Origin of the sequence: Streptococcus sp. SI1, from assembly GCF_030439945.1 — a bacterium.
Taxonomy (GTDB): domain Bacteria; phylum Bacillota; class Bacilli; order Lactobacillales; family Streptococcaceae; genus Streptococcus; species Streptococcus intermedius.
Genome location: NZ_JAQFJE010000004.1, coordinates 1 through 57027 on the forward strand (window position 1 = coordinate 1; position 57027 = coordinate 57027).

67 protein-coding genes and 3 pseudogenes (1 of these 70 only partly in view) are annotated in these 57027 nt (G+C 37.9%); 5 read left to right on the top strand and 65 right to left on the bottom strand.

Translation table 11 applies throughout. The features are described from left to right. Positions 1-399 precede the first annotated feature (399 nt). Positions 400-528 (top strand): annotated as a pseudogene (locus PCY10_RS05875) (ISL3 family transposase); the annotation flags it as partial. 218 nt (positions 529-746) lie between these two features. Here the strand turns inward: PCY10_RS05875 and rplQ are convergent. The 31 genes from rplQ to tgt form a co-directional block, all read right to left on the bottom strand. After that, a complete protein-coding gene (gene rplQ / locus PCY10_RS05880; protein WP_003075160.1) occupies positions 747-1133 on the bottom strand; it encodes a 50S ribosomal protein L17 in 387 nt (128 codons plus the stop codon). Positions 1134-1144: 11 nt separating this feature from the next. After that, the gene (locus PCY10_RS05885; protein WP_301558943.1) at positions 1145-2083 is read right to left on the bottom strand and encodes a DNA-directed RNA polymerase subunit alpha; all 939 of its coding nucleotides are present in this window, start codon (positions 2081-2083) and stop codon (positions 1145-1147) included. A gap of 44 nt (positions 2084-2127) precedes the next feature. Then, positions 2128-2511, bottom strand: coding sequence for a 30S ribosomal protein S11 (rpsK, locus tag PCY10_RS05890; RefSeq protein WP_001118385.1), 384 nt, complete (start codon positions 2509-2511; stop codon positions 2128-2130). A 19-nt stretch (positions 2512-2530) separates the two neighbouring features. Next, positions 2531-2896: a 30S ribosomal protein S13 gene (rpsM, locus tag PCY10_RS05895; protein ID WP_002262317.1), complete on the bottom strand. Its 366-nt coding sequence runs from the start codon at positions 2894-2896 to the stop codon at positions 2531-2533. Positions 2897-2911: 15 nt separating this feature from the next. Continuing rightward, the gene (rpmJ, locus tag PCY10_RS05900) at positions 2912-3028 is read right to left on the bottom strand and encodes a 50S ribosomal protein L36 (protein WP_001808836.1); all 117 of its coding nucleotides are present in this window, start codon (positions 3026-3028) and stop codon (positions 2912-2914) included. 24 nt (positions 3029-3052) lie between these two features. Further along, entirely contained in the window at positions 3053-3271 is a 219-nt protein-coding gene (gene infA, locus PCY10_RS05905; protein ID WP_001029883.1) for a translation initiation factor IF-1, read from the bottom strand. Between the two features lie 116 nt (positions 3272-3387). After that, complete coding sequence (locus PCY10_RS05910) at positions 3388-4026, bottom strand: adenylate kinase (protein ID WP_003075167.1); 639 nt, start codon at positions 4024-4026, stop codon at positions 3388-3390. A 204-nt stretch (positions 4027-4230) separates the two neighbouring features. Then, complete coding sequence (gene secY / locus PCY10_RS05915; protein ID WP_003075174.1) at positions 4231-5538, bottom strand: preprotein translocase subunit SecY; 1308 nt, start codon at positions 5536-5538, stop codon at positions 4231-4233. Between the two features lie 12 nt (positions 5539-5550). Then, positions 5551-5991, bottom strand: coding sequence for a 50S ribosomal protein L15 (gene rplO, locus PCY10_RS05920; protein WP_003075177.1), 441 nt, complete (start codon positions 5989-5991; stop codon positions 5551-5553). A gap of 159 nt (positions 5992-6150) precedes the next feature. Then, positions 6151-6333 carry a 50S ribosomal protein L30 gene (rpmD, locus tag PCY10_RS05925; RefSeq protein ID WP_002894509.1) on the bottom strand — a complete coding sequence of 61 codons (183 nt, stop codon included), beginning with the start codon at positions 6331-6333 and terminating at the stop codon, positions 6151-6153. A gap of 13 nt (positions 6334-6346) precedes the next feature. After that, the gene (gene rpsE / locus PCY10_RS05930; protein WP_003075180.1) at positions 6347-6841 is read right to left on the bottom strand and encodes a 30S ribosomal protein S5; all 495 of its coding nucleotides are present in this window, start codon (positions 6839-6841) and stop codon (positions 6347-6349) included. Between the two features lie 18 nt (positions 6842-6859). Next, positions 6860-7216 (bottom strand): 50S ribosomal protein L18, encoded by a 357-nt coding sequence (gene rplR, locus PCY10_RS05935; protein WP_003040651.1) that lies wholly within the window; start codon positions 7214-7216, stop codon positions 6860-6862. A gap of 81 nt (positions 7217-7297) precedes the next feature. Beyond that, a complete protein-coding gene (gene rplF / locus PCY10_RS05940; protein WP_003075182.1) occupies positions 7298-7834 on the bottom strand; it encodes a 50S ribosomal protein L6 in 537 nt (178 codons plus the stop codon). A gap of 195 nt (positions 7835-8029) precedes the next feature. Beyond that, positions 8030-8428: a 30S ribosomal protein S8 gene (gene rpsH, locus PCY10_RS05945; RefSeq protein WP_003075184.1), complete on the bottom strand. Its 399-nt coding sequence runs from the start codon at positions 8426-8428 to the stop codon at positions 8030-8032. 284 nt (positions 8429-8712) lie between these two features. Beyond that, positions 8713-8898 carry a type Z 30S ribosomal protein S14 gene (locus tag PCY10_RS05950; RefSeq protein WP_001085697.1) on the bottom strand — a complete coding sequence of 62 codons (186 nt, stop codon included), beginning with the start codon at positions 8896-8898 and terminating at the stop codon, positions 8713-8715. A 17-nt stretch (positions 8899-8915) separates the two neighbouring features. Beyond that, the gene (gene rplE, locus PCY10_RS05955; protein WP_003075186.1) at positions 8916-9458 is read right to left on the bottom strand and encodes a 50S ribosomal protein L5; all 543 of its coding nucleotides are present in this window, start codon (positions 9456-9458) and stop codon (positions 8916-8918) included. Positions 9459-9481: 23 nt separating this feature from the next. Then, entirely contained in the window at positions 9482-9787 is a 306-nt protein-coding gene (rplX, locus tag PCY10_RS05960; protein ID WP_003026539.1) for a 50S ribosomal protein L24, read from the bottom strand. Between the two features lie 76 nt (positions 9788-9863). Beyond that, entirely contained in the window at positions 9864-10232 is a 369-nt protein-coding gene (gene rplN, locus PCY10_RS05965; RefSeq protein ID WP_003075188.1) for a 50S ribosomal protein L14, read from the bottom strand. Positions 10233-10257: 25 nt separating this feature from the next. Further along, the gene (rpsQ, locus tag PCY10_RS05970; protein ID WP_000440801.1) at positions 10258-10518 is read right to left on the bottom strand and encodes a 30S ribosomal protein S17; all 261 of its coding nucleotides are present in this window, start codon (positions 10516-10518) and stop codon (positions 10258-10260) included. 23 nt (positions 10519-10541) lie between these two features. Beyond that, positions 10542-10748, bottom strand: a complete 207-nt coding sequence (gene rpmC / locus PCY10_RS05975) for a 50S ribosomal protein L29 (RefSeq protein ID WP_003075190.1) — start codon at positions 10746-10748, stop codon at positions 10542-10544. Positions 10749-10757: 9 nt separating this feature from the next. Continuing rightward, positions 10758-11171: a 50S ribosomal protein L16 gene (gene rplP / locus PCY10_RS05980; protein WP_003075193.1), complete on the bottom strand. Its 414-nt coding sequence runs from the start codon at positions 11169-11171 to the stop codon at positions 10758-10760. A 3-nt stretch (positions 11172-11174) separates the two neighbouring features. Then, positions 11175-11828, bottom strand: coding sequence for a 30S ribosomal protein S3 (rpsC, locus tag PCY10_RS05985; protein ID WP_003075195.1), 654 nt, complete (start codon positions 11826-11828; stop codon positions 11175-11177). 12 nt (positions 11829-11840) lie between these two features. Continuing rightward, entirely contained in the window at positions 11841-12185 is a 345-nt protein-coding gene (gene rplV, locus PCY10_RS05990; protein WP_003075198.1) for a 50S ribosomal protein L22, read from the bottom strand. Between the two features lie 14 nt (positions 12186-12199). Continuing rightward, a complete protein-coding gene (gene rpsS, locus PCY10_RS05995) occupies positions 12200-12478 on the bottom strand; it encodes a 30S ribosomal protein S19 (RefSeq protein ID WP_000533765.1) in 279 nt (92 codons plus the stop codon). A gap of 101 nt (positions 12479-12579) precedes the next feature. Beyond that, a complete protein-coding gene (gene rplB, locus PCY10_RS06000) occupies positions 12580-13413 on the bottom strand; it encodes a 50S ribosomal protein L2 (protein WP_009569582.1) in 834 nt (277 codons plus the stop codon). A 17-nt stretch (positions 13414-13430) separates the two neighbouring features. Continuing rightward, positions 13431-13727, bottom strand: coding sequence for a 50S ribosomal protein L23 (locus PCY10_RS06005; RefSeq protein ID WP_003075202.1), 297 nt, complete (start codon positions 13725-13727; stop codon positions 13431-13433). After that, positions 13727-14350, bottom strand: coding sequence for a 50S ribosomal protein L4 (gene rplD, locus PCY10_RS06010; RefSeq protein WP_003029483.1), 624 nt, complete (start codon positions 14348-14350; stop codon positions 13727-13729). The genes PCY10_RS06005 and rplD overlap by 1 nt, the downstream gene beginning before the upstream one ends. 24 nt (positions 14351-14374) lie before the next feature. After that, positions 14375-15001: a 50S ribosomal protein L3 gene (gene rplC, locus PCY10_RS06015; protein WP_003029484.1), complete on the bottom strand. Its 627-nt coding sequence runs from the start codon at positions 14999-15001 to the stop codon at positions 14375-14377. An 84-nt stretch (positions 15002-15085) separates the two neighbouring features. Continuing rightward, on the bottom strand, positions 15086-15394 hold the full coding sequence (gene rpsJ / locus PCY10_RS06020) for a 30S ribosomal protein S10 (protein ID WP_002894478.1): 309 nt from the start codon (positions 15392-15394) through the stop codon (positions 15086-15088). 305 nt (positions 15395-15699) lie between these two features. Then, a complete protein-coding gene (locus PCY10_RS06025; RefSeq protein ID WP_041787603.1) occupies positions 15700-16344 on the bottom strand; it encodes a uridine kinase in 645 nt (214 codons plus the stop codon). 25 nt (positions 16345-16369) lie between these two features. Beyond that, positions 16370-17512, bottom strand: a complete 1143-nt coding sequence (gene tgt / locus PCY10_RS06030) for a tRNA guanosine(34) transglycosylase Tgt (RefSeq protein ID WP_003077263.1) — start codon at positions 17510-17512, stop codon at positions 16370-16372. Positions 17513-17697: 185 nt separating this feature from the next. On the opposite strand from tgt, the gene PCY10_RS06035 reads away from it, so the two are divergent. Beyond that, positions 17698-18543 carry a DUF975 family protein gene (locus tag PCY10_RS06035; protein WP_020999218.1) on the top strand — a complete coding sequence of 282 codons (846 nt, stop codon included), beginning with the start codon at positions 17698-17700 and terminating at the stop codon, positions 18541-18543. Positions 18544-18800: 257 nt separating this feature from the next. Here the strand turns inward: PCY10_RS06035 and PCY10_RS06040 are convergent, their stop codons facing one another. The 3 genes from PCY10_RS06040 to polA form a co-directional block, all read right to left on the bottom strand. Beyond that, positions 18801-19295 (bottom strand): kinase, encoded by a 495-nt coding sequence (locus PCY10_RS06040; protein ID WP_009569587.1) that lies wholly within the window; start codon positions 19293-19295, stop codon positions 18801-18803. Then, on the bottom strand, positions 19296-19733 hold the full coding sequence (locus PCY10_RS06045; protein ID WP_020999219.1) for a CoA-binding protein: 438 nt from the start codon (positions 19731-19733) through the stop codon (positions 19296-19298). It lies immediately after the preceding gene. Positions 19734-19898: 165 nt separating this feature from the next. After that, a complete protein-coding gene (polA, locus tag PCY10_RS06050; RefSeq protein ID WP_021003292.1) occupies positions 19899-22544 on the bottom strand; it encodes a DNA polymerase I in 2646 nt (881 codons plus the stop codon). A 100-nt stretch (positions 22545-22644) separates the two neighbouring features. Between polA and PCY10_RS06055 the strand changes: the two genes are divergently transcribed. Both PCY10_RS06055 and PCY10_RS06060 read left to right on the top strand, forming a co-directional pair. Beyond that, positions 22645-23187: a histidine phosphatase family protein gene (locus PCY10_RS06055; RefSeq protein WP_003077284.1), complete on the top strand. Its 543-nt coding sequence runs from the start codon at positions 22645-22647 to the stop codon at positions 23185-23187. Between the two features lie 78 nt (positions 23188-23265). After that, positions 23266-23745, top strand: a pseudogene (locus PCY10_RS06060) (YcxB family protein). Between the two features lie 67 nt (positions 23746-23812). On the opposite strand, the gene PCY10_RS06065 reads toward PCY10_RS06060, so the two are convergent. Then, positions 23813-24580: a Cof-type HAD-IIB family hydrolase gene (locus tag PCY10_RS06065; protein ID WP_021003293.1), complete on the bottom strand. Its 768-nt coding sequence runs from the start codon at positions 24578-24580 to the stop codon at positions 23813-23815. A 2-nt stretch (positions 24581-24582) separates the two neighbouring features. Then, entirely contained in the window at positions 24583-26277 is a 1695-nt protein-coding gene (locus PCY10_RS06070; protein WP_021003294.1) for a PTS transporter subunit EIIC, read from the bottom strand. A 156-nt stretch (positions 26278-26433) separates the two neighbouring features. Here PCY10_RS06070 and PCY10_RS06075 point away from each other — a divergent pair, with 156 nt between their 5' ends. Further along, the gene (locus tag PCY10_RS06075) at positions 26434-27192 is read left to right on the top strand and encodes a MurR/RpiR family transcriptional regulator (protein ID WP_021003295.1); all 759 of its coding nucleotides are present in this window, start codon (positions 26434-26436) and stop codon (positions 27190-27192) included. A gap of 41 nt (positions 27193-27233) precedes the next feature. Here the strand turns inward: PCY10_RS06075 and PCY10_RS06080 are convergent, their stop codons facing one another. From PCY10_RS06080 to ruvX, 29 genes and pseudogenes are all read right to left on the bottom strand, one after another. Next, positions 27234-28265, bottom strand: coding sequence for a cell wall metabolism sensor histidine kinase WalK (locus PCY10_RS06080; RefSeq protein WP_003075227.1), 1032 nt, complete (start codon positions 28263-28265; stop codon positions 27234-27236). A gap of 1 nt (position 28266) precedes the next feature. Then, positions 28267-28953 carry a response regulator transcription factor gene (locus tag PCY10_RS06085; protein WP_003029545.1) on the bottom strand — a complete coding sequence of 229 codons (687 nt, stop codon included), beginning with the start codon at positions 28951-28953 and terminating at the stop codon, positions 28267-28269. 98 nt (positions 28954-29051) lie between these two features. Then, positions 29052-31592 carry a YSIRK signal domain/LPXTG anchor domain surface protein gene (locus PCY10_RS06090; protein ID WP_021003296.1) on the bottom strand — a complete coding sequence of 847 codons (2541 nt, stop codon included), beginning with the start codon at positions 31590-31592 and terminating at the stop codon, positions 29052-29054. Positions 31593-31802: 210 nt separating this feature from the next. Beyond that, the gene (locus PCY10_RS06095) at positions 31803-33209 is read right to left on the bottom strand and encodes a polysaccharide transporter (protein ID WP_021003297.1); all 1407 of its coding nucleotides are present in this window, start codon (positions 33207-33209) and stop codon (positions 31803-31805) included. A 17-nt stretch (positions 33210-33226) separates the two neighbouring features. Continuing rightward, positions 33227-34287, bottom strand: a pseudogene (locus PCY10_RS06100) (NAD-dependent epimerase/dehydratase family protein). 5 nt (positions 34288-34292) lie between these two features. Next, on the bottom strand, positions 34293-35015 hold the full coding sequence (gene ispD / locus PCY10_RS06105) for a 2-C-methyl-D-erythritol 4-phosphate cytidylyltransferase (protein WP_021003299.1): 723 nt from the start codon (positions 35013-35015) through the stop codon (positions 34293-34295). Between the two features lie 75 nt (positions 35016-35090). Continuing rightward, on the bottom strand, positions 35091-36380 hold the full coding sequence (locus PCY10_RS06110; RefSeq protein ID WP_041787607.1) for an O-antigen polymerase: 1290 nt from the start codon (positions 36378-36380) through the stop codon (positions 35091-35093). 72 nt (positions 36381-36452) lie between these two features. After that, entirely contained in the window at positions 36453-37367 is a 915-nt protein-coding gene (locus tag PCY10_RS06115; protein WP_021003301.1) for a glycosyltransferase family 2 protein, read from the bottom strand. Continuing rightward, a complete protein-coding gene (locus PCY10_RS06120) occupies positions 37357-38187 on the bottom strand; it encodes a phosphorylcholine transferase LicD (RefSeq protein ID WP_021003302.1) in 831 nt (276 codons plus the stop codon). The genes PCY10_RS06115 and PCY10_RS06120 overlap by 11 nt, the downstream gene beginning before the upstream one ends. Next, complete coding sequence (locus PCY10_RS06125; protein ID WP_021003303.1) at positions 38188-39024, bottom strand: glycosyltransferase; 837 nt, start codon at positions 39022-39024, stop codon at positions 38188-38190. Further along, the gene (locus PCY10_RS06130; protein WP_041787609.1) at positions 39021-39716 is read right to left on the bottom strand and encodes a sugar transferase; all 696 of its coding nucleotides are present in this window, start codon (positions 39714-39716) and stop codon (positions 39021-39023) included. The genes PCY10_RS06125 and PCY10_RS06130 overlap by 4 nt, the downstream gene beginning before the upstream one ends. A gap of 22 nt (positions 39717-39738) precedes the next feature. Continuing rightward, entirely contained in the window at positions 39739-40998 is a 1260-nt protein-coding gene (locus tag PCY10_RS06135) for a DegT/DnrJ/EryC1/StrS aminotransferase family protein (RefSeq protein ID WP_301558947.1), read from the bottom strand. Positions 40999-41032: 34 nt separating this feature from the next. Continuing rightward, entirely contained in the window at positions 41033-42841 is a 1809-nt protein-coding gene (locus PCY10_RS06140; RefSeq protein ID WP_021003305.1) for a nucleoside-diphosphate sugar epimerase/dehydratase, read from the bottom strand. Between the two features lie 24 nt (positions 42842-42865). Then, positions 42866-43558: a tyrosine-protein kinase gene (locus tag PCY10_RS06145; RefSeq protein WP_021003306.1), complete on the bottom strand. Its 693-nt coding sequence runs from the start codon at positions 43556-43558 to the stop codon at positions 42866-42868. A gap of 10 nt (positions 43559-43568) precedes the next feature. After that, positions 43569-44264, bottom strand: a complete 696-nt coding sequence (locus PCY10_RS06150; protein ID WP_003075250.1) for a Wzz/FepE/Etk N-terminal domain-containing protein — start codon at positions 44262-44264, stop codon at positions 43569-43571. Positions 44265-44272: 8 nt separating this feature from the next. Beyond that, positions 44273-45004 (bottom strand): capsular polysaccharide biosynthesis protein Cps4B, encoded by a 732-nt coding sequence (gene cps4B, locus PCY10_RS06155; RefSeq protein ID WP_009569635.1) that lies wholly within the window; start codon positions 45002-45004, stop codon positions 44273-44275. A gap of 2 nt (positions 45005-45006) precedes the next feature. After that, positions 45007-46452 (bottom strand): LCP family protein, encoded by a 1446-nt coding sequence (locus PCY10_RS06160; protein WP_021003307.1) that lies wholly within the window; start codon positions 46450-46452, stop codon positions 45007-45009. 174 nt (positions 46453-46626) lie between these two features. Further along, positions 46627-47232 carry an anaerobic ribonucleoside-triphosphate reductase activating protein gene (nrdG, locus tag PCY10_RS06165; RefSeq protein WP_003075255.1) on the bottom strand — a complete coding sequence of 202 codons (606 nt, stop codon included), beginning with the start codon at positions 47230-47232 and terminating at the stop codon, positions 46627-46629. A gap of 4 nt (positions 47233-47236) precedes the next feature. Further along, complete coding sequence (locus PCY10_RS06170; RefSeq protein ID WP_021003308.1) at positions 47237-47743, bottom strand: GNAT family N-acetyltransferase; 507 nt, start codon at positions 47741-47743, stop codon at positions 47237-47239. 3 nt (positions 47744-47746) lie between these two features. Beyond that, complete coding sequence (locus PCY10_RS06175; protein ID WP_021003309.1) at positions 47747-48250, bottom strand: GNAT family N-acetyltransferase; 504 nt, start codon at positions 48248-48250, stop codon at positions 47747-47749. Between the two features lie 56 nt (positions 48251-48306). Continuing rightward, on the bottom strand, positions 48307-48450 hold the full coding sequence (locus PCY10_RS06180; RefSeq protein WP_003071441.1) for a hypothetical protein: 144 nt from the start codon (positions 48448-48450) through the stop codon (positions 48307-48309). 8 nt (positions 48451-48458) lie between these two features. After that, positions 48459-50669 carry an anaerobic ribonucleoside-triphosphate reductase gene (gene nrdD, locus PCY10_RS06185; RefSeq protein ID WP_003077231.1) on the bottom strand — a complete coding sequence of 737 codons (2211 nt, stop codon included), beginning with the start codon at positions 50667-50669 and terminating at the stop codon, positions 48459-48461. Between the two features lie 106 nt (positions 50670-50775). After that, complete coding sequence (locus tag PCY10_RS06190; protein ID WP_021003310.1) at positions 50776-52317, bottom strand: hypothetical protein; 1542 nt, start codon at positions 52315-52317, stop codon at positions 50776-50778. Positions 52318-52378: 61 nt separating this feature from the next. Beyond that, positions 52379-52507, bottom strand: coding sequence for a hypothetical protein (locus tag PCY10_RS06195; RefSeq protein WP_009569641.1), 129 nt, complete (start codon positions 52505-52507; stop codon positions 52379-52381). 64 nt (positions 52508-52571) lie between these two features. After that, positions 52572-54104, bottom strand: a complete 1533-nt coding sequence (gene cls / locus PCY10_RS06200; RefSeq protein ID WP_021003311.1) for a cardiolipin synthase — start codon at positions 54102-54104, stop codon at positions 52572-52574. Between the two features lie 335 nt (positions 54105-54439). After that, the gene (locus PCY10_RS06205) at positions 54440-54877 is read right to left on the bottom strand and encodes an SP_0198 family lipoprotein (protein WP_009569643.1); all 438 of its coding nucleotides are present in this window, start codon (positions 54875-54877) and stop codon (positions 54440-54442) included. A gap of 45 nt (positions 54878-54922) precedes the next feature. Beyond that, positions 54923-56164, bottom strand: coding sequence for a folylpolyglutamate synthase/dihydrofolate synthase family protein (locus PCY10_RS06210; protein WP_021003312.1), 1242 nt, complete (start codon positions 56162-56164; stop codon positions 54923-54925). A 198-nt stretch (positions 56165-56362) separates the two neighbouring features. Next, complete coding sequence (locus tag PCY10_RS06215; RefSeq protein ID WP_003075274.1) at positions 56363-56668, bottom strand: DUF1292 domain-containing protein; 306 nt, start codon at positions 56666-56668, stop codon at positions 56363-56365. A 17-nt stretch (positions 56669-56685) separates the two neighbouring features. Next, positions 56686-57027 carry the 3' portion of a Holliday junction resolvase RuvX gene (ruvX, locus tag PCY10_RS06220; protein WP_021003313.1) on the bottom strand. 78 nt of this gene lie beyond the right edge of the window, so only the last 342 of its 420 coding nucleotides appear in the window; its start codon lies beyond the right edge, outside the window — the gene reads right to left on this strand; it ends in the stop codon at positions 56686-56688.

A 57027-nucleotide genomic window follows, 5' to 3' on the forward strand; every position in this document is an offset into this window, starting at 1 on the left:
GTCGGTGTAAAACTTGTCATTTGTCATAAAGCAACTATCTCCGAGACCAATGTCATTAAGAAAAACTGCCCAATCTCAGAACTGCTCAGAAAAAAGATTTCTCAGTTCTTACTAAAAAAACCTGGCATCGCTTCTAACTCTTAGACTCTTCAACGTCTACTGTTATCGTAAACTCAACCACATTCAGTTTAAACAAAAGTAGCCTATTGTACTGATATTCTCTTATCAGAAAGCCAAGCTAACTTTTATTGTTCAGGATTATGAAACTCAAAAAATCAGTATAATCCTCAATAACTAAATACAAACAATGATACGAAGCTTCTTCAAATTTTCCAGAGAATCTAAAAATATTAGCAAAGTTATCAAAACCATATTACTAATGCCATGAACTTCCTTACTTCTAACGCTAAACTAGAAGTCAAAACAATGCTTAGCAAAGACATCAAACGTCAGGGTTTTAGCTTTCAAAACCTTTTAAATTTTAAGAAGTATGTTTTCATCACGCTAAACATTAAAAAGGAAAACACAATATGGCCCTTTTTCGAGCTTCTCATCATCCATTACAGTTCACAAAAAACGCCTGCTTACGAAATTGCTTTTATGCGAAAAGCAATTTCGTAAACAAGCGTCTACGTTTATTATCATAAGATGAGTGTTTCCGCTAGGAAAAATCCTAGCGGTAGACCAGAGCTAGACTAAGAGTAATATTACTCCATCATCATAACACTCAACAAAATTGATAAAAATTACACTAATTCAATGATTGCCATTGGTGCTGCATCTCCACGCCGTGGTTCAGTTTTAAGAATACGAGTATATCCACCATTACGTTCTGCATAACGCGGAGCTAAATCAGAAAATAATTTTTGAAGAGCAGTAGTTGAAGTATACTTTTCTGTTTCTTCATCATAGTTTTCTGATGCAATTTCATTACGTACAAAAGCAGCTGCTTGACGACGAGCGTGCAAATCACCACGTTTACCCAAAGTAATCATTTTTTCAACTGTTTTTCGGATTTCCTTAGCACGAGCTTCTGTTGTAACAATTGCTTCATTGATAATCAAGTCAGTGGTCAAATCGCGAAGCATTGCTTTACGTTGTGAGCTAGTGCGTCCTAGTTTACGGTAAGCCATGTTTTCCTCCTTTATTTATCGTTTTTTAATCCAAGACCGAGATCTGCAAGTTTTACTTTTACTTCTTCAAGACTCTTACGTCCTAAGTTTCTTACTTTCATCATTTCAGGCTCAGTTTTTTCTGTCAAATCAAATACTGTATTGATACCGGCTCGTTTCAAACAATTGTATGAACGAACTGACAAATCTAATTCTTCAATTGTACGATCCAATACACGATCATCTGAAACTTTCTCTGTTTCTTTCATTACATCAGCAGATTTGGCCATTTCAGTCAAATTAGTGAACAAATCTAGATGTTCTGTTAAAATACGTGCAGAAAGCCCCAAAGCATCTTCAGGAATAATCGTTCCGTCCGTCATAATTTCAAGAGTTAATTTGTCGAAATTATCATTGCTACCAACGCGAGCTGGTTCAACTTGGTAATTAACTTTTTTCACTGGCGTATAGATTGAATCTACCGCAAGCGTTCCTACTGGGGCATCATCTTTTTTATTTTCATCGGCCGGCACATAACCACGACCTGTGTTTACAGTCATGACAGCTTTTAAGCTAGCTCCTTCACCGATTGTAAAAAGATAATGATTAGGGTTTACAATTTCAATATCACTATCTGTTAAAATATCGCCAGCAGTAACTTCTGCAGGGCCTTCAACATCCAGTTCAATTGTCTTTTCGCCTTCGACGTAAGATTTTACAGCAATTCCTTTAATATTTAGAATGATTTGCATCACATCTTCACGGACACCTGGAACTGTATCAAATTCGTGCAATACACCTTCAATATTGATAGACGTTACTGCCGCACCTGGTAGAGATGCAAGAAGTACACGACGAAGTGAGTTCCCCAGCGTTGTACCATAACCACGTTCTAGTGGCTCTACTACAAATATGCCGTAATCTTTATTTTCATCAATTTTTGTTATATTTGGTTTTTCAAACTCAATCATTTAGTTACTCCCTCTTAAACGAAAAGCAGTGTAAAGGTTTATGATTATACACGGCGACGTTTTGGAGGACGAGCACCATTGTGTGGTACAGGAGTCACATCACGAATAGCTGTTACTTCAAGACCAGCGGCAGCAAGAGCACGAATAGCTGACTCACGACCAGAGCCTGGACCTTTAACAGTAACTTCAACTGATTTAAGACCGTGTTCTTGTGCAGATTTTGCGGCAGCTTCAGATGCCATTTGGGCAGCAAATGGTGTAGATTTACGAGAACCTTTAAATCCAAGAGCACCAGCAGATGACCAAGCAATTGCGTTACCATGCACATCAGTAATCATAACAATAGTGTTGTTAAATGTAGCGTGAATATGAGCAATACCAGATTCGATATTTTTCTTCACACGACGTTTACGTGTTGGTTTAGCCAAGACTTTTTACCTCCTTATATTATTTTTTCTTGCCAGCAATCGCAACAGCTTTCCCTTTACGAGTGCGAGCATTGTTCTTAGTGTTTTGTCCACGAACAGGAAGTCCACGACGATGACGGATTCCGCGATATGAACCAATTTCCATTAAACGTTTGATGTTTAAGTTTACTTCACGGCGAAGATCACCTTCCACTTTGATTGCATCCACTTCACGACGGATTGCATCTTCCTGATCAGATGTCAAATCTTTGACACGGATATCTTCTGAAACTCCAGCAGCTGCTAAAATTTTCTTAGATGTTGGAAGACCGATGCCGTATACATAAGTGAGTGAAACAACTACACGTTTGTCATTTGGAATATCAACTCCAGCAATACGAGCCATTTTTTCTCCTTTCTATTATCCTTGACGTTGTTTGTGCTTTGGATTTGCGGGGCAAATCACCATAACACGACCATTACGACGAATAACTTTACAATATTCGCAAATTGGTTTGACCGATGGTCTTACTTTCATTTCTTATCCCTCCAAGTATTTCGATTATTTAAAGCGGTAGGTGATCCGTCCACGTGTCAAATCATACGGACTCATCTCGACAGTAACACGGTCTCCCGCTAAAATACGAATATAGTTTTTACGAATTTTACCAGAAACTGTTGCTAAAATCTGATGTCCATTTTCAAGTTCAACCGTAAACATTGCATTCGGCATTGTATCGACTACTTTGCCTTCAACTTCAATCACATCGTCTTTTGCCACGCAAAAGCACCCCCCTAAATTTCGATTTGTCCCTCTGAATACAGAGGTAACAATTATAAGTCAGACTAACTTATTGTATCACTACTTGTCAAATATTGCAAGCTCGAAAAACGCTTTTATTTCAAATTCATCAAGACTTTTTCAATGTCTTTGAATACGTCACCAATCTCTTGATTCCCTCGAATATCATAAACCAAATTTTGAGAACGATAATGTTCAATAATTGGTGCTCCTTGAGCGATATTAACATCCAAGCGACGTTTCACAGTCTCTGGTTTATCATCTTCACGTTGGTAATAATCTTCTTCATTATAATCTGCCGGTGGATTAAATACTTTATGGAAAGTTTCCCCCGTTTTTTTATGAATAATCCGTCCACTCAAGCGCTCTAGTAGACTATTCGGATCTACATCAATATTGATAACACCATCCAAAACAAGATCAAGGTCAGTCAAAATCTCATCTAACGCATGAGCTTGCTCAATAGTCCGTGGGTACCCATCTAACAAAAAGCCTTTTTCCTTGATATCAGCTTGTGCTAATCGTTCTTTAACAATTCCATTGGTCACTTCATCAGGTACCAATTCGCCTTTATCAATATATGATTTAGCAAGTACACCCATTTCAGTTTGGTTAGCCATAGCTGCACGGAACATATCCCCTGTTGAGATATGCGCAATACCAAATTCCTCAACGATTTTGGCCGCTTGTGTTCCCTTGCCTGCACCTGGCAAGCCCATAATCAAAAGATTCATAATCCTTCTCCTTTTTTGTTTTTAAACAAAATAGAAAGAGTGGGACAGGCTTCAGAAAATCTATGATTTTCGATTTGCTCTCCCACCCCGCAACATAGTCAATTTATGATAAAAAACAAAAATTCATTTTCACCATCAACTATTGCGTTCGTTACTTAACGCAAATTGCTTTTCAAGTATAAACTATCTATCTTTACTTTATTTCTATTCTGTTGTATTCATAAAGCCAGTATATTTTCTCTTTAGAAGATAACCTTCAAGTTGTTTCATTCCTTCAATACCAGTCGCAATAATAATCAACAAACTAGTACCACCCAAAGCAACAGCATCTGTCAATCCAAACAAATCCTTGGCCAAAATCGGTAAAATCGAAATAAAGCCTAAGAAAAGTGAACCAACTGTTGCCAAGCGACGAAGCAACTTGGACATGTATTCCTCTGTACCTTTACCAGGACGTACGCCATGGATATAAGCACCACTCTTTTGCAAATTTTCTGCTGTTTTCTCTGGATTGATTTGTACAAATGTATAGAAAAATGTAAACAAAATAATCAAGAGCGCATACATCGCAATTCCACTTGCCGTTGTGGTTGCAAACAAGGACTGTGCCACTCGAACCCACTGTGCGTTGTGGCCTGTAGCTGTCAAGAATTGGAAGATAGCTGCAGGTGCGGCTGTGATTGAACTTGCAAAGATAACCGGAATAACACCAGCCGGATTGACTTTTAAAGGAAGATATGAACTAGAAGGCGCCCCTTGAGCAATTTTTGTATACTGAATTGGAATTTTATATTCTGCCTGTTGAACGAATGTTGTAAAGTAAACAATAAGTAAAACGGCTATAATCAGAATAGTAACAAAAATGATAGATGAAGTAATACGACTGCTCGGTATATTAACAAAGTAGTCTACATATATACTTTTAATCATTCCTGGGATTGCTGCTACGATACCTGCAAAGATAATCATAGAAACACCATTACCATACCCTTTATCTGTAATTTGCTCCCCTAACCAGGTCACAATCATAGAACCCGTTGTTAAAAGAAAGCCAATTAGCAAATACGTTTGCCAGTTAGGTGTTGCTACTAATTTTGCACTCGATAAGGTATGGAAACCTGCTGTAATACCAATAGATTGAACAAATGCCAAAACTAAGGAAATATAGCGCGTTGCTTGATTTAACTTTCTTCGTCCAACCTCGCCTTGTTTTCCCCATTCTACAAATTTAGGTAAAATATCCATTTGTAGCAATTGAACAACGATGGAAGCGGTAATGTAAGGACTAACTCCCAATGCAAAAACTGAAAAATTCCGCAAAGCATTACCTGATACAAGACTGAGCATATTTAGGAAGGAAAGCCCATTAAGCGCTTGCAAGCTTTTGGCATTAACACCCGGAACAGTAATCGTCGTTCCAATTCTAAATACTAATACAATGAAAATTGTAAATAGAATTTTAGAACGAACTTGTTTAATTTTTAATGCATCTTTTAATAGTTTAAAAAACATAGGTCACCCCACTTAGATGACTTCCGCTGAACCACCTTTAGCAGTGATAGCTTCTTCGGCTGATTTAGAAAATTTAGCTGCTTTAACAGTCAATTTCTTCGTTAATTCACCATTACCAAGAATCTTAACACCAGATTTTTCAGCTTTTACAATTCCTGCTTCAACAAGAACAACTGGAGTTACTTCTGTTCCATCTTCAAAAACATTCAATTGATCAAGATTGACAATTGCATATTCTTTACGATTGATGTTTAAGAAACCACGTTTTGGCATGCGACGGAACAATGGTGTTTGTCCGCCCTCAAAACCAAGACGAACTTTACCACCACTACGAGCTTTTTGGCCTTTTTGACCACGACCAGAAGTTTTACCATTACCAGATGAAGTTCCGCGACCAACACGGTTGCGAACTTTACGAGAACCTGTAGCAGGTTGTAATTCATGAAGTTTCATTATTATTTTCTCCTCTTTTGTAAAATGCTAGCGCTTATACTGAGGAAAAGGTGTCCTCAGTATAAACTCGCCTATACATATATTTAGTTTTAGGGGCTGAGAAAAGTGTCTCATCCCCTAATTTATTTCAATTTAAAGTTTTGATAGCAAAATTATTACTTATTTCACTTCTTCAACAGTTACCAAATGTGATACTGCAGTAATCATTCCGCGTACTGCAGGGTTATCTTCTTTAATAACTGAGCTGTTCAATTTGCCAAGTCCGAGTGCTACAACAGTTTTGCGTTGTGACGGAATACGCCCGATTGGAGACTTAGTCAAAGTAATTTTAATTTGAGCCATGTGATCCCCTTTCTTATGCCAAGTCAGAAACTGAAATACCACGAAGAGCAGCAACTTCTTCAGCGCGTTTTAATTGTTTCAAACCTTCAACAGTTGCACGAACAATGTTGATTGGAGTATTAGAACCAAGTGATTTAGATGTTACATCTGCCACACCTGCCAATTCGATAACGGCACGAACAGCACCGCCAGCAGCAACCCCAGAACCTTCTACAGCTGGTTTCAACAATACTTTAGCTCCACCGAATTCTGAAAGAACTTCGTGAGGAATAGTTGTACCAATCATTGGTACCTCAATCAAGTTTTTCTTCGCATCTTCAACTGCCTTGCGAATTGCTTCTGGTACTTCTTGAGCTTTACCAGTACCGAAGCCTACACGACCATTGCGGTCACCGACAACTACAAGAGCTGCAAAACGAAGACGACGTCCACCTTTAACAACTTTAGTAACACGGTTAATCGCAACTACGCGTTCTTCAAGTTCAACTGCATTGTCTTTAAATGCCATTTTCTAGTGTCCTCCCTATTAGAATTTCAATCCGTTTTCACGAGCTGCATCAGCCAAAGCTTTTACACGTCCGTGATAGAGATATCCACCGCGGTCAAACACCACTTCAGAAATACCTTTAGCAACTGCACGTTCAGCAACGAGTTTACCAACAACAACGGCTTGTTCAGTCTTAGTTCCTTTTGAAACTTCTTTGTCAAGAGTTGAAGCGCTTGCGAGCGTTACACCCGCTACGTCATCAATTACTTGAGCGTAGATGCCTGTATTAGAACGGAAAACGTTCAAACGTGGGCGATCAGCAGTTCCAGAGAGTTTTCCGCGAACACGACGGTGTCGTTTTTGGCGGACTTTGTTTTTATCTGGTTTCGAAATCACAATTTTCACCTCTTAATTTTATTGTATGCCTAAGCACAAAGTTGGAAATCAATATTTTGGTTGAAGAACAACCATATAACATTATTTACCAGTTTTACCTTCTTTACGGCGAACGAATTCACCAACGTAGCGGATCCCTTTTCCTTTGTATGGTTCAGGAGAACGCAAGCTACGAATATAAGCAGCAGTTTGTCCTACTACTTCTTTTGAAATTCCACTCACAACAATAGTTGTTGGATTTGGAAGTTCAAAAGCAATACCTTCAGGAGCTTCTACTTCATCTGGATGAGATTTACCAACTGAAAGCACAAGTTTTTTTCCTTGAAGTTGAGCACGGTAACCAACCCCACGCATTTCAAGTTCTTTCTTGAAACCTTCTGAGACACCATGAACCATGTTGTTCAAAAGGGCACGAGTTGTTCCGTGGATTGTTTTCATTTCTTTTGTATCGTTTGGACGGTGAAGAGTTACTTCAGTTCCTTCCACTCGAATATCGATATCTTTAGAGAACGTACGAGTGAGTTCTCCTTTAGGTCCTTTTACAGTTACAACATTGTCTTTGTTTGTCAATTCGACACCAGCAGGCAATGGAATAACTTTATTACCAATACGTGACATGTTATTTTTCTCCTGTTAGATTATCAAGCCGCAGAGCGACTAGTTTTCACGGGGTTAAAAGATACTTATTGAGTTCAATAGCTAAATTGAACACGCTCTAAGAACTGTGCAAAATAGATAAGTTGGTTTGTTCGCAAACAAACTGCCCCAACTTCCTAATTTTGCTTTGTTCTTTACGAGCTCTGTATCTTGATTTTACCAAACGTAGGCGATTACTTCTCCACCTACATTCTTTTGACGCGCTTCCTTGTCCGTCAACAAACCTTCAGACGTTGAGATAATAGCAATCCCAAGACCGTTCAAGACTTTTGGAAGATCTTCACGTTTTTTGTAAACACGAAGTCCTGGTGTTGAAATACGTTTCAAACCAGTAATAACTTTTTCACCATTTTGACCGTATTTAAGGAATACACGAATGACCCCTTGTTTGTCATCTTCAATGTACTCAACATTTTTTACAAAACCTTCGCGTTTAAGAATTTCAGCAATCCCTTTTTTGATATTTGATGCAGGTACTTCAAGTACTTCGTGTTTTGCTTGATTCGCATTACGAATACGTGTTAAAAAGTCTGCAATTGGATCAGTCATAACCATTTAAATTTTCTCCTCTTACTAGTAGTTTGCAAGTTGCACTTGCTAGTTAATACATGATACAAAGAGCGTAACAGCAAGAGCAAAAATAGGCAATTTGATGCAGGAGCGATGCTCCAAAGAAAATTGGTCTTTTTTGCCAAAGCTGTAGCTCGTGTTCAAATTGGCAAGCCCAACTGAACCCGGGCTAAACTCTGTGTGAAAAAGATAAACTTTCCTAGAAACTTCAGTTTCTTCGTCAAGTTTTCTATTTTCACTTGGAGTTTTGACGCCCTTGATATCTTAAATTACCAAGATGCTTTGGTAACGCCAGGGATTTGTCCCTTGTATGCTAATTCACGGAAGCAAACACGGCAAAGTTTAAACTTGCGGTAAACGGAATGTGGACGGCCACATTTTTCACAACGAGTATAAGCTTGCGTAGAGAACTTAGCTGGGCGTTTGTTCTTAGCAATCATTGATTTTTTAGCCATTTGTTTTACCTCCTATATTATTTTGCAAAAGGCATTCCAAGGCCTGTAAGCAATTCACGTGACTCTTCATCAGTGTTAGCAGTTGTTACGATAACAATATCAAGACCACGAGTCTTATCAACGTCATCAAAGTTGATTTCTGGGAAAATCAATTGTTCTTTCACACCAAGTGTGTAGTTCCCGCGTCCATCAAAAGATTTTGTTGGAACACCATGGAAGTCACGTACACGTGGAAGTGAAACTGAAACCAATTTATCCAAGAATTCGTACATACGTTCACCACGAAGAGTAACTTTTGCACCAATCGCTACACCTTCACGAAGACGGAAGCCGGCGATTGATTTTTTAGCTTTAGTGATAAGTGGTTTTTGACCTGAGATAAGAGCCAATTCTTCAGCAGCTTTTTCAAGGTTTTTAGCATTTGACACAGCGTCACCGACACCCATGTTCAAAACGATTTTATCCACTTTCGGCACAGCCATAACAGATGAGTAGTTGAACTTTTCAGTCAAAGCAGGTACTACTTCATTAAGATATTTTTCTTTTAAACGATTTGCCATTATACTTCTCCTTTCCTTCGTGATTAGTCAAGCACTTCGCCTGATTTTTTATTGTAACGAACTTTTTTGCCATCTACAAACTTGTAGCCAACACGTCCTGCAACACCATTTTTATCCAAGACTTGGACATTTGATACATGGATAGGCGCTTCTTTTTCTACAATAGCACCTTGAGGGTTCTCATTATTAGGTTTTTGGTGTTTCTTGATGATGTTTACACCTTCAACAACCACTTTATTCACTTTTGGAAGTGCGGCAACAACCTTGGCTTCAACGCCTTTGTCCTTGCCAGCAATCACGCGAACTTTATCGCCAGTTTTTACAAACATTGGTTTCTCCTTTGATTTCTTACGCCCTGATGGGCACCCTATCTAGCCAAAGACAGGGGACTTAGTTTGTTCTTTATTAAAGTACCTCTGGAGCAAGTGACACAATCTTCATAAAGCCACCTTCACGCAATTCACGTGCAACTGGGCCAAAGATACGGGTTCCGCGAGGAGTTTTATCATCACGGATAATCACTGCTGCATTTTCGTCGAATTTAATGTATGAACCATCTTTACGACGAGCACCTGATTTAGTACGAACGACAACCGCTTTTACAACGTCACCTTTTTTAACCGTACCACCAGGAGTAGCTTGTTTTACAGATGCGACGATGACATCACCAATGCTAGCGAATTTGCGTTTTGAACCACCAAGAACCTTGATTGTCAAAATTTCGCGAGCACCACTGTTGTCAGCAACTTTCAAACGAGTTTCTGTTTGAATCATTTAAGTTTTCTCCTTTCAGGTAAGATTAGATAATGACAGCTTCTTCTACCACTTCTACAAGACGGAAGCGTTTTGTAGCTGAAAGCGGACGAGTTTCCATAATCCGAACAATATCGCCTTCTTTGGCAACGTTGTTTTCGTCATGTGCTTTGTACTTCTTAGAGTAGTTAATACGTTTACCATAGACTGGGTGGTTACGTTTAGTTTCAACTACAACTGTGATGGTTTTGTCCATTTTGTCAGAAACAACACGTCCGACAAGAACTTTACGATTATTGCGTTCCATTGAAATTCTCCTTCCCTAGTCTATTATTTAACTTCTGATTGAACAGTTTTGATACGAGCGATTTGTTTTTTTACTTCTTTCAAGCGTGCACTTTGTTCTAACTGACCTGCTGCAGCTTGGAAACGAAGTTCAAACAATTCTTTCTTCAATTCATTTTCACGCTTCGCGAGTTCTTCTTGAGAAAGACCACGAAGTTCTTTAACAAATTCTTTTACTTCATTAAGTTTCATGCTTTCTCCTTATTCTGCTTCACGTTTTACGAATTTTGTTTTAACTGGTAGTTTGTGGCTTGCAAGACGAAGTGCTTCACGAGCGACTTCCTCTGGAACACCAGCAATTTCAAACATGATTTTTCCACGTTTAACTGGTGCAACCCAACCTTCTGGTGCACCTTTACCAGATCCCATACGCACACCAATAGCCTTAGCAGTGTATGACTTATGAGGGAAAATTTTAATCCAAACTTTACCACCACGTTTCATGTAACGCGTCATAGCGATACGGGCAGCTTCGATTTGGCGGTTAGTGATCCAGTGACTAGTAGTTGCTTGAAGACCGTATTCTCCAAATGCTACTTCTTTTCCGCCTTTAGCTTCACCGCGCATTTTTCCACGGAATTCGCGACGGTGTTTAACACGTTTAGGTACTAACATTGGTTATTTACCTCCTTTAGTGTTTTTACGAGCCGGAAGAACTTCTCCACGATAAATCCAGACTTTAACACCCAGTTTACCGTAAGTAGTATCTGCTTCTTCCCAAGCGTAATCGATATCTGCACGAAGAGTGTGAAGCGGAACAGTTCCTTCTGAGTATCCTTCGCTACGAGCAATATCTGCACCGTTCAAACGTCCTGATACTTGAGTTTTGATTCCCTTAGCACCTGCACGCATAGTGCGTTGGATAGCTTGTTTTTGAGCACGACGGAAAGCAACACGTTGCTCTAACTGGCGAGCAATACCTTCACCAACAAGATGAGCATCTAAATCTGGTGATTTGATTTCGATAATGTTGATGTGAACTTGTTTACCAGTCAATTTGTTAAGTTTTGCGCGAAGTGCATCAACGTTTGAACCACCTTTACCGATAACCATACCTGGTTTAGCAGTATGAAGTGAAACATTAACTTTATTTACTGCGCGCTCAATTTCGATAGTTGAAACAGCTGCGTCAGCCAATTCTTTTTGAATGAATTTACGGATTGCTAAATCTTCATGAAGGTAATCCGCGTATTCTTTTTCAGCATACCATTTGGCATCCCAGTCACGGATGATACCGACACGCATACCTATTGGATGTACTTTTTGACCCACGATTTTACCTCCTTATTTTTCTGCAACAACCACTGTAATGTGGCTAGTGCGTTTGTTGATTGGTGAAGCTGAACCTTTCGCACGTGGACGAAAACGTTTCATAGTTGGTCCTTCATTTGCGTAAGCTTCAGATACTACCAAGTTTGCTTTTTCCAAACCAAAGTTGTTTTCTGCGTTAGCAATTGCTGAATTGAGTACTTTTTCAATAACGCCAGCAGCTTTGTTTGGAGTGAATTTCAAGATTGCGATTGCGTCAGCAACGTTTTTCCCACGGATATTGTCCAAAACCAGACGAGATTTGCGAGGGGAAACGCGCACTGTACGAGCCATTGCTTTAGCTGAAGTAATTTCTGCCATGTCCTTCTCCTCTCTTATCTACGTGTTTTCTTGTCGTCAGCTGCATGACCTTTGTAAGTACGAGTTGGTGCAAATTCACCAAGTTTGTGACCTACCATGTCTTCTTGGATGTAAACAGGAACATGTTTACGTCCGTCATAAACTGCGATTGTATACCCGATAAAACTTGGAAAAATCGTTGAACGGCGTGACCAAGTTTTAATGACTTTTTTCTTTTCGTCGTTAGCTTGAGCTTCAACTTTTTTCATCAAATGCTCATCGACGAAAGGTCCTTTTTTAAGACTGCGTCCCATTTTATTGTTTTCTCCTTTAAATGTTATACCACAGCGGCTTGCACTACTAATATCATGCTACCGAGCTGGCGGATTTTCTAGTTCTAAAAACTAATTTAAAATTATTTCTCATTGCGACGACGAACAATAAGTTTGTCAGTTTTCGCTTTTTTGTTACGAGTTTTAAGTCCAAGAGCAGGTTTGCCCCATGGAGTAGATGGCGCTTTACGACCAACTGGTGCTTTACCTTCACCACCACCGTGCGGGTGATCGTTAGGGTTCATTACAGAACCGCGAACTGTTGGGCGAATGCCTTTCCAGCGGCTACGTCCTGCTTTACCAAGATTAACCAAGCCGTGTTGTTCGTTTCCGACAACACCAACCGTGGCACGGCAAGTGCCAAGAATCATACGAACTTCACCAGATTGAAGACGAACAAGAACGTATTTCCCTTCTTGTCCCAACACTTGAGCAGAAGCTCCAGCAGCACGTACTAATTCACCGCCATGACCTGGTTTCAATTCAATATTATGAATCAATGTACCGACTGGGATATTAGCGAGTGGAAGAGCGTTTCCGACCTTGATATCTGCTTCTGGTCCAGAAACGATGCGTTGGCCAACTTCAAGGCCCTTAGGAGCGATGATATAAGCTTTCACACCATCAGTGTAATGTACAAGAGCGATATTCGCTGAACGATTTGGATCGTATTCAATTGTTTTAACGACTGCTTCAACACCATCTTTATTGCGTTTGAAGTCAATCAAACGATAGTGGCGTTTGTGTCCTCCGCCTTGGTGACGAACAGTGATACGACCGTTGTTGTTACGACCGGCTTTGTTGTTCAAAGAAACAAGCAAAGTTTTTTCTGGAGTGCTCGTTGTGATTTCGGCAAAATCCAAAGAAGTCATATTACGGCGACCATTTGTAGTTGGTTTATAAACTCTGATTCCCACGATATTTCCTCCTTAGATTATTCTGCTTCAGCACCAAACAACTCGATTGCTTTAGAATCAGCTGTAAGAGTGATAATAGCTTTTTTCGTTTTATTTGTAAAACCAGTATAACGCCCTACACGTTTTGCTTTTGGTTTTACATTGATTGTGTTCACGTTTGCAACCTTTACTCCATCAAAAGCAGCTTCAACTGCTTGTTTGATAAGAAGCTTATGAGCACGAGTGTCCACCTCAAATACGTATTTACCTTCTTCAAGAAGAGCCATTGAGCTTTCTGTAATGATAGGCTTTTTGATTACGTCATACAAATTCATTATGCAAGAACCTCCTCGATTGTAGAGATAGCTTCTTTAGTAACAAGAAGTTTGTCGCTATTTACGATGTCAAGAACACTTGCAGTTGTTGCAGTTGCAACTTTCACATTTGGAAGGTTACGAGCTGATAATGCAGCAAATTCATTTCCTTCTTCAAGAATCACAAGTACTTTTGAATCAATGCTAAGCGCAGCAAGTACTTTCGCAAACTCAGCAGTTTTTGGAGCTGTAAATGAAAGGCTGTCTACAGCTACGAATTTATTTTCAGCGACTTTTTCAGAATAAACCGATTTAAGCGCCAATCTACGAACTTTTTGCGGAAGTTTGTAGGCGTATGAACGAGGAGTTGGACCAAATACGGTACCACCACCACGCCATTGAGGAGAGCGAATAGAACCTTGGCGTGCACGGCCAGTTCCCTTTTGGCGCCATGGTTTGCGTCCGCCACCTGATACTGCCGAGCGGTTTTTGACAGCATGAGTTCCTTGACGAAGACTTGCACGTTGACTAATAACAACATCAAAGACAACTGATTCATTTGGCTCAATACCAAATACTGCATCGTTAAGAACTACTTCACCGGCTTCTTTACCAGTTTGGTCAAATAATTTTACGTTTGCCATTGTGACTGATTTCCCCTTTCCTTATTATTTACCAGCTTTAACTGCTGATTTGATCGTGATAAGAGATTTCTTAGCACCAGGTACGTTCCCTTTAATAAGGATAACGTTTTTCTCTGGAACAACTTGTGCGATCTCAAGGTTTTGAATCGTCACACGGTTGCCCCCCATACGACCTGCCAAGTGTTTATTTTTGAAAACACGGTTAGGTGCAACTGGTCCCATTGAACCCGGACGACGGTGATAACGAGAACCATGAGCCATTGGCCCACGAGATTGACCGTGGCGTTTGATAACCCCTTGGAAACCTTTACCTTTTGAAGTTCCTGTTACATCAACAACATCGCCGGCTGCGAAAGTGTCAACTGTAATTTCTGCACCAACTTCTAAGCCTTCAATGTTTTTGAATTCACGAATGAAGCGCTTAGGAGCCGTGTTAGCTTTTGCTACATGTCCTTTAGCAGGTTTGTTGCTCAATACGTCACGAAGATCGTCAAAACCAACTTGAACTGCGTTGTAACCATCTGTTTCAACTGTTTTAACTTGAAGAACAACGTTTGGAGCTGCTTCAACAACAGTCACAGGGATTAATTCGCCAGCTTCAGTGAAGATTTGAGTCATTCCCACTTTTTTCCCTAAGATTCCTTTTGTCATGAGAAAATGTTTCCTTTTCTATAATTTTTTTCAAAAAGTTTTTAACGAGCGTTTTTTATGCTCTAGTTTAAATCAAACTTTAGATTAAAGTTTAATCTCTACGTTCACACCACTTGGAAGATCCAATTTCATCAAAGCATCAACTGTTTTTTGAGTTGGGTTAATGATGTCGATCAAACGTTTGTGCGTACGCATTTCAAATTGTTCGCGAGAGTCTTTATATTTGTGAGTCGCACGAATGATTGTGTAGAGGCTGCGTTCAGTTGGAAGTGGGATTGGACCCGCAACTTCAGCACCTGTACGAGTAGCAGTTTCTACGATTTTTGCAGCCGCTGTGTCAAGTGTACGATGTTCGTAAGCTTTCAAACGGATGCGGATTTTTTTGTTTGCCATCTTTTTCTCCTTTTTCGTCTATTTAAGATAATAGGCTAGCTCCACAAGAAAACCGACAGGCGATTACGTGGCAATGCAACCGAGCGTGTCGCAACCTCTTGCATCAAAGCTATAAACTGTTTTTCACAGCACCATAATAGAATAACATAAAGCTTTACTGATTGCAAGGGGTTTGCGGATTTTTTGAGATTTTTTTATTTGAAACCGTTCCCTTTTCTTATTAATCTTTTGTTACCTCAGTAAAAAATAAGAAATTGAAAATAGAAAACTTTATTAGCCCTAGGTAACAACAAAAAACTTGGAATTTATTTCCCAAGTCGATTGCTTATTTGATCTATTCTAAAACCCTGTCCAGTCTGGCTGATAAGAACATCCGCTTTATCCTGATATATTTTATAGTAGTGTTCATATTGCGGCCGACGGATGGTGTGCATAGCCGCAACCCCATTCATATCGCGACCGCGAACAGCTGTGTCACGAGCCAAGCGACGCTCTAACTCTGTATCGTCGTCCGTGTAAAAACAAATTGATAAATCAAACAGATTTTTTGGCAAAAAGGCAGCCGACATACCTTCTACTATTAAAATCGGCTTTTGGGCTGATAAGCGCAAGCTAGGCGACCAAGCTGTGCCAATGGTCAGAATATCCAGACCAGACTGCAAGGCGCAAATATCTCGCTTTAGACTCCCGAGCTCATGAACAGCTGGAAGGCAGGCTGTCACTTTTTGATGAGGAAAATCTTTGGAACTCAGCAAATCTCGATACTCCCCAGCAATTACATAAGGATCTGTTTCCAGCAGATTGACTCGTTCTTCACCCAAAGCTAGCTGTAGTTTTCGAGCAAAAGTTGATTTCCCCGAAGCACTATGACCATAAATACGCAGGGTATGGTTTTGGTCGTCTGACAGATAAACTGTCAATCTTTCCAGCAAACTTTCTTCATCAGACATGACTTCTCCTTTCAAATGGAGCTTCTTAGAAATTTCGGCTGGATTTATTGTAGCCGTAGCGCTCAATAAAGTCCTCACGGAATTCCAGCAGGTTGTCATCCATGATGGCTTGACGGACCTTCTTCATAAGATTTAGCAAAAAGTAGAGGTTGTGATAACTGGTCAGGCGGAGTCCGAAGGTCTCGTCCGCTTTGAGCAAGTGGCGGATATAAGCCCGCGTGTAGTTGCTGCAAGTGTAGCAATCACAATCATGGTCAAGCGGAGTGAAATCTTCCTCAAACTGGGCATTTTTAACAACCAGACGTCCTTCACTGGTCATACAGGTACCGTTTCGGGCAATCCGAGTCGGCAGGACGCAGTCAAACATATCGACACCACGGATAACACCATCAATCAAGCTATCTGGCGCTCCAACTCCCATGAGATAGCGAGGCTTGTTTTCAGGCAGCATAGGCGTTGTGAAGTCCAGCACTGCATTCATCTCTTCGTGAGACTCGCCAACAGCCAGTCCTCCGATAGAGTAGCCCGGGAAATCCATGCTGACCAAGTCTTGAGCAGACTGGCGGCGCAAATCTTCAAAGCCAGCACCCTGAACAATCCCAAAGAGACCTTGGTCCTGGGGACGGCGGTGCGCCTTGAGTCCACGCTCTGCCCAACGGCTAGTCCGCTCGATGGACTTCTTAACATAGTCATAAGGTTGGTAGAACTGCGGGCACTCATCAAAAGACATCATGATATCACTACCTAGATTGTTCTGGATGGAGATGGCCTTTTCTGGCGACAAGAACATCTTGGAACCATTGAGGTGATTTTTGAAAGTCACCCCCTCTTCTGTAATATTCCGACTATCTGCCAAAGAATAAACCTGAAAACCACCGCTATCTGTTAAAATAGCTTGATCCCAGTTCATGAACTTGTGCAGCCCACCCGCACGAGCAATCAGCTCATCGCCCGGCCGCAGCCAGAGATGGTAAGTATTGGCCAAGATGATACCAGAGCCCATTTGCTTGAGCTCTTCTGGTGACTGGGTCTTGACTGTCGCCTGGGTCCCAACCGGCATAAACATAGGCGTTGGAAAGGTCCCGTGAGGCGTGATAATCTCTCCCAAACGAGCACCTGTGTGCTTTTCTTTTTTAATCAAACGATACTGAATCGGTGAATCTGACATTTTTACCTCCGATGCTGGGAAAAACAGTCCCAGATCTTCATTCTATAGTGTGTGAATTTCACTTGCTCACAACATCCTGTATGATTTTATCAAAAAAAAGAAGAAAGATAAAGCAATAAAAAACTTTTCTGTCTCTTAAAAAAATATGATATAATGTTGTTCTATGCTCTAGATAGGAGGAAAATATGAACTTAAGTAAATTACGATCAGAGGCTCGTCATATCCAACGGCAAACAAAAGGAATCTCTTCCCTCTTTTTAGTGCCGATTGTAACGGCAATTATTTCCGTTATTTACAATTATTCTTCAGATAACTTGTCTAATAACATCTTACAATACGGCATCAGAAATACAGTTATCCATGGAATCAATCGTTCCTTTTTCCCAATCATAATTAGTTTTATTGTATCTTTCTTTTTAACAGCTGCTTTTTGGACCTTACTTGAAGTCGTTCGCGGAAAACGACAAGAGATACATTTTACAGATTCAGTTCGGACTTTTGATAGTAAAGTAATTGGTCCTGTTTTCAGAACACTTTTGCTCAAACGCGTATTACTATTTCTGTGGAATGTTTTCGTCTGGATTGGAAGCGGCATGATGATTCTAGCTAGTTTTAACGTCATAAAACTCCTACCCAATTCTCAAGCTCTCTCACAAAATACTGCACTTCAGACAACTGTTGGGACATTGTTACTTTATATTCTCATCGGTTTTATTTTGATGGTAATCGGTATTATTATTGCACTTCCTCAATATTATGCTTATTCGCAAGTAGAATTTATTCTTTGTGACACATTAGAAAACCAGAGCTATGAGAGCGCCTTTAAAATTATTCGCACAAGCCGCCAAATGATGAAAGGATATAAAGGTAAGCGATTTGTACTTGATTTAACTTTTATTGGCTGGTACTTGCTAACCGCTATTACTTTGGGGATTGCATCTATTTATGTCTATCCCTACGTTTATACAGCTCAAACTCTTTTCTATGAAGCTGTGCTAAAGGAACAAGATCAGACTCCAATTTTTTATTAATTTCTTGCGTGAAACAATTGGCAATCCAACAAAAGACTTGAACGAACTGTTCAGGTCTTTTGAGTTGTATCCATTTTTCGTAAAATGATTCAGCTAAAGTGTTATATTGAAAACTTTACATGAAAAAAGCCACCAATGGGTGACTTTTATTAGGGAGATTATTATGAAAAAGTTTAGGATTTCTATCAAATAAAGTTAGGAGGTCTTCATTTGATAAACATAGTATAACCAAGTTAGCTTAAATCAACCTTAATTTTTTATAACAAATTGATATTTTTAGAAATTTTTTGAAAAGCATCTTCCAACGAAACCTGATCTGTAAATATCGCTTTCTCCCAACCCAAGAAATCACATTCTTTCCACCAACGTTTCATATCAGCTGGACTAAAGTCTGCTTTCTTGTTCCTCGTTTGGTGACGGCGAACTGTCTCTTCAAATGTTAAATCATAATAGTAAGATAGAACTTTTGGATAAAAGAGAGTATGCAATTTTTCTAGCATTTGCCCATAAATATCTGTTTCATAAAAACCTTCAACGATAACCAACAAATCTCGCTCATAGCCATAGCGGGCGATCATTTCTGTCAAAGAGATTGATAGATTGCCCGGCTTGACCTTTTCTTTCAGCATATCACGGCGAACGATATCTTGTGAAATGAGCAGCGTCTTTCGGCCATAGTATTCTTGCAATTTCTTTGCCAAACTCGTTTTTCCTGAACCAGAATTACCTCTGATAATCACCAATGTTGCCATTTACTCTCCTAAAATCAGACGTGTATGTTCCTGCTTGATACAGCGGTTCATGATAATATCATCCCGACCAGCTGCCCGCAGAATCTGCTCCGCTTCTTCATTTTCCAAACCCAGTTGAGCCCAGAAAATCTTGGCATCTGCTTCCAGAAAATCATGCGCCACATCCGGTAAAAACTCGCTGCGACGGTAAACATCGACAATGTCCACTGAAAACGGAATATCTTTGAGGTTAGCATAGACGGTCTCACCTAAAATTCGACCGCCCGCTGCACGCGGATTAACTGGGACAATACGATAACCCCGCTTCTGCATTTCCATGGACACGCGGTTGCTGACCGTTTCTACTCGATCAGACAAGCCGACAACAGCAATCACCTGACTATTTTTCAGATAATGCTTCACAATTGCATCACTAGGATTTTGAAAATGATATGTCATAAGGTTCCTCCTACTTCATAATAAAATTGGATAGTTTTACAGCACTTGTGCCTTAACGAAACACGCGCTAAAGCCTGGGAAAATAGATAATCCCTTCTAGGAGCATCGCTCTTTCATCGAATTTTCTCCTGTTCTCGCCTTGTTTACAGCCTTTACGTCTTGCGCTTACTTGGCTTCATACCAAGTCTCACCTGCACTTTCGTCCGCTTTCAACGGAACAGAGAGTTCAATAGCAGATTCCATAATCTCTTTAACCAGCGTTTTGATAGCAGTCAATTCATTCGCGGGTACTTCAAGCACAATTTCATCGTGGACTTGTAACAACATTCTACTTTTAAATCGCCCAGCACGCAGAGCTTGATCTAACCGAATCATAGCAATCTTAAGAATATCTGCAGCTGACCCTTGAATTGGTGAATTGATAGCCGTTCTTTCTGCAAATCCTCGAACATTAAAGTTACGAGAATTAATATCTGGGATCTCCCGACGACGGTGGAAGAGAGTTTCTACATAGCCTTTATCTCGAGCCTCTCGTACCACATTTTCCATATAATTCTTAATTCTAGGATAGCGTTCAAAATAAGTATCAATATAAGATTTAGCTTCTTTACGGCTAATCCCCAGATTGTTGGCAAGTCCAAAATCAGAAATCCCATAAACGACACCAAAGTTGACAGCTTTAGCATTCCGACGATCATTTGGTGTCACATCTTCTGGCTTTTCAATACCAAAAACCCGCATAGCTGTCGAAGTATGAATATCAGCTCCATGTCTGAATGCTTCAATTAAATGCTTGTCGCCTGAAATATGCGCCAAAACCCGTAACTCGATTTGCGAATAATCAGAACTAAGTAAAACACTATCCTTCCACTCCGGTACAAAAGCTTTCCGAATTAAGCGTCCTTGCTCCAAACGAATTGGAATATTTTGCAAATTAGGATCCACGCTAGATAGCCTTCCTGTCTGGGTCAAATCTTGAAGATAGCGAGTATGAATCTTCCCGTCTGCCAAAATCCAGTCTTGTAACCCCATGACATAAGTTGACTGAATTTTAGCAATTTGTCGATACTCCAAAATCTTTTCAACAATCGGTGCAATCGGCGCTAAACGTTCTAATACATCTACCGCAGTAGAATAGCCCGTTTTCGTTTTTTTAGTAAAAGACGTTGGCAGCCCTAATTTTTCAAAAAGAATACCTCCCAATTGTTTAGGCGAATTGATATTGAATTCTTCCCCTGCTAAATCATAGATTTCCTGTGTTAACTGAGTCAGAACTCTCTCGTTTTCAACCTGCATCGTTTGCAATGTTTCTCGCTCTACCTTAATACCAGCAATCTCCATTTTAGCAAGTACAAGTGCTAAAGGTTGCTCCATTTCGTACAGGAGATTAAGCTGATCGTGCTGACGCAGCAAATCTAGCATAGGTTGTTCCGTTTCAACAAGAACCGCGACTTTTCTAGCTAAATGATTCAATAAAATAGGCTTTTCAGGCAGTGCCCGCTTAGCTCCTTTTCCATAAATCACCTCATCTTCATCAAGTTTGGTCTTGCCATAAAGGCTAGCAATCGTTGCAATTTCATTGTTGTCAACAGTTGAAAGAAGATACTTAGCTAAACGACTGTCAAACGCCAGTTGTGAAAGTTCAATTCCTAAGCGACTGAGTAAGACTTTAGAGCGCTTCAAATCGTAAACCTTCAAGGCTGTATTTTCTAAAAATTCTTTGAAAATTGGTTGCTGCAAAAGACGAACATCTTGACTAACATAAATCTTCTGGGCATTTCCCCAAGCAAACCCAACCATCTCGTCTATATGGTAGTTGTCCCCTAACATCTCAAAATAGAAAAAATCGTCTGCACTAAGCATCTCTGGTCGGACTTCCATCACTTCCTCAAAAGCAATATCAGCCATTTCTTCTGGCTCTACTTCTGATTCTAGCGCTTGCTTAAATTGTTTAAAGCCCATTTCATCATAGAATCTACCTAGTTGTTTAATATCTGATCCTTGATAGAGAATATCTTCTAAACCGATTTCAATGGGTGCTTGAGTGTCAATAGTGACAAGCTTTCTAGACAAGAAAGCTATTTCCTTATCCTTAATGAGATTTTCCTTCATCTTAGACTGTTTCAGTTGGTCAATATGATCATAAATACCTTCCAGCGATCCATATTCTAAAAGAAGCTTGAGCCCCGTTTTCTCTCCGATTTTAGTCACACCGGGAATATTATCTGATTTATCACCCATTAAAGCCTTGAGGTCAATAAATTGAACAGGACTAATTCCCATCTTTTCCATCAGGTAGGCTGGAGTGAATTCTTCGAACTCAGCCACACCTTTCTTGGAAATCTCCACCACAGTATTATCATCCGTTAGCTGAATCAGATCCTTATCACCACTGACAATGGTCACATCGTAAGGGACAGCCGTCTTTTCAGCCATCTTGTCTAAAGTCCCGATGATGTCATCTGCCTCGTACTGAGCCAAATCATAATAGTGAATGCCCAAGTGCTGCAGCATTTCTCGGATAAAGGGCAACTGCTCACGAAATTCATCCGGTGTCTTGGCCCGACCAGCCTTATAGTCGGCGTACATCTCTGTCCGAAAGGTGGTCTTCCCCGCATCAAATGCCACCAAGATATGAGTCGGCTGCACGCGCTCCAAGAGATGATTGAGCATGAGGTGGAAACCGTAAATAGCATTGGTATGCAAGCCCGATGGACTCTTGAAACGATCAATTTGATTGTACAGTGCAAAAAAAGCACGATAAGCTACAGAAGAGCCGTCGATTAATAATAACTTGTTCTTTTTTTCCATAGGCTTATTATAACACGAAAAAGGTGGACAAAGCCAGAAAAGGCCGTGTGGAAAATAGGTAGAAAATGAATTGAGATTTAAATTTTGCTATAATTATCTTATGCACAACACCTACTATTTTATCCGTCATGCGCATTCTAACTATACACCTGATGAAATCAATCGACCATTATCAGACAAAGGGCGAGAATCCTTGGCACAGATTGAATTTTTAGCAGACAAACCCATTACCGCCATTTATTCCAGTCCTTACCGAAGAGCCATCCAAACGGTTGAGCCTTTAGCTCAAAGTCTAAAACTCGCTATTCAAACCGACAAACGGCTAATAGAGCGAAAGCTAAGCAGTCAAGCAATTGCCGACCAAGATTTTGAACAATGCCTCATGCAACTTTGGTCACAACCGACATTTTCACTTGTCGGTGGCGAGTCAAATCAACAAGCTCAACAGCGAGCCTTAGCTCTTCTTCATGAACTGGAAAGCAAACACCAAAACGAAGAGATTATCATTAGCTCTCATGGTAACCTTATCTGCATTTTACTAAGCGCATTTGACTCCAGCATTGATTATAACTTCTGGTGTGGCCTAAGCATGCCAGATGTGCTAGTTTTAGATAAAGACGAAAAAATCACTCACCTCCTATAAAAGATGGTATCGCCTAGCAAGGCTCGGCTAAATCTTATCGCTCTTATATGTTATGATATAAAAACTAGGAGGTAAAAGATGTTCCCAATCCGTATTACAACTCTTCTGACTGAAGAAATTTATGAGAGATTTTCTTGGGCTATTCTCATACGATGAAAAAGTTTTATTATCTATATCATGGTTATTCTAGGGCTTCTTCTATATCCCATGATTATGATGACTGAGAAGCAAGATATCATTTTTATTATGCTCTTTACAATTTTGGTTTTATTACCGATAGCTTTCTTGGCCTTAAAGTTTCGTATAAAGAGGTCTTATCGCAAGAATCCTTTATGGCAGAACATGGAGGTCACTCTAATATTTGACAAAGAGGCTTTTATCACAAGAAACATACGTGGTGAATTTCGCTATACCTATGATGATATTGTCAAGGTTATTGCGACAAAGAAAGATTTTTATATCTTGATTGGAGAGAGTACTGGCTTTCCTATTGAAAAAAAGAACTGCACTACCGAGGCTCTTGACTTCTTGCTAAAACTGCAGATTGAACACATGTAAAAAAGCAGGCTAGACTGATAATAGATCAGTTCTAGTCTGCTTTTGTTTTTTATTCTAAATTTGAAGCTTATAAACTCAGCAATTGTTCTAAATGCTTGACTGCGTCTGCAAAGCTATCAATGACATAGGTGGCAGCCGCTTGGACATTGGCTGAGGCATGTGTCATACAATAGGAAATATCGGATTTTTCAAACATCGAAATGTCATTTCCAGAGTCGCCAAATGCCACAACTAGTTGATAATGCTTTTTCAAAAGCTGTAAACCACTACCTTTTGAAACATCTTTCGCAGTCACTTCTATGCGAGTGCTCCCTGATTGATAGACTTCTAAGTGGGGAAAATGTTCTTTTAATTCTTTTACATAGACAGACGTTTTCGCCGCTTCTGGACGAATGTTAAACTTGTAAATCTGACGTTGCCGAACCAGATCATAAGGATTTTCTAAGCAAAGGATGGGCATATTCCACAAACGCCGCTTGTCCTCATGGTCAAAGTTGCCAATTCTCTCCTCGCCATCAAGTGCATCAAAAACGAGTTTTTCTTTTTTGAGGTAGTCTAACAAGGCTTGTACATCTGCTGACGCCAATGTTTGAGAAAATAATACATTCCCATTTTCAGCAATCATGGCGCCATTAAAGCCGATTGCATAGCTTAAATGAAGCTGATTACGTTGCGTAATGTAGTTGATTTCCTTGACAGAACGACCCGTAGCAATAGCGAAGTCACTATAACGTGTCAACTTTTGATAAGCTTGCCAGTCTACTGAATTAACATCAACAGAATTTTTCACAAAAGTTCCGTCTAAATCTGTTACACATAAAATCTTATGTGCCATGGCTATTCCTCTAAACCTAGAATGTCTTGGATTTCCATTTTGAGAACATTGGCATAAGCACCATAGATAGATTGCATTTGCATGCCATTTTCAGCAAAACCAAGTGCTTCATATTGGTTGACAATCGTATCCTTATCCACTAATGATTTATCCTTGACATCAATCCGCAAACGAGTGATACAAGCATTGACATCAACAATATTTTCTGAACCACCGTGTGCTGCAATCAAACCGAGAGCCTGTTGGTGCGTTTTTTCTTGCTTGCTAAGTTCTTTCCCTTCAGATTTTTCTGGAGTAGGTGCTGTATCCTGCGGAGCTGCTTGACCGACATTTTGAATCTTCAAGCCGTATTTACCACGCGCTTCTTGCTTACTTGCCAACTTGACTTCATCCGTATCTTCTCGACCTGGAGTCTTAAAGTTGAATTTCAAAATCATAAATTTAAAAACATAATAATAAAGGAAGAAATAAGGGATACCTACTAAGAAGACGAGCCACCAGTGCGTTTTAGGCCCTTGCAACACACCGTAGATTACAAGGTTAATGAAACCATGTCCGGTAGGAGTTGCTACACCAGCACCCAGCATGTGCATAACAAACAAAGCAGAACCTGCCAAAACAGCGTGCACAGCGTAAAGCATTGGTGCCACAAAAAGGAAAGTAAATTCGATTGGCTCTGTAATACCAGTCAAGAATGAAGTTCCAGCTGCTGCAAAGAGAAGCGAACCTGCTACTTTACGTTTTTCTGGAGAAGCAGTCTTGTACATAGCATAAGCAGCCCCAGAAAGACCGAACATGAAGTAAACAAATTTACCACCATTGAAGCGCGTAATAGATGGGTCAATAGACTTGATCGAAGAATCTGCTAAAGAAGCAAGGTAGGCATTGACCGTACCGACGACATGGTTACCACCAATTGTCCATGAGCCACCAAGCTCTGTCGTACGAACCGGCCAGTTGAGGCCATGGTGTAAACCAAACGGCAAGAGAGCCCGCTCAATCAATCCATATAAGAAAGTACCAATCGGACCTGACTTCAAAACGAGGATAGACACTGCGCTAATGCCTGCTTGAATAGTTGGCCAAATAAAGAAAATTGCGATAGCCACAAAGGACATAGCCACCATAGTGACAATTGGTACAAAACGTGGGCCACTGAAGAAGCCAATCATAGTTGGCAATTCTTGCTTCACAGCCCACTTGTGAATGAAGTAGACAGAAACCCCAACGATAATCCCTCCAAACACACTGAGGTCCATGGTTTGAATCCCGAGGACTTTTGTCTGCATGGCATTTGACAGGGCAAGTTTGGCTGCACCGCTTGATAAGTTAGCAGTATTGACCAGCCTTCCACTGATTTTCAACAAGAAATTCAAAACGTTGTGCAAAACAAGAAAACCTAACAAACCAGATAAAGCTGCCGATCCTTTTTCCCGTTTTGCAAGACCAACTGAAACTCCGACTGCAAAAATAACAGGCAAGTTGCTAAAAGCTGTACCACCAAGTGCAATGAAAAATTTCATGACAAACTGAAAAATAGCATTGTTCAAGAATGGGAACATCTTAAGCGTGTTTTCATTGGTAAAAGCTGTACCAATACCTTGAATAATCCCTGCACCGGGCAAGACCGAAACAGGGAGTAAGAATGAGCGTCCAAATTGCTCAAAGGCAGAGATAAATTTATTCTTCTCTTTCATCTTTTATACTCCTTATGTTTTCTGTTCTCATTTTAACAAAAATAAACTTGAAAACGCTTTTTTGAACAGAAGTTTCTATCTTGATTATTTTTTACTATTTCGGTAAAATTTTACTAGAAAACGTTTTATTTTAAACGACAATTAGAAAGAGGCTATATGTTTCTAAAAAATTTAAAACAACACTATGATCGATTATCTGTAAACGAACAAGAGGTCATTGACTACCTCATGCGTCAGAAAGAAATTGAATCTCTTACGCTGAAAACCATTTCCAACGAATTGTTCATCTCCTCATCTACCATTATTCGTGCTTGTAAAAAGTTAGGCTATCAAACTTATAATGAATTACGTTATGATCTGCGTTTATCAAAAGAGCTGAAAAAAAATCAAACCAAGTTAGAGCGCACTTCTTTTGAACAATTAAAAGAACAAATCCATGTTGAATTTGAACATACCCTATCCATCTTATCTGAACAAGATTTTAAAATCTTTGCCCACAAAATTCTCGAAGCCAGACGAATCTTCTGTATCGGAGTAGGATCTAGTTATATGGCTATGACTGATTTTAATCGAAAACTAAAACTTATCAACATTTGGTCTAATGACTACTTCGAGCAATACAGTATTGATAGGATTAAAGATATTGCCACACAAAAAGATGTGATTATTGTCTTCTCGCTCGGCGGCAGCAACAAGGACGTTAACCACAGTATCTTACAGGCAAAAGAACAAGGGGCAACTGTTCTTACAATCACTACTTTAGGAAACCATCTTCTCTCTAAAATCAGTGATCATATGATTTTTGTCTATGATGCTCCCAAAAAGCGCGAAAAACTACGCTCACGTTTGATGTTCAATTTAGTCGGAAATCTGCTTTTTGAAGTCATCTTATCTGAACAACAAAAAATGAGATAGACCAGGAATACTCATTCCTATAGTCTATCTCGCTCTATTTTTTATAAATCTACTACAAGAGAAAAACTGCTACCTTGTCCATATTCACTTTTTACAAAGATATCGCCACCCAATTGATGAGCTAGTTCACGGGCGATATAAAGCCCTAGACCGTGTCCACCAGTTTTCATATTGCGTGAAGACTCCACGCGATACAACCGTTTAAATATATTTTCTAGCTCATTTGGCTGAATTCCCTGTCCCTCATCTGTAACACTAATTTTTAACCGATGATTTTCAACCACTGCATCAATACTCAACTTCGTTCCAGCCTCTGAATACTTAAAAGCATTGCTGACCAGATTAAGAATAATTCGTGATAACTTATCATAATAACTCATGATTTTAGCTGATTCTGGCTGAACAGAAATTTGAATGTCTCGATCTTCTTTATCAATCAATAGCTGAAATTCGGACATAATGTCAATCAACAGCTTATCCAGAAAAATTTCTTCTTTTTCAAGCGGTACATCTGGCCGACTCATCGTATTCAAAGTGATAAAGCTTAACTCCTCCACCAACTTATTCAACCGATCTGTCTGACGGCTAATGGTTTTAAGATAATATTGCTGCTCATCTGCCGTAATAACACCATCTAACATTCCTTCAACCGTTCCTTGAATAGATGTCAGAGGGGTTTTAATATCGTGCGAAAGCTGAGCAATCATCAATCCCTTTTCTCTCTCGCTTTCTTCTAAAGAAGCAAAAGTATTTTGTAAATCCGTTGACATTTCATTAAAGGCATCTGCTAATTCTTTAAATTCAGTTGGATTTTTAATAGTATTTACCGTTTCAAATTTCTTATTCGGTATACCTTTGATGAGCTGTTTTAATTTATCTAAAGATAGAAAAATGCGGCTCAAGAGAAGGAGACTAACTAATGCTCCTGTAATACTTGCTAAAATGCTGATTCCAATAATGAAGTAAATATCACTTCTTGCAATTAGCATGGTATTGACTGACCAAACAATTGCAACAACTGTGATAGTTGTGGAAATGAGATACCCCACAATAATAAAGTGTTTTAATTTCATTTTAAACCTCTATTTTATAGCCCAATCCCCAAACAGTCTTAATAGTGGGCGTTTTTTCAGTACTATACTTCGCTAAATCCTGCCGCAAAGCATGGATATGAACATTGAGCGTATTTGTGTCATCCACAAAGTCTTCTTGCCACACCTTTTCATAAAGCTCTGTTTTAGAAAAAACACGTTGAGGATTATTAGCAAGAATCCATAGCAACTCAAACGATTTGATGGTGATATCTAGCGGACGATCATGAACACTTACTTCGCGCGTTTCGTGATTCATCACCAGATCACCCAGTTGCAGTGTTTCTTCCGTTCCCATACTACGGTGAATGCGACGTAGGATATTATTGACTCGTAACACCAACTCCCGCGGACTAAAAGGTTTGGTGATAAAGTCATCTGCCCCCATACTGAGAGAATAAATCTTATCTGGCTCAGATGTTTTAGCCGTGATAAAAAGGAAAGGCTGCTCTGGAGAAAGGTATTGTACTTCCCCAATCAGATCATAGCCATCCATATTGGGCATCATAATATCTGTAATAATCAAATCAATCGAATATTTCTGAAAAATCTCTAAGGCTTCCTGCCCATCATGCGCTACATTCACTTCATAACCAGCCTGTATTAAATAACGTTTGTTAATCTCGGTAATCTCTACTTCATCATCTACTAATAAAATTCTCTTTGCCATTTTCTTACCTCTATTGTAAAAAATAGTGTTATACCATGAAAAAGTATAACACTATTTCTATACTTGATTCAAGCGTTATCGCTCACAAAGTGCGAGAATTATTTCTTTTCTCTGCGTTTCATGCCGACAAGTGCTAGAATAGCTGCTGTACTTAATCCAAGAAGCCCTAGAACTGTCAAACCAAGAGAAGATTTTTGGCCTGTATTAGGAAGTGATTTTTTTCTCGTTTTAGCTTGTCCACCTTTTGAAGATGTCGCAGAAGGTGTTGCGCCTTTAGCTGAGTGCTTATTACCATTATGATCTGCTGCTTTACCTTGACTTGGTGTTTGATTATTTTGACCTTCTTGTTTTTGATCTGAAGGATCATTTCTCTTTTCACCTTTGAGGTTAATTGTGACAGATTTGGTTGCAATGACATTGCTTAAATCAGCTTTTCCATCTTTTGCACCATAAACTGTGACAGTTGCTTTATACGAATGAGTCCCATTGGCTTTTAACTGTTCTAACAGTTCCTTGTCTTGTTTGACTGCTGCATTGCCATCCAATGAAACTTGATAGAAATATTGACCTTTACCCAAGCCTGCTAGTGGCAACAAACCTGGATGATTTGCCTTACCGTTATCAGACCATGGTGCTCCATTTGAAGATTTGAGTAAAAGACGTGTTAACATCCCATCTCCACCAAAAAGTTCATACGGAATTACTTGGTTAACCCCAGCCGTAAATGGTCCTGGAAAGACTGCATTTTGTAAGAAGGATGCTGGGACATCTGTACTTTCTTTAATGTTTTCTGAGACGGATTTCTTAATTTGGTCTGCTGTTGTTGTACCATTTAAGTTCAATTTTACTTGACGAGTCGCAATCACGTTGTTCAAGTCGGCTTTTCCATCTTTTGCACCGTAAACCTTAACAGTCGCAGTGTAAGTATGAGTTCCATTAGCCTTCAGTTGGTCTAAAAGCGCCTTACCTTGTTTGACTGCTGCATTGCCATCCAATGAAACTTGGTAGAAATATTGACCTTTACCCAAGCCTGCTAGTGGCAACAAACCTGGATGATTTGCCTTACCGTTATCAGACCATGGCGCTCCATTTGAGGATTTGAGTAGAAGGCGCGTTAACATCCCATCTCCACCAAAGAGTTCATATGGAATCACTTCATTCACACCAGCTGTAAATGGGCCAGGATGGTTCGCATTTTGTAAGAAGGACGCTGGGACATCTGTACTTTCTTTAATATTTTCTGAGACGGATTTCTTAATTTGGTCCGCTGTTGTTGTACCATTTAAGTTCAATTTTACTTGACGAGTCGCAATCACGTTGTTCAAGTCGGCCTTGCCATCTTTGGTTGCACCGTAAACCTTAACAGTAGCAGTATAAGTATGAGTTCCGTTGGCCTTCAGTTGGTCTAAAAGCGCCTTACCTTGTTTGCCTGCTGCATTACCATCCAATGAAACTTGGTAGAAATATTTGCCTTTTGGAATGCCTGCAAACGGAAGCAAGCCTGCATGATTCGCGGTGCCATTATCAGACCATGGCGCTCCATTTGAGGATTTGAGTAAAAGACGTGTTAGCATCCCATCTCCACCAAAGAGTTCATACGGAATTACTTCATTCACACCAGCTGTAAATGGGCCTGGATGGTTCGCATTTTGTAAGAAGGATGCTGGGACATCCGTACTTTCTTTAATATTTTCTGAAATAGATTTCTTCGCTTGCTCTAATGAAGGATCTGCTTTAGATTTCAAACTATTAAGGTTAATCGTCACTTGACGAGTCGCAATCACATTGCTCAAGTCAACTTTACCATCTTTTGAACCATAAACTGTTACGGTAGCGGTGTAACTTTGTGTACCGTTCGCTTTCAATTGATCCAACAATTCTTTATTTTGCTTGCCTGCAGCATTTCCTCCAAGCGATACCTGATAAAAATACTTACCCTTCGGAATGTTAGCAAAAGGAGGCAAGCCTGCATGATTTGCTGTGCCATTATCAGACCATGGCGCACCATCTGATGATTTGAGGAGAAGACGTGTTAACATCCCATCTCCACCAAAAAGTTCATACGGAATTACTTGATTCACACCTGCTGTAAATGGTCCTGGATAAGTAGCATTATCAAGGTAAGAGGCAGGAACATTGATATTACTTTTAATATTATCTGCAACTGATTGCTTCACTTGATCCAATGAAGTATCTTCTCGTTCTTTTGGAGCAACTTCTTTTACTACTTTTTCAGTTGCTTTTTGAATTTCCTTAGCAACCTCCGCAATTGTTTTGCCTACTTTGTTTTCTTTTGTAACTTCTTTCTGCTCTTGAACTTGCTTATCTGGTGTTTGACTTATCTTGCCAGCTTGTTCTTGTGACGGCTTCGTTGTATCTGGTGTTTCTTTCTTATCAGTTGTTAATTTTTCAGTTTGTTTTGTATTAGCATCTACTATCGGCTTTTGCAAGTCTGTCGGACTATTTGAAGGGGTTGTTGTCACCACCTTGTTTTGCGAACCAACTTGTGCATTTACAGGATTACTAATGAGAATAAAGAACCCACTTGCTACAACAACCGAAGCCACACCTACGCTCAGGCGGCGAATAGACCATTTTGTATATCTTTCATTATTTGGACGATGATTTTTGTCAACCATATTATTTACTCCTTTGATTTATTTTTAATGGTTGACTAAAGTATAGCAAGCTCCTATTAACTATCTGTAAGGAGAAGTTAAAATTTTTCTTAAATAAACATTATTTCTTGCTTATCTATAGGATATTCGCATATTTTGATATACTAGGGGTATAGAAAAATTTAGTCATGTCCAGTACCTAACTAAATCCTTAACTTGAATTGTATTCATCTAATTTCTTAAGGTTTTTAGGAGTTTTTTTATACTCTGATATTTATAGACGCTGTAAACAAGATAAGCTGTTCCATATACAACAGCTGCAAGATAAATAGGAAGGTACCAACTGGAAGCAATAAAAATCAAGGTAAGCAATAATTCTAGGCGAATATCTTTGACAACATTAATTTCTATGCGCTTTGCTAAAATTAATTCTGCCAAAATACTTCTAATAGCTAATAAAAATATAATAGATAGAACCGTTAAATTTAATTCTCTTAACCAAATCGCAAAAATAATGGTACTTCCAAAACTACAGAGCATAGCAATAACATTGACTTTAAAAATTTGTCGCTCCATACGTAAGGCTTTCAGATAAGTATTAATCAACAAGGCCATTTTCCCTTCATAAACAGACATCGGAAAAATTAGTGCCATAAATACTAAGGATTCTTTAAAGTTTGGTAACCACATATCTAACACTATTTTTAAAGGGTAGTACAGCAACAACACACCAAACATAAGTACCATAAGAACATTACGTAAGCCGTCATAAATTTTGGGTAACTTTTCGTTTTCAGTTCGCTTCAAAATAGGAAATACTACTAAACCGACAGCGTTTATAAATGTCATAAGTAGATTGGAAATACTTAAAGTTAAAGAAACTTTTCCAAAAGTAGCAATATCCCAAATTCTTTGAATTCCCATTCTGACTGTTCCAATAATTAGCATACTAGCTACATTAGACAACATAAGATTGATTCCAACACCAATATTAGTTACCATCTCATTGATATTTAACTGAAATTTATTTAGCGGATGAAGAACGATGTCTCTGCATAAATACATCGCATACAGAAGCGACATAATTCTACCTACCAAATCAGCATATACCATTATTTTAAAATTTCGAAAGCCCAAACAAATCAATAATACAAGTAATAGGAGATATAAGAAGCGATCTCCACTGACCACATATGAACTTTCTTTTAAACGATTCGTCATCTGCAGAATATAAATAAAGAGATAGCGGACATTTGTAACCATCATAGTATAGGTCAATAACATAAAGATAAAGCGACTATCTGTATCTTTGATAAAGAAAAAAATCCCAGCTAAAAGGAATAAACTAACGGATACAAGATATGCAGTTAGCATAAGAAACTGCGAGAAAAACTTTTCTTTATCTAATCTTTGATATTCTAATCCTCCATAACGAAGATAAATGCCATCTACCCAACCAAGATGGATAAAGCCAACATAAGACAGATAGAAAATATAAAGCTGCCAGTAGCCGTATTCCTTCGCCCCCATGATTTTAGGTAAAAGCAATACAACTAAAGAAGACACTAATACCGTCAACAGATTAGAAGCAATAACATAAGAAAAATTAGCTAGAATTGTTTTGAATTTTTGGGGCAATTTCTTCTCCTTTCTTGCTATTCTCTATCTATCTTCATACTTTGAATTAACTTGTCAAACATAGTTTCAAGATTCACCTCAGCCGTCCAACCAAGTTTTTCAAGTTTTTCGGTATTCAGGCGGATTTTCACCGTAGGATTATAACCTAATTTTTCTATATCCTCTGCTATATCAAAGATAAGGTGAGAACAACTGTTTCCGTTTCGTTTAAGAACCAGCTCTGCCATTTCCCGAATAGATATTGCCGTGTCTTTATTAGCCACATTATAAGCTTGACCAACTTGCCCTTCTAACATTATGTAGAAAAGGGCTTTAACTACATCTTTTGTGTAACAGTAATTTCGAACAGTCTCTCCACGTGTTTTTAAAACAATATCTTGTCCTTCAATTACAGAGCGAGCAAATTGAGCAAAAACTCGCTTATCCTTATAGTCAACACCTGGTCCAAATGTCTGGGATAAACGTGCAATTCGAACAGGCACTTGATACTGCTGCAAATAAGCAATACATAGACATTCTGCAATCCGTTTTCCTTCAGAATAACTGCTACGAACACTTATTGGGTCTAAATAACCATAATCATTTTCCGAAATACTGTCTACATTAGGATTTGTTATTCCATAAACTTCTAGTGATGATAAATAAATCATGCTACGAACGCGATTCTTTCGAGCTAATTCTAACAAATTTTCTGTACCCTTAACTGCAACTGCAATCGTATCTACAGGATGTTGAACAAAAAAACTGAATCTGTACTACTAGCTCCATGGATGATATAATCAATGTTGCTCTCTATCTCTACTGGCGCAAGAACATCTCCTTCAATAAGCTGAAGGTGTTCATCCTCCAAAAATGAATGAAAGATTTTTTCTGCCTTGCTCAGGTTTCTAACTAGAGCTACGACTTCAATATTGGCATCAAACAGGTGGTTCAATTCTAATAGAGTAAAAACACACTGACCACCAATAAGACCAGTTGCACCAGTTACCAAAATAGTCACATTTTTTAATTCTTTCAAAATAGGACTGTTTTTTGCTAAAGCCTGAACATCTTCCTGCAAAATTTTATTATACTTCATTTTCTTTATCCAAAAATCTGTGCATTTTCTCTAGCTTCATAAATTGCTCTAAAAATATAAAAATCAGATGGTGTTGTAATCTTTATATTTTCACTATTCCCCATAACTGTATGTAAAGAGAGACCATAGCGTCGTGCTAAGGTAGCTGAATCAGTCATATCAATTATTCCCTCTTCCTGCGCTTTTAAATGTAAATTATAAATCTCTGACAAAAGGAAAGTTTGGGGGGCGACAGCCGTTTGACAAGTAGAACGATCAATCACATTATCAATCATACCATCCTTATCCACTTGAATTACCGTTTCAATTACAGGCTTGACAGTTATTGCCGTTCCAAATTTTTGAACACTCTGAAGATTTTTTGAAATCAAATCACTATTTATAAGCGGTCTAACTCCATCATGAATCAATACGAAACCATCACTTACATGACGTTGTTCCATCAGAGCCTTTAATCCATTAAAAATCGACATCTGGCCTGTTGCACCTCCAGAAACAACCTTTACTACTTTTTTAATTTTAAACTTAATTAATAATTCTTTTAAATAATCAATCCAATCTTCAAGACAAACAACTACAATATCATCTATATCCGAATGTCTTTCAAAATGTTCTAGTGTATGAATAATGATTGGTTTTCCATGAAGTTCTAAAAACTGTTTAGGTTTAGTTTTTGTATTCATACGACTACCTGTCCCTCCTGCAAAAATAAGAGCCGAATTTGTCATTTTTTAATCTCCTTCTTAAAATACTATAAGTAAATAATAATTATAACCTTATCACTATTAAAATTGTTTATATTGTTAAATTTTGAATCGTATTTTGCGTTGCACAAGAATAATATAAAAAATAGCTATCCAACTGATTTCATAAATTGTCCCCAAATGAAGCCTACGAAAAAACTGTTCTTCAATTGCAAAATAAACCAATGGGTAGATGCTATACGAATAAAAAATCCAGAAAAAACTGTATGCTTTCCGCCGAACAATTTCATATAGCCATTCAAACAACAGACCTAAACAAAATGGGTATATTAACATTCCGCAATAACCAAAATCTTCTACAAACGGCCTTAAAGCTGAATATATATTAGAAATATAAACAAACCCTGTACTAGATTGAAAAGCAATAAATTCTGAAAATATTGATGTCGTTCCTCCAGGGGTATTCATTATTCCAATTGTTCCTAAAGTATCACTTAGAGTTCTCAATGTGCTAGCACCATATTTTAAATTGGTTGGTATAAATTTATTAATAAATAAGTTGAAATTATATAATCCAGAACCACCATAAATTCCTAGTACACGTTGAAAATCTGAAGTATAATTTTTAAGTTTTCCAAAATAATAAAATAATACAATTACTATTGCTATTAAAAATATAGATTTCCTGACTATTTTCCAATTAAGACTTTTTATACTAGCTTGATTTGATTTTGTATAGAAAAGAATCCATAGTACAAAAGCATATATTATAAAACGTAAAAAAATATTCCTATCAGTTGATACTATGCATATAAATAAAAATGTAAGAATGTTTATATAATTTAATGTTTGTCTGTTTCTATCTTTTACAATATATCTTGCGGATAAAATTTGAAAAAAACTAATATAAGCAATCCCTGTTATAATTTCCATCATTTGATTCGCAAAAAAACTATTCGAACCATTATGTTGAACATTTTTATAATATATCTGAGATAAGACATTCCCTAGATTAAAAGATATTTGAATATCTTTTAAACTTAAAATAATATATATAACTGCACATATAATAGTGATAAAAAATATAAACAAACTGGGATGTGTATTTAAGTCCAATTCTTTTAGCACACCTTCGTAATTTTTATCTTTTTTCCTACAAAAAATACGAACTAAAAAACCAGCAAATAAAAAGGAGAATATAGCCGACAATACATAAAAAACAAACTTTGTGGATAACATTACATCCCATTGTCTATAGTTAATATATATCAATATAGAAGAAAATAGGAAAGAAAGCACTAAAATCATGCTTGGTTTCACAAAACTTCTCCAAAGGAATACATCCATAGTCGCTAAAGTAAATAGTATTATAAGTAAAAAATAAATCATGGCTCCTCACTTGACAAAATGTATTAAAACATAATCATATCAGTAAAATTATATTACTATTAGAATAAAGTTTTATATAAGATTAAATAAAATTTTAACAAAAACACTCCACTTAGGCTCTGTTGTCAAGCGAAAAATTTTTTTATTTTGTAAAAGTAATATTTTTTTTCTAAAACTATTCTGATAAGTCGATAACAATTCTAACTCTGCTGCTATATCATCATTAATAAATTGACGATAATTATTTAAAATCTCTGTAGCTAAGCGACTTCTTCCTTTTCTCTTACTAGAATCACCAAGTTTTTGAACCCAGTTTAAAATTAGATTTCTCTTTTTCACACCAACAACATTATTTTCATGTTGCCTATATAATATATATGAATTAGAATCATAGACTATACTCCCTGCTATACTTGCTACCATTGAAACCCAAACATCATGTATACGTACTTCTAGCAGTTCCTTCGAAGGCCTCCGATCTTTCGAAACTAACAGTTTTTGTAACTGATTGTTCCATACCATTGTACATCCAGTAATTTGATTGCTTGTTAATATTTGCAAATAACTGGTATCAATCGTTTTTTTATGTCTTAATCCTAAATTATTTAGCTCTTTATCTACTAAAGTTTGATTAGAACAATATAGTGTAGGGAGAGGGAATTTCTCTAACTCTAAAACCGCCTTCTCTATTTTATTAACTAGCCAAATATCATCTTGGTCACAAAATGCATAATAATCAAAATCCAAACCAGCCTTATAAAGTGTTTCCATAAAACTACTTCCAACTCCAAGATTTTCGTTGTTCTCCAAAAGAACTATTTTATTATTATATGATTTTATGATCTCTAAGGTACTATCACACGAACCATCATCTCGAATAAATAGCACAATATTTTGACTAGTTTGATTAAAAATGCTGTCTAATTGTGCCTTTAAATACTTTTCTCCATTATAGGTACTCATAAGTACTGCGATATTATTTTTCATCTTTATTTATTTTCCAATAAAATTGTGTAGAGTGGTGTGTTATTCTTTTATCAACAGGAGGGAGCTTCATATAATCGCCATAGTGCTGTCTCAAATATTCATGATAATCTGAAATTACATCAAATTCTCTATTTTCAAAACTAAGTGTTGTATAATTTACAAAAGTTTCCGTCCTCATTATTTCTCTTTCTCTATAACTACCACTTACACAACCAGAGTATCTTGAATTTTCAAATTTTATACTTTTTATTGATTCGTCAATAGATACACACAATTTCTGCTTGTTTACAAACCTACTTATTAAGTACATCCCAAGTCGGATTGGTTCAAAGTAAATAGGACGAGTTTTACTTTTGAAAAATTTTCTCCACTTAGATGCAACCAATAGCTCGCGGCGAAATTTTGTTCTATTGAAATTTTTTAAAGCTGTTTTAAAGCTGTCCCCAAGTCCATCTATTGGGAAAATATCAATACAAACACCTATATTATCTTCTAGTTCTTTTCTACCATCCGAACTTTTGGTATGTCTATCGGCTATTTTAATAAATAAATTTGTATAATTCGAATTGTTTTGATATGAAAGAACATCAAATGGAGGAAGGTTTTCTGTACAGTATTTCAAAAATTTCTCATAGTCTGGGCGTGGCATCATTACATCAATATCATCATCCCAAGGGATAAATCCATTATGTCTCACAGCACCAAGTAAAGTTCCACCACCAAGGGAATATCTTAATGATTGCGCCTTGCAAATGTTATCAAACTCTATTAACAAGCTTAATGCGATTTTTTGAACCTCTTTCAATATAAGCTCTTGCAATTAAATATCTCCTACTTTTTCTCTAATCAATTTTTTATATACCCAAGCACGTACCTTATTGGGCAATACTATTTGGACTATAAATCTCTGTAATACATTAACTATATAAACTTTTTTAGATATTAAGCCCTTTAACAACATAAATTTTTGAAGATTTTTTTCGCTCTTAAAGTAATTTCTCCCACCTCTTCTACTATACATTTCATCTCCTACTCGAACGAATACAAGTATCGAGTCTAAATTGTAGAAGTGTGCTTTAAGCAGATGCATTCTAATCCACAAATAATAATCTTCATTAAAATGCCATTCTTTATAATTCCCTGCAGCCATTACAACACTTTTTTTAAACATAACTGCCATATGATTAAATGGGCATCTTTTTTTTAAGTATATTGTAATTTCTTCATGTGTAAGTGGAACTTTTCGAACACTAATAATATTTGTCGTTTCATTGATAAACTCTGCAATATGCCCACCTACGATATCAACTTCAGGAAATTTTTCAAATATTTCAATTTGCTTCTGACAACGATCTAGCGTAGAAATATCATCCGTATCCATTCTTGCGATTAGGTCATTTTTACAATGTCTTATTCCAAAATTTAACGCTACTCCTAAACCTTGATTTTGTTCATATCCAACAACATGCATGATCTTTGGATAACACATAACGTATTCTTCTAAGATTACTTCTAATTCAGAAGGCAGTGTACCATCTTTCACAATAACAATTTCATCTGGTTGTAAGGTTTGGTTAAGCATACTATCTATAGCTAAACGAAAATATTCTGGTTTTTCATCTTTATAGAGAGACATCAAAACACTATATTTTTTCATTTGAGTAGTCCTTTTGCTTCATCTTGTTTTTGATTATAATATTCTTCAGATATAACTCCTGTACGCAACAAATACTCTCCAAAATCTTCCGCAGTAGCCATATCTCCGTCAGTAATCCCTTCTCTTTTTATAAAGGCTGTATGAATTGTTTGCAGAATAATTTTTAAGTCTCCCAAAAAAGTAATTTGCCTAATATATTTTGCATCCCACTCAAGCTTATCTTGCCACAAAATATTATTTCGCCCATTGATTTGAGCTAAACCCGTTAAGCCTTGTCTAACAGAATGGCGTTCTCGTTGTTGTTCTGTCATAAATACCATATCTCGAACCAATAAAGGGCGCGGTCCTACAAAAGACATATCGCCTTTTAGAATATTAAAAAGTTCTGGTAACTCATCTAAACTAGTACTCCTTAGCCATTTCCCAAAAGAAGTTAGGCGGATTTCATCAGGTAATAACTCTCCTGTCTCATCACGATCATCTGTCATGGTACGAAACTTATACATATTAAAAATTTTTTCATTTTTGCCAGGACGAGCTTGTTTAAATAAGACTGGAGATCCTAATTTAATCCTTACTAACAAACCGATGATTAAAAATAACCATGAAAAAAGAATAATAGCAACTAATGAACATACAAAATCAAATAAACGTTTAAAATATTTTTCATAATAATTGTTTGAAGGCGACATGAACATTACTCTCCTAATTCAATCAATTAAAACACTTTTTTATTATCTCGATGATGACATCTTGTTGTTCTACAGTCATCTTGTTATCGGACGGAAGACATAACCCACGACAAAATAGATCCATACCAGTATCTAAAGGCAAGCCATCCTCTCCTTTATCTCCCCCAACTATATAGGCATTTGTCCTTGCTCGACCATTCCCTTCACGAGTAATAAAATCATGGTTCCGATAAATAGGCTGCATATGCATTGGCTTCCAAATTGGACGACCTTCAATATTATAGCGTCCCAACGTTTCTAAAATTTCTGTTGGACAACTCTTCCCTTCCTCAGAGATATAAAGGCTCTCTTTCTCGCCTCTTACTTGCTTACACATTGCCTGTTCATCAATTAATAAACAACTTAGCCAAAAGTTAGGTTCACTCTTTTTTTCATCATATGGATTCATGCTGATAGGTAGGTCTTTTAATCCTTCTTTATAACGTTGATAGATTGCTTTCTTTTGTGCAATGTGTTCTTCTAAATAAGGAGATTGTCCACGAATTACTCCAGCTATGACATTGCTCATACGATAATTATACCCAATTTCTTCATGCTGATACCATGGAGCATTTTCACGTGCTTGAGTCGACCATTTACGCACTTTATTTGCAGCTTCTAAATCATCTGTTAAAAACATTCCCCCAGATGATCCCGTAATAATCTTATTCCCATTAAACGAAATAGCATTATATGCACCAAAGGAACCTGTTTGAATACCCTTATACGAAGCACCTAGAGATTCCGCAGCATCTTCAATAACTATCGCTTGATATTTTTCACAGATGCTCCTTATTTCATCAATCTTAGCGGGAACTCCATAAAGATGGACAAGTACAACTACTTTTACTTCTGGATAAACTTCAAAAGCTCTCTCTAGAGCTGCTGGATCCATATTCCATGTATCGTATTCACTATCAATAAAAACAGGAATAGCCCCTTCATATACTATGGGGTTTATTGTAGCCCCAAAAGTAACAGTCGAGCAAAAGACCTTATCGCCATGTTTTATCCCTGCTGCCTTTATTGCCATGTGCAGAGCAGAAGTTCCTGAAGCAAGAGCAACCGCGTATTTGCAACCAACTTTTTTGCATATTGAAGATTCTACTTCATTGATATTTTGACCAACAGTTGACATCCAATTTGTATTGTATGCTTCGGTCATATATTTTAATTCATCCCCATGCATTGTTGGAGATGAAAGCCATATTTTTTCTTCAAATGGTTTGAAATCTATAATCATCATTTCCCTTACATATTCGTGCTATTAAATCTTTTTACTGCTGTGCAAAGTGCACCAATTTTTCTTTCAGCTCTTGTCCATCAAGATTGGAAATCGAGCAGATAAAAGCATCCACTTCTTCTTTTGACAAAGCATGAACATTTCCAACAAATATTTTTTCATAGATTTGCTCTGCTTTGCGTTCTTCTGAAGACAGTAATACTTCATACAATTTTTCACCAGGGCGAATACCACTTTCAACAATCTTAATTTCATTTTCAGTGTGACCACTTAGAGTTATCATTTTTTTAGCTAAGTTCAAAATCTTAACAGGTTCTCCCATATCTAATACAAAAATCTCTCCCCCATGCATAAGAGCTCCTGCTTGAATAACCAAACGACTAGCTTCTGGTATTGTCATAAAGTAACGTGTCATACGAAAATCAGTTACTGTGATAGGGCCGCCTTTGGCAATTTGTTCTTTAAATAGTGGAACAACACTACCACGGCTACCCAAAACATTTCCGAATCGAACAGCAGCAAAAAGTGTTTTCCCTTCTTCATTCAGACTTGTTACAATCATTTCAGCAACTCGCTTAGTGGCTCCCATAACATTTGGAGGATTGACGGCTTTATCTGTCGAAATCATAACAAACTTAGCAACTCCAGCTGCTTTAGCGGCTTCCGCTACATTTTTTGTACCATATATGTTGTTCTTGACTGCTTCAGTTGGATTATACTCCATCAAAGGAACGTGTTTATGAGCGGCAGCATGATAAACACGATCTGGATGATAAGTCTCCATCAGTTTAAAAATTCGCTCTCTATCTTGAATATCTGCAATGATTGGAACAATCTCAATGGTATCCTTATATTGTGCGAGCAGCTCTTTATGTATCACATAAATAGAATTTTCGCCATGCCCTAAAAGTAATAGCCTTTTAGGAAAGAAGCGAGCAATTTGCCGACATAATTCTGAACCGATAGAACCTCCAGCTCCTGTCACTAATACGGTCTTGCCTTTGAGATTTGAATTTAAACTTGTTTGATCCAGTTTTACTTCTTTGCGCCCTAATAAATCAGCAATATCAATCTCTCGTAGTTTACTGACACTCAGTTTCCCTGTAACAACTTCTTCATATTTAGGAATAGTGCTAACTTTAGCAGCTGTTTTTTTGCAAAGTTCTAAAAGATGTTCATATTCCTCTGGTTTCAAAGAGGGGATCGCAATAACAATTTGGTTAATTTCATAGTTTGCTACAATTTCTGGGATTTGTTCATCAGATCCAACAACTTTAACACCATGTAAAAAAGAACCTTGTTTTTTTACATCTTTATCGACAATCGCAACGATTTTCAAATCTGGCGAGTCTTTTAGCGCAGTAGTAATAAAAAGATTTCCTCCGTCTCCCGCGCCGACCACTAATGTCCTATGAACATTTAAATTTGTAACTTCTTCGTAATTCACTCCATTCTTTAAGCTATGCCACATTCTCCAAGCTAATCTGATTGATATCGTAAATAGAATAGAAAACATGCAACTAAGCAAAAGAAAACGATAACTAATGGTTATGGATAAAAACAATTCCACTAGAGCTGTAATGAGATAAGTTCCCAGTAGAATAAGAGAAATTTTACTTAACGTCTTATAATCTGTGTAACGATTAATAATTGAAAATACACGTGTGATTAAACCTAAAAGAAGGTAAATTACGACAATGGAAGAGAGTGTTTTAAACAGCATATCATTTGATGTCTCTATATACTCAGACAAGAAAAAATAAGCTATATAACCACTTATATATAGTAAAGCGGCATCCACTATCATCAAGATAACTCGTTTTTGTGCTCTCGTTAATTCCATAATCTTTCCTTACTTATCCAAATCCTATTTCTTTCCGTAGTTTCCATAATCTCCATAATTACCATATGAACCATATTTGTCCAATTGAACATCATATTTGTTTAAGACAACTCCCAAAAACGGAGTTGCAGTCTGCTCTAGCTGCTCTTTTGCTTTTTGTAATGCTTTACGTTTCACGTTACCGGCTTCTACAACTAAAAGGCTTGCATCACATTTTTGAGCAATAATGGCTGCATCAATCACAAGCCCAATAGGAGGAGTATCGATAATAATATAGTCATAATGATTTCGTAAAATCTCAATCATCATTTCAAAATTCTTGCTTTGAAGAAGTGCAGTAGGATTTGGAGAATTTTGCCCTGCTTCAATCACGAATAATTTTTCAATATTTGTTTCACACAACCCGTTTGATAAATCGGCTGCACCAGCTAGATAATCTGTCAAGCCTGTAATCTTATTACGGGCTTTAAAGGCCCCCGACATTGTGGAATTACGGATATCCGCATCAATCAACAAGGTATTATAACCTGAACGAGCAAAAGCGATAGCTAGATTTGTGGAAGTTGTTGATTTCCCCTCACCAGGCTGAACTGAAGTGATTGCAATAACCTTAATATTATCACCACTAAGTTGGACATTGGTTCGCAGAGCATTATAATACTCCTCTGATTTTCTTAATTCTCTGATTTTACTTTTCACTAATTCTAAACTTGGCATTCCTTTTCTCCTATTTTAGCTTATTCATATTCGGAACAACTCCAAGCAGAGTGATTCCCATTACTTCTTCTACATCTTCTGGTTTCTTTATTCTATCATCTAAAACTTCCACAACAATGCTAATAACAGACATAAGCATGCCTCCTGCAAGAAAACCAATCAAAGTATTTCGTTTAATATTTGGAGAGGAAGGTTCTTTTGGTGCTTCTGCTGCTTCTAGCGTCGTAACATCCGCTACTTTTGTTACAGCAATAATCTTCTCTGCCGCAGCTTGACGAACACTATTAGCAATGCGAGCAGCTTCTTCAGCATTACCATCTGAAACAGCAATAGATACAATTCGTGTATCTGTTGGAACAGTAACATTGATTTTTTTAGCCAATTCACTTGGTTGCAGCTTCAATTTCAAATCTGCAATTACTTTAGTTAATACATCTTGAGATAAAATAATTTCTTTATAGTCTTTAACTAAGTATGTTCCAGCTTGTAAATCCTGGTTAAGCGTAGAATTATCGTTTTGCTGACGATTAACAACATAAATACGTGTTGTACTACTATAAGATGGTTTTGCTATAACAGTACTGTAGATTAAAGCGAAAATAGCCATCACAAATGCTGTCACTACAATAATAAACTTTCTTCTCCATAAGGTTTTAATTAATGACAAGATATCAATTTCTACTGCTTGATTACTCTGATTTTTCATTTTTTCTCCTAAATTAATTCATCTTTTAATAATATTTCTTGATTTTTACGAAATAACTGGTCTGCATATGCGTTGCCATATTTGTTAGAAATGATGTGATAGGCTTCCTCCATATAAGGAGGGCGTGGCCCTAAATTATGCATATCACTTGCTACAAAATGGACCAAATCCTGTTCCATAAAGAATTGTGCTCGCTTCTTCATGAATTTATATTTCTCGCCAAATAACTTGGGTTTTAGTACACTGGAGCTATTGATTTGCATATAACAACCCATGTTGATCAAATCCTGCACCTTTTTTACATCGTTTTCCAAACAATGATAGCGCTCAATATGGGCTACAACTGGTGTAATTCCTAAACGCAGAACATTGCTTAACGCGCTGTGGATATCTCTATATGGTGTTATCATACTAAACTCAATTAGAGCATAACTCGTCCCACCTAAAGTTGGAATGATTTTTCTATCAAGTTTTTCTAAGATATCGCTAGTATAATAAATTTCAGCACCATAGAGAATAGTGAGATCATCTGCCACTTCTTTAGCGATTTGCTGAACTTCATGAAAATTCGCCGCAATCTTTTCTTCAGGCGTTTCAAACATACCCTTTCTACGATGAGAAGTCGAAATAATCGTTCGGACTCCTTGGCGATAACTTTCCGTCAAAAGCTCTCGCGTGTCTTGACGTGTCTTGGGACCGTCGTCCACATCAAATACAATATGCGAATGAATATCAATCAATCTCATTTACCTTCCATTACTTTCTGAATTGCTGCTTTGGCTGCATTCAAACTATCTTGATTTAATTCCATCATGTAAAGATTCGCATCTGGCATAGCATAAGACGGAAGACCTACTCTTCCCTCTCCGGTAACCGCTTGCGAGCTAACCGTATAACTACCACCAGTTTCTAACTGGGTATTAATGAGATTCATCATCGTTTCAATACTCATGTTGGTTTGAACTGAATCTTGTAATCCTGAAATAATCGCATTATAATTCTTCAAAGCACTTGTGGAAGTCAACTTTTTAATAATTGCCGCAATGACCTTTTCTTGATTTTTACCACGATCGTTATCTCCACCACTTAATGCATAACGCTCTCGAACAAATCCCAATGCTTGTTCTGAATCTAAATGAATATCTCCCGCAGCATAGTGCTTGCCATTTGCAGCAGTAAATTCTTTGTCATTATAAACATCAATACCGCCTAACAAATCTACCAATTTAAGGAAAGAAGTGAAATTCAGTCGAACATAATAGTTTGTTTTGATTCCGTAAAGATTTTCTAACGTATGAATAGATGCTTCCACACCGTAAATGCCAGCATGTGTTAATTTATCCTTTTGATTGTTGCCACCATCAGCAATCGGTACATAAGCATCACGCGGTGTTGTTGTTAACAGTACCTTTTTAGTCTTGCGATTAACTGTCATAATAATATTGACATCTGAACGGGAAACTGATGAAATCGGGCCATAAGTGTCAATTCCGCTGACATAAATATTAAAGACATTATTATTTGTTGCTGGTGACTGAGCGTTTGTAATTTTTCTACTAATTTTGTAAGTATAGATTTTTTTGATTTTTGAAGCGTAATCGGGATGCTCGTTTTGGATAACACTTTCAAAAACACTATTTAGAACCATGGCCTTAGCTTCACCATTCATTAAAGAATTATAAGCTGCTAGATAAGAAGAGGATTGAGCAACCGCCAAATTAACTTTCTTAGTTTGGGCTACATTATCTGTCAATGTTTTGATATTATTTGCATCATTTCCCGTTGGTGCTAGAACAGTTTTCACTTGACTGATATCCTTTATATTGCTATTCGCTGGCACCACCACGCTCATTTCATATTCGGAGTAATTTGATGTCGCGTTTAGCCCATTAGACAAATCTAACACTTCTTTAATGGCATATAGAGCACCTGAACTTACTAGAATAGCTAAAAGCAATATAATCGTCGTTGTGACACGCGCTTTATTTTTGAAAATTAAAAAACTAGTTCCTAATGCTACAGCTACTAACAAAGTGGATAGTAAAACATTCAAATATCGAAATGCTAGAATATTATACCGAAACATGAAAAAAACGAGTAAGATTGCTAACAATACAAACACAACTAAGAGAGCAAGGTTAAAGATTCTACCTTGTTTCCTATAACGATGTGACCTCTTTTTTGGCATTATAAACTCCTATGTACATTATCTAACCCATTAGAGCATAAAAGAATTAACTTTTAAATAATATTTAAAAATTGCAATCTTTCTGTAAAGTTTCTGCCATCTATCTTATTTTCTAAACATCCAAAAAATAAAAAGCAGTTCTCATTTCAATTAAGAACATGCCATTTTATAGTTTTATTCTGTTTTATCCCGATTAACCTGCTCAAAACTTTCTGTGCCATCATTCAATCGATCCCAAATGATGACTTCTCCAGTTTTAAGAGACTTTTGTACATCAATAATACGCTGATTAGAGGAGCCTCGAAATTGTAACATGAGATTTCGTTTTGCCTTATCAAAACGACCATCTACCAGAATATCAATGAGACTAAGAAGTTCGAGTTTATCTGGTGTTTCCAACATCATCTCTTCCCAAGTATAACCTGTCCAAGACCAAATATCCTTGTCAGGCAACTCTCGTCGAATACGCTTGACTAAGGGCAAGAGAATTCCAGTATTCAGAAAAGGCTCTCCTCCTAGCAAGGTCAGACCTTGAACATAGGGCTCAGCCAAATCTTTCATGATTTGCTCTTCTAGCTCTTGCGTATAAGGAATCCCAGCATTGAAAGACCAGGTCGCTACATTGTAGCAGCCCTCACAATGAAACATGCATCCGCTGACATAGAGGGAATTACGCACCCCTTCACCATCCACAAAATTAAAGGCTTTATAGTCAATAATACGTCCTTTGCTTAACTCTTCGCTTTTCCACTCACCTGGCTTCGGTGTATTCCATGTCATTTTTCTACCCCAACTCTATCCAATAACGCTCTTTCCCAGCTCGTACATCTTCCAACTCTCCACCATTGGCCAAAATCACTGCTCGACTAGCAGCATTATCCATATCGCAAGTAATCAGAACGGGAGAGAGCGCTAATTTTTTGGCTTCAAGTAAAGCCAAGGCTAATTGTTGTTTACCATACCCTTTCCCCCGCTCACTAGGGCGAATGCCATAGCCAACATGCCCTCCTAACTCTGCGTAAAAATCGTTTAGTGTCATACGAAGTCCTAAAAAACCTAATGCACGACCGTCCGAATCAAAGGAAGTAAACAAAATTGCCGGAACACGCCCTTCTGTCAAATGCAAGCCCGCTTCTTGATCACGATTAATTTGTAACCAATCTTCATAGTTTGCTGCTCGTGCCCAAGCGCTTTCTACCCCGCCATTCATGGGAAGCCCCTGCTCTTTGTATTCTGCAATCATTTCAAGTATTGCTGTCTTGTCTGCCAATCCCGGTCTTCGTAACTCCATACACTACTCCTTATCTAAGTCCATCCAATAACGCTCTGTTCCATGTCGTATATCTTCCAATATTCCACCATTTTTTAAAATTACTGCTCTACTAGCTGGATTATCTACTGCACAAGTCACCAGTACTTGGTGAATATTCTTTGAAGCAGCAACAAGAAGTCCTTCTTTCAGCATCGAAGTGGCATAGCCTCTCCCTTGCATAGATGGACGAACACTATAGCCTATATGACCACCGTGTTCGAGTAAGTATTCATTTAGGTTCAGGCGCAAATTTAAAAAACCAACTGCTTGTCCTTCATCAAACCCGACAAATTGTATAGCTGGCACCCAAGTATCAGGAATATTGAGACCCATTTCTGAATTTCGGTTCCCAGCAATCCAATCTTCATAATCAAAATCCTCCTTGTTCCAAAAACCACCATCGTGTGCGGCATTTGAATTTTCAAATTCCATTATGAGAGCCATCACAGCGTTTTTATCTTCTAGCCCCGGTCTTCTCAATTCCATTTTTTCTCCCTGATAGAAAGAAAGTGAGATTTACCGATGTCATCTCACTTCTTCTTTTATTGTTTCGCACTTACTTTTTGTAAAAATTGTTCTCTCAGTTTAGCAACTCGATCTTGTTTCTTTACTCCACCCTTGGAGTGTTTTTCATGATAGCGTGTGACTTGTGCTTTTCCTTTATCGTCTAATTGATATTTTCCCATGAAAGTTCCTACTTTTCTACATGATGTCCTTCGAACTTGATTGTTGAACCATTCATGTGTTTAACACGAGCTGAAATCTCCTTGTGACGTCCATTTACCATCGGACGGGCTTGAGGATTTCCAAGATAACCACAAGTTCGCTTCACAACATCAACTGTCTTAGGATCACTATTGCCGCAGTTTGGACAAGTAAATCCACGTTCTGTTGGCGTGAAATCCCCTTCAAAATCGCACTTGTAACAATGGTCAATCGGAGTATTGGTTCCAAGATAGCCCACACGATCGTAAGCATAGTCCCAGACTGATTCGAGTGCTTTCGGATTTTGTTGTAGAACAGGATATTCACAGTAGTGAATAAAGCCTCCTGAAGCCCCGGCCGCTGGATAATCTTTTTCAAAATCTAATTTTTCAAATGGTGTCGGATTTTTACGGACATCATAGTGGAAACTATTCGTATAGTATTCCTTATCTGTAATATCTTTTACAAGACCAAATTTTTCTGTATCCAGACGACAAAAGCGGTCTGTCAGACTTTCAGACGGTGTAGAATAAACAGAGAAGTGGTAGTCATATTGGTCAGACCATTCTTCTACACGGCGTTTCATTTCACGAACGATATCGACTGTAAATTTCTTGGCTTCTGGATTGTGCTCCCATTCACCACCATAAAAGACTGTCGCCACTTCATACAGACCAATATAGCCGAGAGAAACTGTGGCTCTACGATGCTTAAAGAGTTGATCCACCTTATCATATTTACCTAGACGTTTTCCAAAAGCACCATATTGATAAAGAATAGGAGCATTAGCTGGAGTCGCTTCTTTGGTGCGTTCGACACGGTAGACGAGCGCATCTTCAGCAATATTCATCCGCTCATTAAAAATTTCCCAGAATTTCTCCATGTTGCCTTCAGATTCAAGGGCAATTCGTGGAAGATTGACCGTCACAACACCAAGATTCATCCGACCAGAATTGACTTCTTGCCCATTCTTGTCTTTCCAACCTTGCAAGAAAGAACGACAACCCATTGGAACTTTGAAAGAGCCTGTTAATTCTACAATTTTATCGTAAGACAAAACATCTGGGTACATCCGTTTCGTAGCACATTCCAAGGCCAATTGCTTAATATCATAGTTTGGAGTGCCAGGTTCTAAATTCAAACCACGTTTTAAAGTGAAAATCAATTTAGGGAAGATAGCTGTACGGTGTTCTGATCCAAGTCCTTTGATACGAATCTGAAGAATGGCTTTTTGAATTTCTCTTTCAAAGCGATTGGTGCCAAGACCAAAACCAAGCGATGTAAATGGGGTTTGTCCATTTGATGTAAACAAGGTATTAATTTCATATTCTAAAGATTGCATAGCATCATAGATATCTTTTTTCGTTTTTGTCCAAGCAAATTCTTCTTGCTTTTCGGGAGTGACCCATTCACGCGCATCTGTCAGATGTTTTTCATAATTCTTTTCAGCATAGGGTGCCAAAACTTCATCAATTCGATCAGCTGAACAACCACCATATTGACTAGAGGCGACATTCGCAATGATTTGAGAAATTTGTGCAGTCGCGGTTTGAATCGACTTTGGACTTTCTACCTCTGCATTTCCAATCTTAAAACCATTTTTCAACATCCCTTTGAAATCAATCAAGCAACAGTTTGTCATTGGTGTATAAGGGCTATAATCCAAATCATGATAGTGGATATCTCCTTTTTGATGCGCATTTGCCACATGCGGCGGTAACATTTGCAAACCGATTGATTTCCCTACGATTCCTGCTGTCAAATCACGCTGAGTATTGAAAACATCGCTGTCCTTGTTTGCATTTTCGTTAACAACTGCTTGATCTTTGTTGAGCAATTTACCGATTGTAAAGTTGATATCTGTCGCTTTTGAGCGCGCAAAATCACGTTGCGTACGATAAGTAATATAGCTTTCTGCAATGGCATATTCATTCGCATTCAACAACTCATGTTCAACGATGTTTTGAATTTCATAAATTTTAACACCTGCAGGAAAGCGCGCAATCACTTCTGCTACAATTTTATTGGTAATGCCTTCAAGTTTTGCTTCTAATAACGGAGTCATCGTCGTTACTTCTTGACTAGCTTTGACAAGTGCCTTGTAGATCTTATCTGCGTCAAAAGCCACGCGACGGCCATCACGTTTTTCTACATAAATATCTGCAAATCCTTGTATCGTCTCTTCATTTAATGCAATCATAAGCTCCTCCATTCATATAAACCATATTATATCACTCTTATAAAAAAAATCAATATCTTGTGTTAAAAAACTTAAAATTTTATTTTAAACACAAGATATTGATTTATTATTTCAGCTTATACAACTTGAAATGATTGAGTTTCAAGCTTGTCAACTGATAGTTCTCTTTTAATTGCTTTTGGACATCTTGAAGAACCGGCACTTGATTGTGAACTAAAATATAAGCGGGTCTATTTTCCTTCAAACTCCTGACCAAAGCCATTTTATTTTCAGCGGTTCCTTGGTACAAGCCAGGTGTTAAAATCGGTACCGCAGATAAATGTCCGCTCGCTTGGTAGAGCAGCGCCGTTTTGTCCCAAGCATATATTTTGTCCGTCTTCTTTGCTTTATTTTTGATATAATTTGCAGCAGATGCACGTTCACTTGCTTCACCTGAAGATAAAATATAGTGATTTACAAGAGGAAAACCAATTAAATAAATGACTGCTAAAGCGGGTAAAAAAGCATTTTTGACAATATAGCTTCCTAAAATAGACGACGATTTTCGCACACGACTATGACGTCCACCTCTGTTCAGCTTACTCTTTCCTAACCATAAACTGAGTAAAACCATGAAGTACGGCAAAATCGATAGAAACTGATAAACACCTTGCTCTGTCAAAAAGAAATTAAATGAAACTAAGATAAACGAAGCAAAAAAACTCAGTAGCTGCAGAAAGCGTTCCACAGAATTTGCTGGCAATGAAAAACTTCTTATCCAAGTCCCTAATACTCCAAGCCCAATGAGTAAACTACTATAAAGCAAACCATTATGCAATAAAGGCTGCCCAGAAAAACGAAGACTCTCCCATGGATAAAGGATTTGACTAATTGCCGCTCCAAAAGTACCATTTAAAACCGTATAATAGCCCAAGGGATAGAATATAAGTGAAAAGCCCACAAGAGTAGCCAAAAATTGATACAAACCACGTGCCTTTTGCTTTGTGACAATATTATAAACAAAAAGAGCAATAAAGGCTGTTGCATAAAACACCAAGCTCGTTAACGGATCTGTCATAAACATCAGCGCACCAAGCGCACCAAAACCAATAAAGCCTTTATCGCTAGCCTCTCCTGCTACATAACGTACCAGAAAATACAGTGCACCAAATACAAAAGGGAAGGCAAACATACTAGAATATAAGCCACCCCAGCCTAAAACTAAAGTTAAGCCATAAAATAACGAAACAATTTTTATAGAATTATTCCTTACCGCTGTTAATTGGTAAACAATTTTGAAAAGAAAAATGCCAGCAACAAATAAAGCCACACACTGCATTGCTGCAAATAAAATATTGTTCAGCAAGAGATTGCCCGCCCAATTAGCTAGATAATAAAGCAATCCACTCGTTCCATAAATATTTCCATAAATAACCTGTCCTTGTGCTATTGCCCATCCTGCATACAGATTTTGAGATTGCAGATTCGTAGAAAGATTGGTCAACAATGGATTCGCAACACTTAAACCACTCAGCAATGCACTCCACAAAAGTAATAACACAAAAGGAGTTGAAGTTGGCTCTATAAAAGTAGCATTTTTCTTGCTCTCTTCGTAAAGCGCCTCTGCTACTGTCTCTTTCGTACCTTGTTCAGGCATTGTATCATACATAAAAGATTCTCCTTGATATCAGTCTTATCTAGTATATCAAAATCTTCTCTATCTGTCAGCCTCATTCTGATAAGTTCTGCATCTTGTGCAAAAGTAGACTGTAATATTCCAATTCTCGGAAACGATGATAACCTAACGTGATATACTTTTTCAAGAATTCCTTTTCTTCACTTGTTAATTCTTTGACCATTTTACATCCTTTTTACTAGATTATTCGTAAAAAAGAAAAAATTCCTCCTATACAAGAGAAATTTTTATAGCATCGGCGCAAACAATTCGACAATCTCTTTGATTAAACGTTGATACCAAGTATTTTTAATAGTATCCTCATGAATTTCTTGAGAATTCTCAAAAAGGGTTTCAAAATCCCGTTTTAAGTCAAACATAGAAGGCGTTTTATACATCAAAATAGCATTTTCATAGTGGTGAACCAGACTTCGATAATCAAAGTTGATTGTTCCAACCACACCGAAATCATCGTCTGCCACCACATGCTTGCTGTGAATAAAACCTGGAGTATATTCATAAATCCGAACCCCAGCTGCCATCAAGTCTGGATAAGCACCTCGTGTAATGAGCTGAATAAGCTTTTTATCTGGAATATAAGGAGTCACAATCCGCACATCTACTCCACGCATAGCTGCATTTTTAATGTCTTCTGTCAAGTCATAATCAATAATTAAGTACGGTGTAGCAATATACACATAATCTGTCGCTTGACTGATAATATTTTGATAAACATTTTTCCCAACTTGAGCTTTGTACATAGGCTTAGGTCCGCTTCCATACGGAATATAAAGTCCTGGTGCATCTATTGCTTTGTTGTCCAAATGATATTGATCAAAATCGCTAATAGTTCCACGGTTGATATACCAGTTCATAAGAAAAAGACGTGTCAAGGCCTTTACTGCACGGCCATTTAAACGAATCCCACCGTCTTTCCAGTGACCAAAACGCTCAATGTGATTAATGTATTCATCTGCTAAATTGACCCCTCCAGTATAGCCAATCTGCCCATCAATAACAAGAATTTTCCGATGATCTCGATTATTATAGGCTACTGTCATTCGCGGAATCACTTTGTTAAATTTATGGGCATCAATCCCCATAGCTTGTAATCGACTGGTGTAGTCGCCAGGAAGAGTCGCCATACAACCAATATCATCATAAAGCATCTTCACTTCGACACCTTGAGTTACTTTCTCACGCAGAATATCCAAAATACTATTCCACATGAGACCTTCTTCCACAATGTAATATTCCAAAAAGATAAATTTTTCTGCCTTACGCAAATCTTCCAGCATTTTTTGAAACATTTCTTCGCCCAAAGGGAAAAATTGTGATTCCGTACCGTCATATACATCCGCATTATGATCCATGCTAAGAAGTGATTTGATAATCCCATAAGCTGACTTATCTGTATTTTTCAACTCTAAACGCAACTCATAACTATTATCCTCACGAAATTTCATTTGATCCATATTCTTCAACTGTTTCAATTCACTTCTAGACAAACGACGCTCGCCAAACATCAGATAAAGCAACGGTCCAAAGACTGGAATAAAAGCCACTAAAAGCCAGGTTACTTTACTTTCTGGCGTCATTGAACGATTGACAATCGCCAAAATAGTTGCCACACTGAACAAAATCACAAAAGCAATCCATAAAGTAGGCGTCCATTGACCAAGCCAAAAGAAAAACCAAAAAACAAGTCCCAATTCTAACACCATAATAATGATGCTAAAACCATATTTTGACATCAATAGCTGAAATTTCCTAAAATTCATGTTTTCTCCCTGTCTCTATTTAGTACTAGTATAACGGGGATTCCCTAATAAATCAAGCCAAAGTCAACTATTGTTTGCCCTTCAAATTATGCACAAACATCCCAACAAAAAGAGTGGTAGAAAAATTTCAAATTCATAGAGATCAACTTTTCTCACACTCTTAGTTCTAAGTTATGAATAAAATACCGTCCCTCTCTATCTAGTTGAGAGAATAGATAAAACAAAGATTTTGGCTCAATAATCTTATGAAGAGAGGAAACCAACCTTCAATTCTTTCTACATTTTGTAAGTCAAGGTTTTCACTGTTGAAACATGGTACTCCCGTTCCAAACAGATTATTGTTTCGTTAAAACGACCGTATCATTTTCTCCATTTTCTTGCTCAATATCTTCGATTGTCAATTGACGATTGTTAATCATATAATGCACAGTATCATCTCCAATCCTCATTCGCTGATTTGTTGGATCAATACTCACTGGTTTCACTTCTTCTTCACCATTTGGCTCTTGTTCGGTCCATGTACCACTTTCCCCCTTGATAACCAAAGTAATTGTAGCCTCCTCGTCCATCCCCTTATACGTCCCATCTAGTTTTTCTGAGGACTTTTCTGCTATAGTTGATGACCCCTCACTCTCACTTGAGACATTAGCTGATTGACTACTTGAAACAGACTGAGAGGTTGGTGAGGTCTGGTTAGACTTGAAGCACGAGGTCAAAACGATAAGACCTATCAGAGAAAAGATCACATAGCTAAATTTCTTTAATGCTAACATTCTTATCCTCCTTCATTATACAGTTCTATTATGCTATCGAGCCTTTCAATTAGTCTTTTTTTCTAAAAGAAAAGCATGAACCTCCGCAATAAAATAAAGAGAACCTGTCACAAAAAGAAGCTGATTATCAGTAGAATTTCTGATAAATTGTTCGATAAATTCCTGATACGAAGAAACGTAATTTTCGGCTGCAAGATCCCGCTCCCCCACTGCACCATCATTCTCAAATGTTGTTATAGTCAATCGCGCCTCTGGCAATTCCTGTGTTAAATAAGACAGCATCCCCTGATAATTCTTTCGCCTCAAAGCACCAAACAAGACAAATATTTCTTTTTGTTCTTGCTGGCGAATAAACTCCACCAAACGTGACAAAGCTGGTAAATTATGTGCTCCGTCTAAATAAATACCTCCCTCAAAATATTCTAACCGCCCTACCCAATTCGTTTGTTGGAGAGCTTTTCGTATCCATTTCACTTGCGGTTGCCAGTTTTGTTGCTTCATAAATAAAAGAAAACCTTGCAAAGCAACAGCTGCATTTTCTTCCTGATAAGTGCCGTTCAGTCCCAGCCGTAAATCGACTATCATTTCATCTTGATTAGAAAACTGCTCTTTCGAAAATGAAAAATCTCTGCCATATTCATACAAGTCAACTCCGAGAGCGTTCGCGCGCAGCTCACAGAGCCTTCTCGCCTCTTCGATCAATGGTCCAATAACAGCTATTTTATTCTCCTTGAAAATTCCTGTTTTCTGTTCTGCAATTGCAGCTATGGAGTCTCCTAAGGTTTCCTGATGATCCAGCCCTACTGATGTCACAATTGCTATATCCCCTATCACCACGTTTGTTGTGTCCAAAAGCCCCCCAATTCCTACTTCGATCAAAGCCACATCTACTTGTTCCTCCTTGAAGTATAGCAAAGCCATAAGCGTTAAGATTTCAAAATAAGATAAAGGAGAGTGCGTCTGTAACAACTGCCTTTCCATTGTTTGAACACAGTGTCCTATTCTGATGAAGTCTTTGTCGGGGATTGGTTCGTGGTTGATACAAATTCGGTCGTGAATGCTTGTCATGTGTGGAGATGTAAAAGTTCCCACTTTCTTATCATGTTGCACAAATAATTGACTCATAAACGCAATCGTTGAGCCTTTTCCATTCGTTCCTGTCACATGAATCATGGGGTAATTCGCTTCTGGATGATGCAAAAGATCTATCGCTCGTATCATTCGTGCTAAACCAGACCGAAAATTCAAGCCAATCCGACTTTCTAACCACGTTTCAATTTCATTCATTTTCTTCTCCTAGCAAAAAGGGAGTGAAACAGAACCAGATTTTGGTTCATGTCACACCCCACAGCTCATTGAATAGCTGATACTCTTTCTTCACACATAGGAATTAAGTCAACTACGCATTCGCATACTATAAAATATGATTCACATAGCCTTTTGATTTCTTCATCATCCGTGATGCAAAAAGCTAACGTATCCAAATTATTCTTCCATAAAGCTATTGAAAACTTCTTCAATCATGTCCCATTCAGCATCTGAATCTTCTGGGATTGGTTGTAAATCGCCTTCTGTTCCATCTTCATTCTCAGTAAATGAGTAGGCTTGAATTTCTACTTCACCGTTTTCATCTTCTTCTGCGCTAGCTGGAATCAATAAAACGTAGTTTTTGCCAAATTCTTCTTTTCCATCAATTGTCAAGAGAATTTCAAACAAGGTTTCATTCCCTTGCTCATCTACGAGTGTAATCAATTCACGCTCTTCGTGGTCATGGTTATGATCGTGTGCCATGGTTTCTCCTTTGTCTATTAAAAATTTCGATCTAAATAATTTTGCAATATAAGCTGCGCTGCAAGCTTGTCAATAACCTTTTTTCTCTTCTTTCTGCTCACATCTGCTTGTTCAATCAACATTCTCTCCGCAGCTACCGTTGTTAGGCGTTCATCTTGGTATTCAACTGGCAAATGAAATAATTTTTCAATTTTAGCACCATAAGCTCGACTTGCTTCTACGCGAGGCCCACTTGTATTGTTCATATTTTTCGGGAGACCCACAACAAACTTCTCAACCTTGTATTCTCTTACAAGCTCACTCAAACGATCAAAACCAAATTCCTCTTTTTCTTCATCAATAGGAATAATTTCAAGTCC

What these genes read in the sequence shown, in the direction of transcription:
- rplQ (WP_003075160.1), bottom strand. Translation starts at nt 1,133, where the DNA reads ATGGCTTACCGTAAACTAGGACGCACTAGCTCACAACGTAAAGCAATG.
- PCY10_RS05885 (WP_301558943.1), bottom strand. Translation starts at nt 2,083, where the DNA reads ATGATTGAGTTTGAAAAACCAAATATAACAAAAATTGATGAAAATAAA.
- rpsM (WP_002262317.1), bottom strand. Translation starts at nt 2,896, where the DNA reads ATGGCTCGTATTGCTGGAGTTGATATTCCAAATGACAAACGTGTAGTT.
- rpmJ (WP_001808836.1), bottom strand. Translation starts at nt 3,028, where the DNA reads ATGAAAGTAAGACCATCGGTCAAACCAATTTGCGAATATTGTAAAGTT.
- PCY10_RS05910 (WP_003075167.1), bottom strand. Translation starts at nt 4,026, where the DNA reads ATGAATCTTTTGATTATGGGCTTGCCAGGTGCAGGCAAGGGAACACAA.
- secY (WP_003075174.1), bottom strand. Translation starts at nt 5,538, where the DNA reads ATGTTTTTTAAACTATTAAAAGATGCATTAAAAATTAAACAAGTTCGT.
- rplO (WP_003075177.1), bottom strand. Translation starts at nt 5,991, where the DNA reads ATGAAACTTCATGAATTACAACCTGCTACAGGTTCTCGTAAAGTTCGC.
- rpmD (WP_002894509.1), bottom strand. Translation starts at nt 6,333, where the DNA reads ATGGCTCAAATTAAAATTACTTTGACTAAGTCTCCAATCGGGCGTATT.
- rpsE (WP_003075180.1), bottom strand. Translation starts at nt 6,841, where the DNA reads ATGGCATTTAAAGACAATGCAGTTGAACTTGAAGAACGCGTAGTTGCG.
- rplF (WP_003075182.1), bottom strand. Translation starts at nt 7,834, where the DNA reads ATGTCACGTATTGGTAATAAAGTTATTCCATTGCCTGCTGGTGTCGAA.
- rpsH (WP_003075184.1), bottom strand. Translation starts at nt 8,428, where the DNA reads ATGGTTATGACTGATCCAATTGCAGACTTTTTAACACGTATTCGTAAT.
- PCY10_RS05950 (WP_001085697.1), bottom strand. Translation starts at nt 8,898, where the DNA reads ATGGCTAAAAAATCAATGATTGCTAAGAACAAACGCCCAGCTAAGTTC.
- rplE (WP_003075186.1), bottom strand. Translation starts at nt 9,458, where the DNA reads ATGGCAAATCGTTTAAAAGAAAAATATCTTAATGAAGTAGTACCTGCT.
- rplX (WP_003026539.1), bottom strand. Translation starts at nt 9,787, where the DNA reads ATGTTTGTAAAAACTGGCGATAAAGTTCGCGTGATTGCTGGCAAGGAC.
- rplN (WP_003075188.1), bottom strand. Translation starts at nt 10,232, where the DNA reads ATGATTCAAACAGAAACTCGTTTGAAAGTTGCTGACAACAGTGGTGCT.
- rpsQ (WP_000440801.1), bottom strand. Translation starts at nt 10,518, where the DNA reads ATGGAACGCAATAATCGTAAAGTTCTTGTCGGACGTGTTGTTTCTGAC.
- rpmC (WP_003075190.1), bottom strand. Translation starts at nt 10,748, where the DNA reads ATGAAACTTAATGAAGTAAAAGAATTTGTTAAAGAACTTCGTGGTCTT.
- rplP (WP_003075193.1), bottom strand. Translation starts at nt 11,171, where the DNA reads ATGTTAGTACCTAAACGTGTTAAACACCGTCGCGAATTCCGTGGAAAA.
- rplV (WP_003075198.1), bottom strand. Translation starts at nt 12,185, where the DNA reads ATGGCAGAAATTACTTCAGCTAAAGCAATGGCTCGTACAGTGCGCGTT.
- rpsS (WP_000533765.1), bottom strand. Translation starts at nt 12,478, where the DNA reads ATGGGACGCAGTCTTAAAAAAGGACCTTTCGTCGATGAGCATTTGATG.
- PCY10_RS06005 (WP_003075202.1), bottom strand. Translation starts at nt 13,727, where the DNA reads ATGAATTTGTATGACGTAATCAAAAAGCCTATCATTACAGAAAGCTCA.
- rplD (WP_003029483.1), bottom strand. Translation starts at nt 14,350, where the DNA reads ATGGCAAACGTAAAATTATTTGACCAAACTGGTAAAGAAGCCGGTGAA.
- rplC (WP_003029484.1), bottom strand. Translation starts at nt 15,001, where the DNA reads ATGACAAAAGGAATCTTAGGGAAAAAAGTGGGAATGACTCAAATCTTC.
- rpsJ (WP_002894478.1), bottom strand. Translation starts at nt 15,394, where the DNA reads ATGGCAAACAAAAAAATCCGCATCCGTTTGAAAGCTTACGAACATCGT.
- PCY10_RS06025 (WP_041787603.1), bottom strand. Translation starts at nt 16,344, where the DNA reads ATGTCTGATGAAGAAAGTTTGCTGGAAAGATTGACAGTTTATCTGTCA.
- tgt (WP_003077263.1), bottom strand. Translation starts at nt 17,512, where the DNA reads ATGTCAGATTCACCGATTCAGTATCGTTTGATTAAAAAAGAAAAGCAC.
- PCY10_RS06035 (WP_020999218.1), top strand. Translation starts at nt 17,698, where the DNA reads ATGAACTTAAGTAAATTACGATCAGAGGCTCGTCATATCCAACGGCAA.
- PCY10_RS06040 (WP_009569587.1), bottom strand. Translation starts at nt 19,295, where the DNA reads ATGGCAACATTGGTGATTATCAGAGGTAATTCTGGTTCAGGAAAAACG.
- PCY10_RS06045 (WP_020999219.1), bottom strand. Translation starts at nt 19,733, where the DNA reads ATGACATATCATTTTCAAAATCCTAGTGATGCAATTGTGAAGCATTAT.
- polA (WP_021003292.1), bottom strand. Translation starts at nt 22,544, where the DNA reads ATGGAAAAAAAGAACAAGTTATTATTAATCGACGGCTCTTCTGTAGCT.
- PCY10_RS06055 (WP_003077284.1), top strand. Translation starts at nt 22,645, where the DNA reads ATGCACAACACCTACTATTTTATCCGTCATGCGCATTCTAACTATACA.
- PCY10_RS06065 (WP_021003293.1), bottom strand. Translation starts at nt 24,580, where the DNA reads ATGGCACATAAGATTTTATGTGTAACAGATTTAGACGGAACTTTTGTG.
- PCY10_RS06070 (WP_021003294.1), bottom strand. Translation starts at nt 26,277, where the DNA reads ATGAAAGAGAAGAATAAATTTATCTCTGCCTTTGAGCAATTTGGACGC.
- PCY10_RS06075 (WP_021003295.1), top strand. Translation starts at nt 26,434, where the DNA reads ATGTTTCTAAAAAATTTAAAACAACACTATGATCGATTATCTGTAAAC.
- PCY10_RS06080 (WP_003075227.1), bottom strand. Translation starts at nt 28,265, where the DNA reads ATGAAATTAAAACACTTTATTATTGTGGGGTATCTCATTTCCACAACT.
- PCY10_RS06085 (WP_003029545.1), bottom strand. Translation starts at nt 28,953, where the DNA reads ATGGCAAAGAGAATTTTATTAGTAGATGATGAAGTAGAGATTACCGAG.
- PCY10_RS06090 (WP_021003296.1), bottom strand. Translation starts at nt 31,592, where the DNA reads ATGGTTGACAAAAATCATCGTCCAAATAATGAAAGATATACAAAATGG.
- ispD (WP_021003299.1), bottom strand. Translation starts at nt 35,015, where the DNA reads ATGACAAATTCGGCTCTTATTTTTGCAGGAGGGACAGGTAGTCGTATG.
- PCY10_RS06110 (WP_041787607.1), bottom strand. Translation starts at nt 36,380, where the DNA reads ATGATTTATTTTTTACTTATAATACTATTTACTTTAGCGACTATGGAT.
- PCY10_RS06115 (WP_021003301.1), bottom strand. Translation starts at nt 37,367, where the DNA reads ATGAAAAATAATATCGCAGTACTTATGAGTACCTATAATGGAGAAAAG.
- PCY10_RS06125 (WP_021003303.1), bottom strand. Translation starts at nt 39,024, where the DNA reads ATGAAAAAATATAGTGTTTTGATGTCTCTCTATAAAGATGAAAAACCA.
- PCY10_RS06130 (WP_041787609.1), bottom strand. Translation starts at nt 39,716, where the DNA reads ATGTCGCCTTCAAACAATTATTATGAAAAATATTTTAAACGTTTATTT.
- PCY10_RS06135 (WP_301558947.1), bottom strand. Translation starts at nt 40,998, where the DNA reads ATGATTATAGATTTCAAACCATTTGAAGAAAAAATATGGCTTTCATCT.
- PCY10_RS06140 (WP_021003305.1), bottom strand. Translation starts at nt 42,841, where the DNA reads ATGGAATTAACGAGAGCACAAAAACGAGTTATCTTGATGATAGTGGAT.
- PCY10_RS06145 (WP_021003306.1), bottom strand. Translation starts at nt 43,558, where the DNA reads ATGCCAAGTTTAGAATTAGTGAAAAGTAAAATCAGAGAATTAAGAAAA.
- PCY10_RS06150 (WP_003075250.1), bottom strand. Translation starts at nt 44,264, where the DNA reads ATGAAAAATCAGAGTAATCAAGCAGTAGAAATTGATATCTTGTCATTA.
- PCY10_RS06160 (WP_021003307.1), bottom strand. Translation starts at nt 46,452, where the DNA reads ATGCCAAAAAAGAGGTCACATCGTTATAGGAAACAAGGTAGAATCTTT.
- nrdG (WP_003075255.1), bottom strand. Translation starts at nt 47,232, where the DNA reads ATGACATGGAATACACCGAAGCCAGGTGAGTGGAAAAGCGAAGAGTTA.
- PCY10_RS06170 (WP_021003308.1), bottom strand. Translation starts at nt 47,743, where the DNA reads ATGGAGTTACGAAGACCGGGATTGGCAGACAAGACAGCAATACTTGAA.
- PCY10_RS06175 (WP_021003309.1), bottom strand. Translation starts at nt 48,250, where the DNA reads ATGGAATTGAGAAGACCGGGGCTAGAAGATAAAAACGCTGTGATGGCT.
- PCY10_RS06180 (WP_003071441.1), bottom strand. Translation starts at nt 48,450, where the DNA reads ATGGGAAAATATCAATTAGACGATAAAGGAAAAGCACAAGTCACACGC.
- nrdD (WP_003077231.1), bottom strand. Translation starts at nt 50,669, where the DNA reads ATGATTGCATTAAATGAAGAGACGATACAAGGATTTGCAGATATTTAT.
- PCY10_RS06190 (WP_021003310.1), bottom strand. Translation starts at nt 52,317, where the DNA reads ATGTATGATACAATGCCTGAACAAGGTACGAAAGAGACAGTAGCAGAG.
- PCY10_RS06195 (WP_009569641.1), bottom strand. Translation starts at nt 52,507, where the DNA reads ATGGTCAAAGAATTAACAAGTGAAGAAAAGGAATTCTTGAAAAAGTAT.
- cls (WP_021003311.1), bottom strand. Translation starts at nt 54,104, where the DNA reads ATGAATTTTAGGAAATTTCAGCTATTGATGTCAAAATATGGTTTTAGC.
- PCY10_RS06205 (WP_009569643.1), bottom strand. Translation starts at nt 54,877, where the DNA reads ATGTTAGCATTAAAGAAATTTAGCTATGTGATCTTTTCTCTGATAGGT.
- PCY10_RS06210 (WP_021003312.1), bottom strand. Translation starts at nt 56,164, where the DNA reads ATGAATGAAATTGAAACGTGGTTAGAAAGTCGGATTGGCTTGAATTTT.
- PCY10_RS06215 (WP_003075274.1), bottom strand. Translation starts at nt 56,668, where the DNA reads ATGGCACACGATCATAACCATGACCACGAAGAGCGTGAATTGATTACA.